We start from the raw sequence: 56,255 nt of genomic DNA on the forward strand, positions 1-56,255 counted from the left end.
TCGGCCCGCACGCGGGGGAGCACCTGCGCCCAGAAGGTCGTCGGCACCGCGTAGGCCGCGTCCAGCCGCCAGCCGTCCGCGCCGCGGTCCAGCCAGTGGTTCATCACCCGGACCACGTAGTCGACGACGCTCGGGTGCGCGTGGTCCAGCGTGACCAGGGCCCCGTGGCCCTCGAACCCGACGAACGCGCCCTCGGCGTCCCGCAGGAGCCAGACCTCGTCGTCGGACCGGCCCTCGATCGCGTCCACCGACCGACGCGCGATCGCGGAGTCCCGGCCGACGTGGTTGAACACCCCGTCGAGCAGGACCTTCACACCCCGTCCGTGGGCCTCCGCGACGAGGGTGTCGAAGTCGCCGTCGTCGCCGAGACGCGGGTCGATGCGCAGGTGGTCGACCGTGTCGTAGCCGTGCGTGGTCGACGCGAACACGGGGCCGAGCAGGAGGCCGGACGCGCCGAGCGCCACCACGTGGTCGAGCCAGGAGACCAGACGGCGGAGCCGGTGCTCGTCCGGGCCGGGCGGCTCCCCGGGGTACGCGCCGACGGCGCCCAGCGGGTACACGTGCCACCAGATCGCGTGACGGACCCAGTCGGGCTCGGTCATCTGCTCCCTCGTCCCTCGTTTCTTGCGAGCCTAGGCCGTGCTCCCCGGCTCAGACCTCGTCCGGCGGGCCCAGGTGGGGGTACCGGCGCCGGAGCACGGGCGGTGCCGCCCACCACCAGGACTCCGCGAGGTGCGCCCGCAGGGTCTCGGCATCCACGACATCGAGCGCGATGAGCACGAGGTTGGTGCCCGCGTGGTGGTCGGTCGTCGAGTACAGCGACGGCACCTGCTCCACCAGGGCGAGGCGCTCCCCGTCGTCCTCCACCCGGACCGTGAGCCGGTCGGCGTCCCACATCCGCCCCATCAGGTTGCGGTGGAACCAGGCGGGCTGCCCCCAGCTCTCCCGCTCGGTGACCTCGGGCAGCGCGAGCGCCGACCGCCGGGCGTCGTCGATGTCCATCGCCCCATCCTGGCGTGGACCACCGACAGCGAGCGGCACGGTCGTCGTCCACGGAGCGGACGGGGGTGCGACGCCCGCGGGACGATCGCCGGACGGGACGTCCCCGTGACGTTCGACGAGTCCGGTGCGCCGTCGCGGGTCACCGTCGCGGAGTTGATCGCCCGGCTCGCCCAAGGAGGCTCCGAGCTCCAGGTGCAGCCGGAACGGTCGGCGGTCCCGGACCCCACCCCGTGGCGGTGGTCGGTGGATCGGGGCGGCCACACCGAGATCGAGTAGGTCGACGGGGCCGAGTTCAGTAGGTCGGTGGCCGAGGTCTCTCAGGTCGACGCGACCGAGGGTTCATCCGACCGGCGGCTCCTGCGGCCGGCTCGACTGGTGCGGTTGATCCGCGCACGCGCGGCGGGGCTCCACACTCGACAGCGGCTCAGCGCAGGTCAGAACGGTGGGTCGCCCCAGTCGCGGGGTGGTGGGGGTGGTGGGCCGTGCTCGAACGCGCTGGGGGCGACCAGGATCCGAGCGGGGTGGCGGGCGTAGGTCAGGCCGTGGCGGTCGGTCCAGGTGGAGACGCCGGTGCGACGGTCGTGGGTGACCCGCCACCAGCCCTTGGTCTTCGCCTGGTGGTGGTGCTTGCACAGGGCGTGCAGGTTGTCGATCGACGTCTGCGGGTCGTGGGCGTGCTCGGCGCCTGAGTGGGAATGGTCGTACGCGACGCGATGGTCGATCTCGCAGCGGGTGGCCGGCTGCCGGCAGCCGGGGAAGGTGCAGGTGACGTCCCGCGCCTGCACTGTCCGGGTGAGGTCGGCGCCGGGCCGGTAGGTCACGGTGCCCACGGCACAGACCTGCCCGGAGGCGTCGGTGAGCAGGCGTCGCCAGGTCGCGTCCTGGGCGAGCTCGCGGGCGACCTGGGCGGGGATCGGCCCGTAGGAGCCCAGGTTCGCCGGCTGGTCGTCCAGGCCGAGCAGGGTGCTGGCTGCGACGGTGACCTGAAGCGCGGCGCGTTGCCCGTGCCGGGTGGGAAGCGGGGCGCCGTCGGGGGTGGCCTGCCGGTCCAGGATCGTGGTGAAGACGTCGGTGAACGCGTCCGCGCGGCGCTGGTCGACGGTGCGGGTGTCGCCGTCCAGGGCGGCGTGCCCGGCGAGGGCGTCGATCGCGGTGAACGCTGCGGTCGCGTGCTCCGCGGGCAGGTAGGCGATCAGTCGGGCCATCGCGTCCGGGGCCAGGACCAGCTCCACGCTGCGCCGCGCCCGTTCGGCCACCCGGCGCTTCTCCGCGGCGGTCGGGTCGGTCGCGATCACGGTGGCGCGCAGGTGCCGGGTGAGCTGTGGAGCGGTCATGTCCCCGGCACGCGCGAGACCGTCGGCCACGACCCCGTCCACCACACCGGGCGCGGCGTGACCAGCCTCGGTCAGGATCACGTCGACCTTGCGTGCCTCGATCGCGCCTGTCGCCCAGGCGCGGCCGACGGCGGGGTGCCGCCCGGCTCCCCACGCGCGAAGGAACAGGTCCTGGGCGGCTCGGGTGGTGCACACCAGTGCGCACGCGAGCTCGTCGGGCACACGCGCCGACGCATCGGGAGTGCGGGCCTCGATCTCCCGGATCACCGCGGCCTGGCTCGCCTGCGCCATCGCGATGACCTGCTGCCAGGCCGTCGCCGCGTTGACCAGGGCGGTGTCCGAGACGTCTGCGAGCGGCAGGTCCGCAAGCAGGGCGGCGAGCTCCCCGACCGCCACGCCCGGCAGCGGAAAGCTCTCCACGCGACCCAGATCGACCACCCGTGCGCCGGGCCGGACCGCGGGCGCCGCGCCAGGCCGCGCACCGCGGGACGAGTCGCCCCACACCAGCGGGCCATGGTCGGAACCCGCCGCGGTCGAGGTGCGCGCAGACGGTGCGTCCGCCGGCAGGCCGTCGACGGCGGGTGAGTCCGCGGCGACGCGTGGCGGGGCGGCGAGAGCACCGACCGGCGTGTGGGCGAGGACGTCCACCGCGTCGAGCACCGCCGTCATCACCCTCACCCCCCGCCGCAGAGTTCACCCGATCCGGACATAGAACAACTGTACGACCCGCCACCGACATTCGTCGCTGACCTGCGCAAACGCGATAGCGGGGCCAACGAGCGATCGAGCGTTGCTCGTACACTTGTTCGATGATCCGGGAGGTCGACTGGTCGAAGTGGCAGCGCACGCCACGCGGCTGGGTGCGGGTCCCGCCGCCGGGCTGCCCCGCGGGGCACCGGTGGACCACCAGCGGCCCAGGCCGGCCGTCGGAGCGGTTCGTCACCTGCGGGTGCACGGTCGACCGGCACCACACGCTCTGGGTGTGCCCCACCTGCGGGATGCACTGTGCCGAGGGCTGCACGGACCCGGACCTGTGGGCGGGTACGACGGTGTCATCGGGCATCGTCGGGAGCCGTCGCGGAGTGGTGTGACCGCCGACGAGGGAGCCGCGCCGGACGCGACGTGGACGGACCGTCGTAGCGTGAGCCGCGCCGGACGCGACGTGGACAGACCGTCGTAGCGGGAGCCGCACCGGACGCGACGTGGACAGACCGTCGTAGCGGGAGCCGCACCGGACGCGACGTGGACGGACCGTCGTAGCGGGAGCCGCACCGGACGCGACGTGGGCAGACCGTCGTAGCGGGTGGACCGACCGCGTCAAGGCCAAGGACCCGGGCCTCGACGCGGGGTGGTGTCGCCGGGCCACACTGGTCCGCATGGGGCACCGGGGGCGCACGGGGATGGTCGTGATGCTGGTCGCGCTGCTGTCAGCGTGCGCGTCGTCGCAGGCGAGCCGTGCCCCGCGGCCGACCGTCACGCCGACCGCCACCTCCACGCCGGTGACCGCACCGAGCGCCCCGGGGGCGACCGACGACCCCGTCGTCGCCCTCCCGCCGGCGTTCACGTCCGCGATCTCCCCGATCACCCCCGAGCTGGCCGCCCGCATGGAGCCGTCGTGGCGGCCGGGCTGCCCGGTGCCCCTCGAGGACCTGCGCTACGTCACGGTCACGCACCGCGGCTTCGACGGCGTCGACCGGCAGGGCGAGCTGGTGGTGCACGCCGACGCGGCGGACGACATGGTCACGGTGTTCCGGGCCCTGTTCGACGCGGGCTACCCGGTCCGGTCGATGCGGCTGGTCGACGACTTCGGCGCGAGCGACGACGACTCGATGGCGGCGGACAACACGTCGGCGTTCAACTGCCGGGCGATCACGGGCGGGTCGGAGTGGTCCGAGCACGCGTATGGCCGGGCGATCGACCTCAACCCGGTGGAGAACCCGTACGTCCGGGGATCGTCGGTGGCGCCCGACGACGGCCGCGCGTTCGCCGACCGGCCCGACAGCCCGGGGGTGATCCACGGCGGCGACGCGGTGGTCCGGGCCTTCGCGTCGGTCGGCTGGCTGTGGGGCGGCGACTGGGAGTCCCCGATCGACTACCAGCACTTCTCGTCGACGGGCCGCTGACGGCCCTCGACGGGCCGCTGACGGCGCTCGACGGGCCGCTGACGGCCCTCAGGCCGGCGACAGCCGCGCGTCGACCTCGGCCATGCGGCGCTCGGCGACCAGCCGCACGGTCTCGTCGCTGAGCGGGGACCCGGCGTCGAACTGCAGGGTGGCCCCGGACAGCTTCCCCTCGGTGAGCACCCCGGTCAGGGACCGCGCGAGCGGCGGGCTCATCAGGTGCAGGCTGCAGTGCGACTTCGCCACCGACAGGGCGACGAGTCCCGCCCCGCGGTAGCGGATCGTCGGCACCTGGTAGGAGATCACCTGCTCGGCGTCGGGGACGACGGCGAGCAGCCGGTCGCGCACCACGCGCAGCGCGGCTCCCTGCGCCGGCGGGATCGCGTCGAGGTACTCCTCGACGGTGGCGGCGGGGTATCCCTCGCGGGGCATGGCTCCTCCTACGGACGCGGGTCGGCGGCGAGGTCGACGAAGTCGTCGACCCGCATCAGGCGCAAGCCGGCGCGGATCACCCGGGGCACGAGCCGGGCTCCGGCCGCACCGTGCAGGCGATGCGGATGGGTCAGTGCCAGGACGTGACCGCGCCGGACCATGCGCGCCCCGCCGCCGTACTCGACGTTGCGCAGCCACTGGACGTCGGGACCGTAGGTGAGCGCGATGACCACACCGCGCGGCGACGAGAACGCGAAGACGGGAGTCCGGTACCGGCGCCCGCTGGAGCGTCCCACGTGGTGCAGCGTCGCGAACGGCGGCAGCCAGTCGGAGATCGTCCCCAGCAGGGGGTTGGTCACCCGGCGGTTGAACCGCGCGACCCGGAGCGGGATCGGCATGCCCTCGACCGTAGTGCGCAGAGGCGGGCGGCCGCACGGGTGCACGTGGTCTCGCCCAGCGGACGCCGAGTTGCGGGCCGCGTGCGCCCATGGGCACGGTGGAGGCGTCCGACGAGCCGCCCGCGAGGGTGGCGCCACCGGCAACCGAGAGGAGAGCCTTCGTGCTCACCCTGACCGACAGTGCCCTGTCCACCGTCCACACGCTCACCACCCAGGCCGGCCTGCCCGACGAGACGGGCGGCCTGCGCATCGCGCAGCAGGAGGCGGGCGGGTTCGAGCTGGCACTCGTCCCTGAGCCCGTCCCGGGCGACGACGTGGTGACCGACGGGTCCACCCGCGTCTACGTCGACCCCGAGGCGTCGCTCACCCTGGCCGACCAGCGTCTCGACGTGGAGCCCGCCGAGGCCGGCTCCACCTTCACCCTCAGCCCGCAGTAACCGCCACGCCCGCGCCGGGGCACGACCGGCCGGGTGCACGGAGCAGGACCACCGACGGCGGGGAGCGCCCCTCAGCTCCCCGCCGTCGGCGTGCCCGGGGCGACCTGGACAGCCGATCCACAGCGGGTTCATAGTGGATCGGCGCCCGATTCGGGCGGTTCGTCCGCATCCCACCGACAGTTCAGCCGGTTGCCGACGACGCGGGCGATGTTTTCTCGACGAGGAGGAAGCATGAGGGGGACCAGGTCCATCGCCGTCGCCGCGCTCTCCGTGGGCGGTCTGCTCGTCGCCGGCCTTCCGGCGTCCGCCGCCGACCAGGACGGCTTCGGTCATCGCGGTGCCACCGTGCAGGAGCTGGCCGGCGGCTGGCATCCCGGCCACGGGCACGGCCCGAAGCCGCCGACCGCCGGGGAGCCGACGACCGTCGCCGAGCATCTCGTGACCCCACTGACGTTCGACCTCGATCGGCGCGGCACGTTGTACGTCGGGCAGGCGTTCGCCGGCACGCTGGTCAGCATCCGGCCGGGTGAGGCGCCGCAGGAGCTGTCGCCGTCGACCGGCACCGACGTCGCCGCGGTCTCGACGCTGCTCGGTTCGGTCACGTGGGCGGAGCGGGCGGGCGACCAGTTCCAGGTCCTGTCCTCCGTGCTCAAGCGCCGCGGCCACGACGGGCAGATCCGCGTGGTCGCCGACCTGCTCGCGTACGAGCAGCAGGCCAACCCGGACGGCGAGCAGGGGTACGCGTTCACCGACCTCGACCCCGCGTGCGCCGCGACCCTCGTCCCGCCGTTCGCCCCGTACACGGGTGCCGTGGACAGCCACGCCTACGGCTCCCTGAGCCTGCCCGGTGTCACCTACGTCGCCGACGCGGGTGCCAACGCGGTGCTCAAGGTGGATCACCGCGGGCGCGTCAGCACGGTCGCCGTCCTGCCTCCGACGCCGGTCGAGGTCACCGCGGAGATCGCCGGGGCGCTCGGGCTGCCCGACTGCGTCGTCGGCCACCAGTACAACCTCGAGCCGGTGCCGACGGACGTCGAGCTGGGCCATGACGGCTGGCTCTACGTGTCGTCGCTGCCCGGCGGTCCCGAGGACGGCAGCCTGGGCCCGCTCGGAGCGGTGTACCGGGTGAACCCGTGGACCGGCGCGGTGAAGCCGTTCGCCACCGGCTTCTCCGGCGCGACCAACCTGGCGATCGGCTCGGACGGCACCGTCTACGTCGCCGAGCTGTACGTCAACCAGGTCTCCTCGGTGAGCAGGCGCGGGGTGGTGACGCCTCTCGTGTCGCTGAACCAGCCGGCCGGGCTCGACTGGTCGAACGGGAAGCTGTACGTGTCCACCGACGTGTTCGGCGACGGCAAGATCGTGTCGCTGCGCGTGAAGTGAGCACGACGACGGGCCCGACGCGTGTGCGTCGGGCCCGTCGTCATGCTCAGATCAGGCGCCGCCGAGCAGCTGCTCGAACGACGGCACCGCGTCGTACAGGCCCACGGGCGCGGAGGGCTCCCGGTCGGCCACCATCTCGGCCAGCTCGCGGCCGGCGCGGCGGATGCGGTTCGGCAGGGGGTTGACGTCGTCGCCACCACCGTCGGCCCAGTCGTCGGTGGCCGCGAACACGGCCGTGCCGGCGACGTCGGCCCGCAGGTAGGCGAACAGCGGGCGCAGCGCGTACTCCAGCGCCAGCGAGTGCCGGCCGGTGCCGCCGGTCGCGCCGACGAGCACGGGCCGACCGACGAGGGCGTCCTTGTCGAGGATGTCCACGAACGACTTGAACAGCCCCGAGTAGGACGCGGAGAAGATCGGCGTGACGGCGATGACGCCGTCCGCCGCGGCGACCTTCTCGAGGACGTCCGTGAGGGCGCCGGACGCGAAGCCGGAGAGCGTCATGTTGACGATCTCGTGGGCGACGTCGCGCAGCTCCACGGTCTCGACGTGCGCGGTGATGCCGCGGGCGGCGAGCTCGGTGACGGTCGCGTCTGCCAGGCGGTCGGCCAGCAGTCGCGTCGACGAGGGCTGGGACAGCCCGGCCGAGATGACGACGATCGAGCGGTCGCTCATCGTGGTCCTTTCCAGTGCCCGAAGAAGTCGATCAGGAAGAGAGGGAGTCCTCGGCCCGCAGGCCGGTGTACTCGTCGGTCGCGGTCACCGTCTGCTCACGCACGGTACCCGCGGCCACGGCCTTCGCCACCCGCTCGGCGTGCGACGGGGGGTTGGCCGGCACGTGCGCCGGACGGGCGGACTCGGCCTCGGCGCGCAGCACCGGGACGACCTCGGTGGCGAGGATGTCGATCTGCTCGAGCACGGTCTTCAGCGGGAGACCGGCGTGGTCCATGAGGAACATCTGGCGCTGGTAGTGCCCGACCTGGTCGCGGAACTTCCCGTACCGGTCGATGACCTGCTGCGGGCTGCCCACGGTCAGCGGGGTGTCGCGCATGAAGTCCTCCATCGCCGGACCGTGCCCGTAGACGGGCGCGTTGTCGAAGTACGGCCGGAACTCCTTGACCGCGTCCTGCGAGTTCTTGTTCATGAACACCTGCCCGCCGAGCCCGACGATCGCCTGGTCGGCCTGGCCGTGCCCGTAGTGCTCGTAGCGCTGGCGGTAGAAGCTCACCATCTGCGCGGCGTGCTCGAGCGGCCAGAAGATCGCGTTGTGCAGGAAGCCGTCGCCGTAGAACGCGGCCTGCTCGGCGATCTCGGGGCTGCGGATGGAGCCGTGCCACACGAACGGCGGCACTCCGTCGAGCGGGCGGGGGGTCGACGTGAAGCCCTGCAGGGGCGTGCGGAACTTGCCCTGCCAGTCCACGACCTCCTCCTCCCAGAGGCGGCGCAGCAGCGCGTAGTTCTCGATCGCCAGCGGGATGCCCTGGCGGATGTCCTGGCCGAACCAGGGGTACACGGGGCCGGTGTTGCCGCGGCCCATCATGAGGTCCATCCGGCCGTCGGAGATGACCTGGAGCATCGCGTACTCCTCGGCCAGCCGGACCGGGTCGTTGGTCGTGATCAGCGTCGTGGCGGTCGACAGGACGATGTTCTTCGTCGTGCCCGCGAGGTAGCCGAGCATGGTGGTGGGCGACGAGGGCACGAACGGCGGGTTGTGGTGCTCGCCCGTCGCGAAGACGTCCAGACCCGCCTGGTCGGCGTGCTGGGCGATGGTGAGCATGTTGCGCACCCGCTCCGTGTCGTCCGGCGTCCGGCCGGTGGTCGGATCGGTGGTGACGTCGCCGACGGTGAAGATCCCGAACTGCATCTCGCGCCTCGCTCTGGTGAGAGTTCCATGCGTTTGCATGTACTTGCCGCTCAACAGGACCACCCCCTGTCGTATTCCCGCCTCGAAAACTGGACGCGTGTCCATGTCGGTAAGCGTGATCCGACCCACAGGGTCCCGAGGGGCCGTCCCCGGCATCCCCCTATACCGTGGGGCCGACGGGGGCGTCGACGGAGGGCTGTACGGAGTGACGAACGAGCAGATCAGGGTCCTGGTTGTCGAGGACGACGCCGACACTGCACAGTACGTCCGGACGGTGCTGGAGCGTCGCGGCGGGATGGCCGTGACCGTGGTGCACGAACCGATGTCTGCCCTGGCCGAGGTGGCCGCGCACGAGTTCGACGTGGTGCTCACCGACATCCAGATGCCGGGCATGAGCGGACTGGAGCTGCTGGTCGAGCTGCGGTCCCGGGCGGCGGGCACCCCGGTGGCCGTCATGACCGCGTTCGCCAGCGTCGACTACGCCGTCGAGGCGCTGCGCCGGGACGCGGACGAGTTCCTGGTCAAGCCCGTGGCGGCCGCGACCCTCCTCGACCGGGTCACCGCGCTCGCGGTCGAGGGGCGTGTCAAGCGCGCGGCGATGGGCAGCAACGAGGTCGTCCTGGCGGTCGGCGCCCACCCCGACGACGTGGAGATCGGTGTCGGTGCGACGCTCGCCTCGCACCGCGCGGCCGGCGACACGGTCGTCATCCTCACCCTGTCCGGCGGGGCGATCGGCGGCGACGTGCAGTCCCGCCGGCACGAGGCGCTCGCGTCGGCCGGCGTCATCGGCGCGCGGCTGTACCTGCACGACTTCGAGGACACGCGGCTGGACCCCGCGAGCGGGCTCATCACGACGATCGAGGCGCTCATCGCCGAGGTCGAGCCGAGCGTCGTCTACACGCACAGCGAGCACGACCGGCACCAGGACCACCGGGCGGTCCGGCAGGCCGTCGACGTCGCCGCCCGCCGCGTGCCGTCTCTCGCGTGCTTCCAGAGCCCGTCGTCGACGATCGACTTCCGGCCCACCCGGTTCGTGCCGGTCGACGGGTTCCTCGACGCCAAGCTGCAGATGCTCGCGGCGTTCGAGTCGCAGTCCCACCGCGACTACATGGACCCCGAGCTGGTGCGGTCCACCGCGCGGTACTGGTCCCGGTTCGGGGGCGGCCAGTACGCCGAGCCGCTGGAGATGGTGCGGGCGGCCACGATGCTGAGCAGCAAGGCGCGGGCGATCGGCGTTGCCGCTGCCCCCGCCGCCGAGAAGGTCGACGGGCACGGAGGTCACGCATGAGGGTCCTGGTCACGGGTGCAGGGGGACCCGCCGGGGTCGCGGTGATCCGCTCGCTGCAGCGTCGCGGTGACGTCGAGGTGATCGCGGCGGACATGGACCGGTGGGCCAGCGCGCTCTACCTCGTCGACGCCGGGTCGCGTCACCTGGTCCCGGCCGGTCGCGCCGCCGACTTCGTGGACGTGGTGCGCAAGCTCTGTCTCGACGAGCGCGTCGACGTGCTCTTCCCGACGGTGGACGTCGAGCTGCCCAAGCTCGCCGCCGCCCGGGACGAGCTGCTCGCCGACGGCACGATCCTCGCGTCCCCTTCGCTGAGCACGCTCGAGACCTGCCTGGACAAGCTGGCCCTCGCCGCCGCGTGCGCGCGGACCGTCCGGGTGCCCCGGACCGAGCTGATCGGCACTCCCCAGGCGGTCTCCGGCTGGGACTTCCCGGTGATCGTCAAGCCCCGCCGTGGCGCGGGCTCGCGCGGGATCCGGCTGATCGGCACGCAGGCGGAGCTCGACGCGGTGCACGACGCCGAGGAGGACCTGCTGGTCCAGGAGCTGCTGCCCGGGGACGAGTACTCCGTCGACGTCCTGGCGGGGCTCGACGGCCGCGTGATCGCCGCCGTGCCGCGCGCCCGACTGCGGGTGGACTCCGGCGTCGCGGTCGCGGGCGTCACGGTGCACGACGACGAGCTGGTCGAGACCGCCTCGGCGGTCGCGCGCGCCATCGGCCTGACCACGGTGGCGAACGTGCAGCTCAAGCGGGACGTCGAGGGCCGCCCGGCCCTGCTCGAGGTCAACCCGCGGTTCCCCGGCGCGATGCCGCTGACCATCGCGGCCGGCGTCGACATGCCGTCCCTCACGCTCGACGCGGTGCTCGGCCGGCCGGTGCCCGACCACGTCGACTTCCAGGAGATCGCGAACGTGCGCTACCTCGAGGACGTCTTCCTGCCGATCGCTGACGTCCTGCCGCCACGATGAGCGCAGGTCCTGCCACCGACGGCGACCACCACGTCCACTCCACGTTCTCCGACGACGCCGTCAGCACGCCCGCGGAGAACCTGGCCGCGGCGCAGGTCGCACGCCTGCGCGAGATCCGCATGGTCGACCACGTGCGCGTCTCCACCACGTACGTGCCCGAGTTCCTCTCGGTGGTCCGCGCCCTGCCGCGGCTGGAGGGTCTGACGGTGCTGACCGGGGTGGAGGCGAAGATCCTCGACGCGTCCGGCGCGGTGGACGCTCCGCCGGAGGTGCTCGCCGCGCTGGGCTCGCCGGGCGGCGCGGACCGGGTGCTCCTGGCCGACCACCAGGTGCCCGGACCGGACGGCCCCTGGAGCCCGCGGGCCACCCGCGAGCGGATCGACGCGGGGCTGGCCCCGGTCGACGTGGTCGAGCTGCTGGTCACCGCCACCATCCGTGCCATACACGCCGTGGGCCGCGCGCAGCTGGCGCACCCGTTCTCGATCCTGCCCAAGATCGGCCTCACCGAGGACGACGTCCCCGACGAGCTCCTGGACGCGCTGGCCGGGGCCGCGGTCGCCACGGGCACCACGGTCGAGGTCAACGAGAAGTGGCGCTGCCCGGGTCCGCGGGCGACGGACCGCTGGCGGGCGGCCGGCGTGCAGCTCGTCGCGTCCACCGACGCGCACGTCGCCTCGGACGTCGGCGTCTACAGCTGGGTGCAGGGATGACGGGTGTCGGGCAGGACGCGCTGGTCGCGATCTTCGTCGCGTTCGTGGGCATCGGCGTCATCCCCGTGCTCGCCGGGCTGTACCAGTACCTCCTGGTCCCCGTGCACGCGTTCCGCAACCACCTGACGTCGTCGGCACCGCACCTTCCGCGCGTCGTGGTCATCGTCCCCGCCTGGAACGAGGGGGCCGTGCTCGCGGCGTCCCTCGACAGGCTGATGAGCCTGGAGTACCCGCCGGACCGGCTCAAGGTGTTCGTCGTCGACGACGCGAGCACCGACGACACCCCCGACGTGGTCCGCGCCAAGGCGGCCCAGTACGACGACCGCATCGTGCACCTGCGCCGCGAGCAGGGCGGTCAGGGCAAGGCCCACACCCTCAACCACGGCATCCGGTACGCGCTGGACGACGACTGGATGCAGGCGCTGCTCATCATGGACGCGGACGTCATCTACCGCCCCGACTCCCTGCGGCGGATGGCCCGGCACCTGGCCGACGAGAACGTGGGGGCCGTGACGGCGTTCATCCGCGAGGGCAGCGGGCGGCCGGGGAGCGTCGCGCGGTTCATCGGCTACGAGTACGTGACCGCGCAGGCGGCCGCCCGGCGCGCGCAGAACGTCATGGGAGCGATGGCCTGCCTCGCGGGCGGTGCGCAGCTGCACTCGCGGGAGAACCTCGAGGCGGTCGGCGGGCAGGTGGACACCTCGACGCTGGCCGAGGACACCTACACCACGTTCCTCACGCAGCTGAACGGGCGGCGAGTGGTGTTCGAGCCGGCCGCGGTGGTGCTGGCGGAGGAGCCCGACACGGTCACCGCCCTGTGGAAGCAGCGGGTGCGCTGGGCCCGCGGGAACGTGCAGATCACCCGCACCTTCGCCCGCATCTGGTTCCGACCCTCCCGGGTGCACAACCTGGGCAACCTCGATTTCGGCATCATCTGGTTCGCCATCTACCTGCTCCCGGTGGCCATGACGCTGGCGGCGATCGGGCTGGTCGGCCTGTACTTCGTGGCGAGCGTGACGGCCACCGCGGTGTTCCAGGGCCTCTGGTGGGTGGCGGTGAGCGCCTACGTGTTCATCACGGTGACCACCCTCCTGCTCGACCGCGAGACGGCCCGCCGGTCGTGGTTCCAGGGCATCGTGTTCCCGGGTCTCGGCGCGCTCGTGGTCATGACGGCGGCCTGGTTCCCCAACCTCTGGGAGGAACGCCTCCCGGCGCTGCTCGGGCTCGAGATGACCGAGACCGGCCGCGCGCTGTGGACGCTCACGCTCTACTCCTGGTCGGTGCTCGCGATGCTCCTGGCGTGGGTGATCCGGATCCTCGAGCGCGTCCGTCCGGTGCGGTGGCTCGCTCTCCCGCTGCTCTACGTGGTGGGCTTCGGTCCGGTGCTCTGCGCGATCACGCTCGACGCGTACGTGAAGCAGTGGCGCGGCGCCGCCGCGGTGTGGGACAAGACGGAGAAGACAGGACGGGTGATGGGATGACGGGCGCGCACCGGGCGGCCGCGGGCGACGACGCCCGCTGGTGGGCGACGCTCTCGCCCGACGCCCTCGACGACGAGATCCGGTCGAACGCGCGCACGGAGCGCCGGCTGCTCCTGGTGGTCGCCCTTGTCGCCGCCGCGATCACGGTCGCCGTGCTCCTGCTGCACGAGGGCGTGCTGTGAGCGCGCGCGTGCTGGTGGTCGACGACGAGCCGGACGAGCTCGCCCTCATCGAGCGGCACCTGCGCCGGCTGGGCTACGACGTCGTGGCGACCAAGAGTGCCGAGCAGGCGCTCGCCGACGAGGACAACCTCGGGGTCGACGTCGCGATCGTCGACCTGCGCCTGCCCGGCATGGGGGGCTGGGAGCTGGTCGACGTCCTGCACGCGCGCCGCCCCGGCCTGCCGGTGATCATCACGTCGGTCCTCGACCCCGACGACTACCCGCAGGTGGAGGCGTGGCTGCCCAAGCCGTTCACCGGCGAGGGCGTTCAGGCCGCGCTGGCGCGCGCGCTGGGGACGGGACCGTGACCGGCGCATGAGCGAGATCTGGTCGACCGAGCGCACCGACCTGCTCACGACGAGCTCGCGCTTCCTGCGGCGCCTCGCCCGCCACCTCGGCCCGGACGGCGGCGTGGTCGAGCGCCAGCTGCCGTTCGTCGGGATGTTCTTCGTCGCCGTGCTCACGTTGCTGATCCCGGACGCGCGGGTGACCAGCCCGGTCGAGGTCCTGATCGCGGGGGTGCTCACCGCGGGCCAGCTCGTCGCCGCGCGGGTCCTGCCCTGGAGCCGGTGGCCCGAGGCGGCCCAGGACGTCCTGCCGGTGGTCCAGCTGCTGGCCGTGGCCCTCCTGCGGTCCGGGACCGGCGGGCCGGGCTCGCCGTACACGACGCTGGTGTTCTTCCCGGTGATCACGCTCGCGTCCGAGACGGGCCGTCGGGGGATCGTGCTGGCCACGCTGGGCGTCGCGGGGGTGGTGTTCTCGCCGGTCCTGCTCTCGAGCGTGCCCGTCACCGTGGACACGGTCATCCGGACCCTGTTCGTCACCCTCGTGGCCCTCGTGGTCGCCGTCACGGTGCACGAGATCACCGCTCGGCTCCGGGCCCGCAGCGTCGCACTGCTCTCGCTGCAGATGGACCAGGCGGTGCTGCTGGACCGCGCCCGTGCCAACGCCGTCGAGCTCGCACGCGTGGCCAACCAGCGGCGCGCGGCCCGCGACCAGCTGGTCTCCGTGATCGACTCGGCCACCGAGCAGGCCATCATCGCCACCGACGCCACCGGCATGGTCGAGGTGTTCAACGCCGGCGCGGAGCGTCTGCTCGGGTACGGGCAGGGCGAGGTCGTCGGGCGCATGCGCCTGACCGACTTCCACGACCGCGACGAGCTGGAGGCGCGCCGCGCCCTGCTGTTCTCCGACGACAGCCCGATCGACCACCCGCAGACCCTGGTCGACGCGCTCGTCGCGCCGGCGCTCGCGGGCAGGCCGGAGGTGCGGGACTGGACGTACGTCGCGCGCGACGGGGTCCGGATGACCGTCAGGCTCGCGGTCACCCGACGTGCCGAGGCGGACGGCACGGTGAGCGGCTACGTGGTCGTCGCCACGGACGTCACCTCCGAGCGCGAGGCGGCGCGGCTCCAGGACGAGTTCGTCAGCCTGGTGAGCCACGAGCTGCGCACGCCGCTCACCTCGGTCCTCGGCTATCTCGAGCTGCTCACCGACGGCACCGACCCGCTGTCCGACGAGCAGCGCGAGTACCTCACCGTGATCGAGCGCAACGCCCRGCGCCAGCTGCGCCTCGTGGGCGACCTGCTGCTCAGCGCCCAGGTGGACGCGGGCCGGTTCTCCATCTCGCCGCAGCACATCGACGCCGGTGAGATCGTGTCCGCCGCGGTGGCGGCCGCCGCCCCGGCAGCCGAGGCGGCCGGCATCGCCCTGGTGCCGTCGGTGACCTCGACGGTCCTCGACGCCGACCCGGTCCGGCTCGCGCAGGCGGTGGACAACCTGGTCTCGAACGCGATCAAGTTCACGCCCTCCGGGGGGACCGTCCGCCTCGAGGTCGGTCCGGGCGAGCGGGGCGGCGCGGTCATCGTGGTCGCGGACAGCGGCATCGGCATCCCGCCCGACGAGCTGTCCCAGCTGACCCACCGGTTCTTCCGGGCGTCGACGGCCACCCGCCGGGCGATCCCGGGCGTCGGGCTCGGGCTCTCGATCACCAAGGCCGTGGTCGACGCGCACGGCGGCTCACTGAGCATCGAGAGCACCCTCGGTGAGGGCACCAGCTTCACGATCGCGTTGCCGGCCACGCCGCCGGGCTGACGTACCGGTCCGTAACTTCGGACAACCCGGATGTATCAGGCGGCCCAGGCCGTGTCCCCTTCTGCCCGTGCGCCGAACGACGGCGCGGACAGGAAAGGGCACGATCATGACCATCCTCAGCTCGCTGATCGGTGCGGACTACCGTCCGGCCACCGCAGCAGCCGTGCAGGCGCTCGCCGACTCCGGCGTCCCTGTGCACCTGCCCGGCACCGAGGCGTACGCCGCTCTCACGGGCACCAGCAACCTCCTCAAGGCGATCCGACCCACGGCGGTCGTCGCCGCGCGGGGACCTGACGACGTCAGCCGCACGCTGCGCGCCTCGGCCGCCGCGGGCGTCCGGGTGGCGGTCCAGGGCACCGGCCACGGGGCCACCGAGACCATGCAGGACGCGATCCTCGTCAGCACCGCGGCCCTCGGCGAGGTCACCATCCACGCCGACGAGCGCTGGGCGCGCATCGGCGCGGGCGTGAAGTGGGCGGCCGTCCTCGAGGCGTGCGCGCCGTACGGGCTCGCCGGTCTGGCCGGCTCGTCACCGGACGTCGGCGTGGTCGGCTACCTGACGGGCGGTGGGCTCGGACCTGTGGCCCGCTCCCACGGGCTCGCGTCCGACACGGTGCGCGCGTTCGAGCTCGTCACCGGCGACGGCGTGTTCCGCCGCGTCACCGCGGAGAGCCACCCGGACCTGTTCTGGGGTCTGCGCGGAGGCAAGGGCGCGCTCGGCATCGTCACCGCGGTCGAGATCGACCTCGTCGACCAGGCGGAGCTGTACGCGGGCGCGCTGTGGTTCGGCGCCGCGGACGCGGCTGCGGTGATCCGCACCTGGAGCCAGTGGTGCGAGCTGCTGCCGGAGGAGGGGACCACGTCCGTCGCCGTGATGCGGCTGCCGGACATGCCGATGTTCCCGGAGCCGCTGCGCGGGACCACGTCGGTCTCGGTGCGCTTCGCCTGGACGGGTGACCCCGCGGTGGGCGAGGAGATGATCCGGGCGATCCGCTCGGTCGCCGCGCCGCTCATCGACACCGTGCAGGTCATGCCGTACTCGGCGCTCGGCGACGTGCACAGCGACCCCGTGGACCCGATGCCGCTGCACGAGCAGCACAGCCTGCTGCACTCGTTCGGGATCGACGGCGCCGACCGGCTGCTCGAGCTGGTCGGCCCGGACGCGCAGACCGCCCAGGCGATGGTCGAGGTGCGTCAGCTGGGCGGCAAGGTCCGCGACGACCGCGGCCTGCCCAGCGCGTTCCCGCACCGCGACGCGGCGTACTCGCTCTTCACGATCGGCGTGATGATCCCGGAGATCGCCCAGATGGTCACCGCGGACACCGCGCGCGTGCACGACGGGCTCGCCGCCTGGACGCGTCCGGGCGGCCTGCCCAACTTCACCGACTCGGCGGGCCAGGAGTGGATCGAGCGGGTGTTCACGCCCGACGCGGCGCGCCGGCTGCAGATGCTCTCGCTGGTGTACGACCCCGACGCCGTGCTCCTCGGGGCGCGCGGCCTGCGGCCCTGACCTCGACGGCGTCGACCCCGCACGGGGTCGACGCCGTCAGGGGACCGGCGCCGGGGTGGGCGGGACGGAGAACGTGATCGACACCTCGGTGCTGTCGGTGAACTGCGCCGACGTCGAGCCCACCAGCGGGCTCAGCAGCGCGGCCACGGCGAACGCGAGCGCGACACCGAGGCGCACGAGGCCGGCACGGTCGACGGACCAGAAGGACCGGGGGTCAGGGGCGACGTCGTCGCGCTCAGTCGAGGAGGAGCTCATCGACCCTCCTGTCCATGTGGTCCGTGCGCACCGGGCTCGCACGACGGGCGCGCCGCGCGTCGCCGATGGCGAGCAGCTCGAGCGTAGCGAGCGCGACCAGCGGCGGGACGAGCATCGCCGCGCGTCCTTGCGCGGATCCGGCCCACTGCAGCACCCAGCCCCAGCCCCTGTGCACCGCGAGCTGCACGCCGCGGATCCTGCCGATCGGGGTCGCGTTGACGTCGGGCTCGGCGTTGGCGTCCCCCTTCGTCACCACGTACGACTTGGTGAGCTGCTCCCCGGCGGCGTTCAGCTTGGGCACCATCTTGCCCGTCGCCTCGTCCTGGCGGAGGTCGGGCAGCTTGCGCAGCGCCACGATGCGGTGCGTGACCAGGTCGGTGGTGCCGATGGGCCAGAACGAGATGACCTGACCCACCTTGAGGTCCGACTCGTCGGCGATCGCGCGGAGCACCACCGCGTCACCCGCGTCGAACTTCGGTGCCATGGAGCCCGACGTCACGATGAGCAGGCGCTGGCCGTGCGCCTGGAACCACAGCGGCACCGCCAGCGAGGTGGCGTAGGCCGCCCCGCAGATGATGACCACGGTCCAGAGCGCGACGCCGAGGAGCCGGCGCCACGTGGGCTTCGGGGCACGAGTGCGCCGCCGACCGATCACGCGCGGCGCGCGTCGGTCGACGGTTGGGGCGTCTCGTTGCCCGTCCGACCAGGGGGCCATCAGGCTCAGGTGTTGTTGGCCGTCTGCTCGGCGTTGAAGAGCAGGGTGAGCTCGACGCCGGAGTCCTGGTACTCGTTGCCGGCGGACGAGGGGAAGTCGACCCGCGCGCAGAGCCACTCGCTCGGCTTGCCCGCGTTGAGCACCCGGTCGCCGGTCTGGGACAGCTGAGCGGGGTCGCCCACCAGGATCGTGGTCGTCGCGGGCCACGGGGTGATCGTCCCGGGCAGGTTGAGCGGTGTGCCCGCCGTGTTGGTGGCGTTGCAGTCGGCGGCCGCGGCGACCGGGAACATCCGCAGCTCGAGGACGTTCGCCAGGTTGGCACCCGTCGCCACCGCCGTCGTGCCGTCGGTGCCCTCGACGGCGGGGCTCCCGGCGGGTCCGGCAGTCGGGACCGCGCTGTACGAGATCGCGTACCGGAGCTCCAGGGAACCCGTGCTGGAGACCAGCAGCGGTGCGAAGGTCGTCGCTCCGGGGTTCAGGTTCTGCGGCGCGAACGCGAAGGCGGTCGTCGAGCCGACGACCAGGTCCACGGTGCCGCTCTGGATCTCGGCCGACACGGTGTCGTTGTCGGTGAAGATGGCGGACGTCGTCAGCGTCGTGGCACCCACCGCAGCGAGACCGACGATCGCCACGGTGGTCCAGAGACGCCGACGGCGCGGTGCGTCGTGGTGCACCGGGGCGGGGTCGATCATCTCCTGGAGCAGGTCGTCCATCATGCGGGAACCCCCCTTGGGGCGAGAGTCGAGACTGTTGTATCGGCACCTCGGGGCCCGACTTGAGACGAAAGCACGATACTCACCCGATCGAGTTGTCTGCGCCCGGCGCGCCAGGTGGTCGCGGTGGGCGCGCCCGCCGGGTGCTGGTGGTGGGGGTCGTCGCAAGCGCGACCCCGCTGCGCGTGCCCCGGCCGCGTCGCGGACGCGGCACCGACTGGGTCAGCGGGAGGTCGTCGGGCGGGACGGCCTGCGAGTAGAGGAAGCCCTGGGCCTGGTCGACGCCGAGCCGCCGCAGGATCACGGCCGTGGACTCGTCCTCGACGCCCTCGGCGACCACCCGCAGGTCGAACGAGTGCGCCAGGTCCACCATCGCCTGCACCACGACCTCCGAGCCCTCCCGTCCGTCGACCCCGAGGTCCGCGACGAACAGCCGGTCGATCTTCAGCTCGTCGACGGGCAGGTCCCGCAGCTGGGAGATGGACGTGTTGCCGATCCCGAAGTCGTCGATGGCCACGCGGATGCCGAGCGCGCCCAAGCGCTCGAGCACCGGGACCACCCGGGACGGGTCGGCGACGAGCGCGGTCTCCGTGATCTCGACCTCGAGCAGGTCCGGCGGCACGGAGTGCTCCTCGAGCAGCGACTCGATGAGGTCGACCACCGCCGCGGTCGTCACGTCGTGCGCCGAGAGGTTCACCGCCACCGGGGTCGCGCGGCCCGCGACGCGCCACGCGGCCAGCTGCGTCACGCACTCGGTGAGGGCGTACCGCGTCACGTCGTGGATGAGGCCGGACTGCTCGGCCAGGGGGATGAACGTGGTGGGCGGCAGCACGCCGCGCGTCGGGTGCACCCAGCGCATCAGAGCCTCCAGCCCGACGGTCTTGCCCGTCGCCAGCTCGATCTTGGGCTGGTAGTGCATGCGCAGCTCGCGCGGGGCGTCCGCCATCGGGGTCAGCGCGCGGTGCAGGTCGCCCAGCAGGACCAGGCGGGCCGGCGACGAGTCGTCCTCGTCGGCCGAGTACACCGAGACGCCCGTGCGGCGGTGCTTGGCGGCGTACATCGCCACGTCCGCGGTGCGCATCAGCGACGACGGGTCGGTCGCATGGTCGGGCAGGCAGGCCACACCGACCGACGTGTCCACGTGCAGCGGCAGCTCGCCGAGCATGAAGGGCGGGACGAACAGGCCGCGCACCCGGCGGGCCAGCCGCTCCGCGTTGGCCACCGAGCGCACGTCGGGCAGGAGGATCGCGAACTCGTCGCCACCGAGCCGCGCCACGATGTCCTCGTCCCGCAGCGCTCCCCGCAGCCGCTCCGCGACCTGCTCGAGCAGCTCGTCGCCGCGGTCGTGGCCGAGCGAGTCGTTGATGTCCTTGAACCGGTCGATGTCTAGGAGCATCAGGCCGACCCGGGAGCCGGTCTCCTCCGCCTCGAGGATCGTGCGGCGCATACGCTCGGCGAGCATGCGGCGGTTGGGCAGGCCCGTGAGCGAGTCGAGCAGGGCGAGCCGGGCGTTCTCCAGCGCGGTCGCCTGCAGCCGTCGGGACGCCGTCCACACCGTCCGGAACAGGACCGTCCAGAGCGCGAGGAGGCCGACGGCCACCACCAGGGACACGGTGCGGACCGCGTCGGCGAGGGCCACGCTGGCGGCGTCGTGGTTGAGCATCACCTCGGCCGCGCCGACCACGTCGTCGCGCGGCCGTGCGGGGTCGCGCTCCGCGGTCTCGCTCGCACGCACCGGCACGTAGACGTCCAGGACGCGCCGCTCGGTCCCGCCCTCGCCCTCGACCTCGGAGCCGCGCACGTCGGTGATCACGCGGGCGCTCGGCCGGCCGTCCTTCTGCGTCACCTGGTCGAGCCGGGCGCCGTCGGGGAACCCGGTCGTGGTCTGGTCGGCGGAGCTGTAGATGAGCGAGCCGTCGAGCGCCCACAGGCGCAGCTCCACCAACCGCTCGCCGAACCCGGCCGTCGCGGCCTTCACGGCGTCCTTCTGCTCGGGGGTGAGCGCGTCGGGCGTCACGTAGGAGTCGGTCGGCACGGTGGCGTTGGCGTACGACGTCACGGTCTCCGCGGTCGCGATGCCGTCCCGCACCGACTGCTGGCTCATCACGCTCCAGGTCACCGCGACGAGCGCGAGCCCGAGCACAGCCATGGCCGCGAGGCTGATGACCGCGAACGATCGCGTCAGCGGCCAGCGACGGCGGGTTGCTCTTGGCACGCGGGACCTCGTGAGCTGGGGCGAGCGCGGGTCGGGAGGGGGCCGCGCTGAGGCGAGAGTATGCGTTCTGTCCGCCCGACAGCGACATCCCAGGTCAGAGAGATTGCCCCGGCGCGTCGGGAACGTCCGTCCCCGCTCGGCGGTTACATCGGACGCCAACTTCCCCAGGAGGATCCGATGACGTACGAGGTGACCAAGACCGACGAGCAGTGGGCCCTGGAGCTGGAGCCGCAGGAGTTCGCCGTGCTCCGGCGCGCCGGGACCGAGCGGCCCTGGACGGGCGAGCTGCTGGACGAGAAGCGGACGGGGGTCTACCGCTGTCGGGCGTGCCGCAACGAGCTGTTCCGCTCCGACACCAAGTTCGACTCGCACTGCGGCTGGCCCAGCTTCTTCTCGCCCCTGGCGGGCGACCGGGTGGAGCTGATCTCCGACCGGAGCCTCGGCATGGTCCGCACCGAGGTGCGCTGCGCGAGGTGCGGGTCGCACCTCGGGCACGTGTTCGACGACGCCCCGCAGACCCCCACGGGCGACCGGTTCTGCATGAACTCGGTGAGCCTGACCTTCGAGGCTGACGCCTGAGCGCACCCGCGCACGGGCTCGTTCGGGGTGTCCTCCGGCGCGCCGGACCCGACACCCCGAACGGGCGACGTCCAGATGGTCGACACGTGTGAAGTCCGGGCGCTCGGATGCCGATAATGCACGCGTGGAGGATGTTCTGACGGTGCGGCGGTGGAGGCGGTACGGCGCCGACCGTCTCTATGTCACGCAGGAGTCCGGCGCCCGCGTCGGATCGGTCGACCTGCAGTCCGGCGAGGTCGTGGTCGACGACCCGCTGCTCGAGAGCGGCCTGCGCCGCGCTGCGCAGGCGTACCTGCGCGCCGACGTGTCCGAGCTGGCACTGAGCATGCCGACCACCGCCGTCGGAAACCTCCACCCGGTCGACGAGGCAGCGCTGCAGGCGTGGCTCGGCGGCGAGGACTGGGACGCGATCGACCTGGCGGCCCGGCGGGGAGAGCGCGGCAGCTCGGTGCGCACCCGGCTGGAGCGGCTGGGCGACGAGGGCTGGCAGGTCATCCACGACGTGCCGCTCGGCCGGCAGGGCAGCCTCGTCCAGCACCTCCTCATCGGTCCGGCCGGCATCTTCACCGTCGCCGAGCGCCGGCACCCGGGCCAGCGCGTCGTCGTCGAGGGCCGCACGCTGGAGGTCGACGGCCGGTCCATGTCGTACCTGCGCGACGCGCGGCTCGAGGCCACCCGCGTGCAGGGCGCGCTCCTGGCGGCCGCGTGCGCGGCGATCACCGTCCGCGGTGTCGTGGTGGTGCACGGCGACCTCGAGGTGCGCACGGTCCAGCCGGGGCACGACGCGTTCGCCATCGCACGCCAGGACGTCCAGGCCGTCTTCCGCGCCATGCCGGTGCGGCTCGACCCGGCGCGCATCGCGGCGATCGCTCACGTCGCCCGCCAGCGGTCGACCTGGTCGCACTGACTGCGCCCTCCCGGTGGCAGGGCCTGGGTGTTGACACCCCATGGCTGCGGTGATCTGCTGAAACGCTCCCACCCCCCCGGGTGGTGATGCAGCGCCCTCCGTGCTTTTGCCGCCAGGATGTCCCCGTGGTCGACGAACAGTTCCGCCAGCTCGAGCGAGAGCTCGGCCTCCTCCTGCGCCGCGCGCAGGCGTCCTCGGCAGCGATCTCGCGAGACGTCCATCCCGACCTCGAGCCCGCCGCCTACTCGCTCCTGGCACTCATCGCCGCGTCGCCCGGGGTGCGGGCGAGCGATCTCGCCATGAACATCGGCGTCGGGCGAGGCACCATGTCCCGCCAGCTCGCCCGCCTCGGCGCCCTCGGGCTGGTGTCCCGGCGGCCCGATCCGGACGACTACCGGGGTCAGCTCCTCGAGCTCACCGACGAGGGTCAGCGCCGCTTCGAGAGCGCCCAGCAGGCCCGGCGGACGTTCCTGCGCCAGGCGCTGACCGGGTGGGGCGAGGCCGACGTCGCGGCGCTGGCCACCCAGCTCGGCCGGCTCAACTCGGACCTCGCAGCCGCCCGCCGCACGCACTGACAACACGGACGCGCCCCCCGGTCCGAGACCGAGGGGCGCGTCCGTGTCCGCGGTCAGTCGCGCGCCGCGACCCGCTGCTCGTCGGTCAGCGTCTCCAGCTCGGCGTCGACTGCCGCCTCGGACGTGGCCGGAGCGAGCATCGCGGCCTCCTGCTCCAGGAGCTGCTCGATGCCCGAGCGGTTGCCCAGCGGCACCTCCTTGAGGAACAGGACGGCGATCAGCGAGATCAGCGCGACGGGCGTGGCCACGAGGAACAGGTCCGCGACCCCGTTGCCGAACGCCTGCTCGACGACCATCCGGATGTTCTCCGGGAGCGTCGACAGGTCGGGGATCGCACCGTCGGAGCCCATCGCGGTCGGGTCGATGCCGATCGCCACGAGACCCTTGGCCATCAGGTCCGTGACCCGGTGGGAGAGCACGACGCCCAGCGCGGACACGCCGAGCGCGCCGCCGAGGGTGCGGAAGAACGCGACGGTCGAGGTGCCGGAGCCGACCTCCCGGACGTCGAGGGTGTTCTGCACGGCGAGCACGAGGTTCTGCATGAGCATGCCGACGCCCGCGCCGATGATGACCAGGTACAGCGAGACCAGCGTGAAGCTCGTGTCGAAGTGGATGGTGCCCATGAGGCCGGTGCCCGTGGTGAGCAGGACGGCGCCGGCGATCATGAACTTCTTGTACTTGCCGGTGCGGCTGATGATCTGCCCGGAGATCGTCGAGGAGACCAGCAGGCCGACGATCATCGGGATGGTGAGCAGGCCCGACTCGGTCGGGGTCTTGCCGCGGGCCAGCTGCATGTACTGGCTGAGGAACACGGTCGTGCCGAACATGGCGACGCCGACCGCGATGCTGGCGACGACGGCGAGGACCAGCGTCCGGTTCGTGAACAGGTGCAGCGGGATGATCGGCTCGGCGGCGCGGGACTCGACCCACACGGCGAGCGCGAGGGCGAGCAGCGAGGCGCCGAGCATGGCGGCGGTCTGCCAGGAGGCCCAGTCGAACGAGGTGCCGGCGAACGTGATCCACAGGAGCAGGGTCGCGATGCCGATCGACAGGAGCGTGGCACCGGCGTAGTCGATCTTCACCTGGCGCGACTTGCGGGCGGGCAGGTGCAGGGTCCGCTGGAGCACGATGATCGCGGCGACGGCGAACGGCAGGCCGAGGAAGAAGTTCCAGCGCCAGCCGGCGCTGTCGGTGATGACGCCGCCGAGCAGCGGGCCGCCGACCATGCCGATGCCCATCACGGCGCCCATGAGGCCCATGTACTTGCCGCGCTCGCGCGGGCTGATGATGTCGGCGATGAGGACCGTGCCGAGCGCGGTGAGGCCGCCGGCGCCGATGCCCTGCAGGGCGCGCATGCCGATGAGCATGCCGGTGTCGTGCGAGAACCCGGCGAGGGCGGAGGAGAGCACCGAGATCGCCAGCGCGAGCTGGATGAGCAGCTTGCGGTCGACGAGGTCGGCCAGCTTGCCCCAGATCGGGGTGGAGATGGTGGTGGTGAGCAGGGTGGCGGTGACCACCCAGGTGAAGGCGGACTGCGTGCCGTCGAGGTCGGAGATGATCCGCGGCAGCGACGAGGACACGACGCTCGTCGCCAGGATCGAGACGAACATCCCGAGCAGGATGCCCGAGAGGGCCTCGAGGACCTCGCGGTGGGTCATCTTCGGGGCGATCTCGGCGGTGCTGGTGGGCGTGGGGGTGGTGCTGGACATGGTCTCGCTCTCGTGGGTGCTGGCAGGGAGACCCGGCGGCGGCGGCAGGTCGGGAGGGTGGTTCAGGCGGAGGTGAGGACGCCCGCGGTGTCCATGGGGACCGCGAAGCGGGAGACGGACTCGCCGAGCCGGTCCAGGGTGGCGGCGGCGTCGAGCAGCTCGTCGAGCGACCAGTCGGCGAACACCTCGGCGGCGCGCCGGCCGAGTGCGGCCGCGATCTCCACCGCGAGCGAGCGCCCGGCGGGGGAGAGCTGGATCGTGCGGGCGCGGCGGTCGTCGTCCGCGACCGCGCGCTCGACCAGGCCGTCGTCGACCAGCTGGCTCACCTGGCGGCTGGCCACCGAGATGTCGACGCGCAGGATGTGCGCGAGGTCGCTCACCTGGAGGGTGCCGCGGTGCTGCAGGATCCGGACGATCGCGAGGGTGCCCTTGGAGCACCCGATGTCGCGCGCCACCCCCAGGGACGACTCGCGCAGCGCGCGGTTGAAGGCCTCGACCGACCGCAGCAGCGTCTGCGGGGGCGTCTCGGGCTGGGCGGACGGCATGGAGCTCCTTTTGTTGCTTGATGCAACCATACGATAGATAATTGCTTCAAGCAACCGAAGGTTGAGGTTATTCCACGACGACGCGGCCGGGCCCGTGGAGGGGCCCGGCCGCGCGCGGTGGGTCGTGCGTCAGGCCGGCGTGGAGGTGCCCCGACGACTCCGGTCCACCTTGACGCCCTCCATGTCCTCGAGCTCGATGCCCTTGGTCTCGGGCACCTTCCAGAGCGTGAAGAAGAACGAGAGCGCCGCGAAGATCGCGTACATCAGGTAGGGGATCGACGCGCCGAACGCCGCCAGCATGGGCGGGAACGACACCGTGATCAGGAAGTTCGCGATCCACTGCGCAGCCGCGGCCACACCGAGAGCCGCGGCACGGATGCGGTTGGGGAACATCTCCCCGAGCAGGACCCACACCAGCGGACCCCACGTGGCACCGAAGAAGACGACGAACAGGTTGGCGGCGATCAGGGCGATGACGCCCCACGAGCCGTCGAGCGTGACGTCCTCGCCGGACCCCGACGACTGCGTGAACGCCAGCGCCATGATGCCGAGCGTCACCGCCATGCCTGCGGACCCGGTGAGCAGCAGCGGCCGGCGCCCGACCTTGTCGATGAGCGCGATCGCGATGAACGTCACCAGCACGTTGGTGATCGACGTGATCGTCGAGACCATGAACGACTGGCTCTCCTCGAACCCGACCGCCTGCCACAGGGTGGTCGAGTAGTAGAAGATCACGTTGATCCCGACGAACTGCTGGAACACCGACAGCAGGATGCCGATCCACACCACCGGCAGGAGACCGAAGCGCGGGCCCTTGAGGCTCGCCTGGGACTCCAGCTTCTTGTCGGTCTCGATCGTCTTCTCGATCTGGGCGACGTGGGCCTCGACGTCGTCGCCCTCGGCCAGCGTCGTGGCCAGCACTGCCTTGGCCTCCTCGCGCTTGCCGGTGGCGATGAGGTAGCGCGGCGACTCGGGGATCCGCAGGGCGAGGATGCCGTACACCGCGGCGGGGATCACCGCGACGATGAACATCCAGCGCCACGCCTCGAGCCCGAACCACAGGTCCTCGGCCGCACCGCCCGCGGACGTCGCCAGCAGCTGGTCGGAGAGGAGCGCCGCGAAGATACCGAGCGTGATCGCGAGCTGCTGCAGCGAGCCCAGCCGGCCGCGCATCGCCGCCGGGGCGATCTCCGCGATGTAGGCCGGCGCGATCACGGACGCGATGCCGATGCCGATGCCCGCCATCACGCGCCACAGGACCAGGTCCCACGCGCTGAACGCGATGCCGGACAGGATCGAGGACACGAAGAACAGGACCGCGCCGAGGAACATCACCCGGGTGCGGCCCCACCGGTCGGCCAGCTTGCCGCCCAGCCACGCGCCGAACGCGCAGCCCAGGAGCGCGATGGCGACGACGATGCCCGTGACGGCAGGGTCGATGTCGAACTCGCCCTCGATCGCGTTGACCGCGCCATTGATGACCGAGCTGTCGAAGCCGAAGAGAAAGCCACCGACCGCGGCGGCGACCGCGAGCCCGATGGCCTTGTTCTTGTACGGGTGCGGCGGTACGGCCGAACCGCCCGTCGCCCCCTGCGGCGACCCTGACGCGTGGGACATGTCGGTACCTCCGTGGCGCCCCCGGGCCGCTCCCGGGGAGTCATCCCCACCTTGGACCTCACCCGGTGAGCGCGCACCTCGGAGGCGTGCCTGCTGGCTGCGGCCCGCGGTCCGGTGCAAGATCGTCCGATGGACGGGACAGGCGGTGGAGGGGCGAAGCGCCCTCGTCGACCCGCCATGCTCGATCCCGCGCAGGCCGAGGAGCTCCCCGGCGGGTACGACCCCGCGCTGCGCAACGAGGCGGCGCACACCACCGCGGCCGCCCTGGTGCACCAGGGGCGCGCGAACACCGACCCCGAGGTCGTGGCCCGGCTCGTGTCGCTCGTCGAGCGGGAGGGGCTCGACGTCGTCGCGGCCCTGTGGTCCGAGAGCCAGGCCGACAGCCTCCCCGGCGCCCTATGGCGCTTGTACCTGCTGCGGGAGTGGGTCCGGCGCGATCCTGCGACCGTCGCCGACCGGTACCGGCTCGGCGTCGCGGCCGCGCCGGTGCACGACGCGGTGGCCGGCGTCGCGGACGCCCCCGGGCCTGCCGACGTCCGGGTGGTCGCCGACGCGGTCCTGTCGGGGGTCTACACGGGCGAGCTGGACGTCGCGCTCGAGCGAGCGGCCGCGTTCTGCCGGGTGCTCGCCACGGGTGCCGCGTTCGACGCCGACCACCTAGACGACATCGACCCCACCGGGGCCGTCCGGCTGACCCGCGGCGCCGCCTCGCTCGTGCGCACCGCCGAGGAGCTGGAGCACGCCGCGTCGCTGTGGCGGGCGGGTCGGCTGGAGTGACGTCGCCCACGCCCGCGGATCGGCCACGGGTGAACCCGCAGGTAGCGCACCGGTCGCCCGTCTGCGGCACCCGAGGTCCCACGTCTCGACCCGGGAGCGGGCGTACGATGAGCGGCGACGTCGGGCCGCGGTAGCCCCGGGCTCCATCTCAAGCCGCTTCGAGCGGCCACGCGCCGAGAGGCGCTCCGCGGTCCGGCGTCGCACACCCTCTCCGAGGGTTCAGGGCGGACCCACAGGCGCCACCTGGCTGTCACCAGGCGTCCATGCGCACGATGGCGTGCGTTAGGCAATCGACCCAGCGTGTCCTAGCCTGATCCCGCCCTTCCTCCCTGGCTTTCCCCCCTCCCGCCCTGTCTTCCGGAGCCCGCTGTGCGCCTGCGCCTCACCCCGCGCGACACCACGTTCTTCGACTTGTTCGCCGCCCAGGCGATCCATCTCGTCACAGGAGCCAACCTCCTCGGCGAGATGCTCGGAGCCGACCGCCCGACGCGCAAGGAGATCGGCAAGCGCATCGCCGAGGCCGAGCACGAAGCCGACGACGCGACCCACTCGATCATGCGGCGGCTGAACCAGACGTTCGTCACCCCGTTCGACCGGGACGACATCTACAACCTCGCGTCGAGCCTCGACGACTGCATGGACTTCATGGAGGAGGCCGCGGACCTCATCGTCCTGTACAAGGTCGACGCGCTGCCCGCGCGGGTGTCCGACCAGGTGCAGGTGCTGCAGCGCGCCGCCGAGCTCACCGCGGAGGCCATGCCCCGCCTGCGCTCGATGGAGTCGCTCGCCGAGTACTGGGTCGAGGTCAACCGCCTCGAGAACCAGGCGGACAAGATCCACCGCAAGCTGCTCGCGCAGCTGTTCGACGAGGTCACCGACCCGATCGTCCTGATGAAGGTCAAGGAGATCGTCGAGAAGCTCGAGGACGCCGCCGACGCCTTCGAGAAGGTGGCGAACACCGTCGAGACCATCGCGCTCAAGGAGTCCTGAGCCAGGTGGAGCTCGCGCTCGTCATCGTCGTCGTCGCGTTCGCGCTCGGATTCGACTACACCAACGGGTTCCACGACGCGGCCAACGCGATCGCCACCTCGGTGTCGACCCGGGCCCTGACGCCCCGTGCTGCCCTCATCATGGCGGCCGTCTTCAACCTCGTCGGCGCCCTGCTGGGCACGCAGGTGGCGACGACCATCGCCGAGGACATCATCAGCATCTCGAGCGTCAGCTCCCAGGAGGCGCTGATCATCGTCCTGTCCGGGCTGATCGGCGCCATCACGTGGAACCTCATCACCTGGCGCCTCGGTCTGCCGTCGTCGTCCACCCACGCCCTCATCGGTGGGCTGACCGGCGCCGGCATCGCCGCCCATGTCACGGTGTATTGGAGCGCGATCCTGGACAAGGTCGTGATCCCGATGATCCTGTCGCCCGTCGTCGGGTTCTCCCTGGCGTTCGCGCTGATGGTGGGCGTGCTGTGGCTCGTGCGGAACTCCGCGCCCGCCCGCACCATGCGCCGCTTCCGGCTGGCGCAGACCGCGTCGGCGGCCGCGATGGCGCTCGGGCACGGCCTGCAGGACGCGCAGAAGACGATGGGCGTCATCATGCTCGCCCTCATCGCCGGCGGCTTCTACACGCAGGGTGACAGCATCCCGCTCTGGGTCAAGCTGTCGGCGGCCTCCGCGATCTCGCTCGGTACGTACTCGGGCGGCTGGCGCATCATGCGCACCCTCGGCCGCAAGGTCATCGAGCTGGACCCGGCCCGCGGCTTCGTCGCCGAGTCCGTGGCCGCCTCCGTGCTCTACGCCAGCGCCTACTGGCTGCACGCGCCCATCTCGACCACCCACACGATCACGTCCGCGATCATGGGAGTCGGCGCCACCAAGCGGCTCTCGGCGGTCCGCTGGGGCGTCGCCGGGAACATCGGCGTCGCGTGGGTGCTGACCATCCCCATGGCCGCGCTCGTGGCCGCCTGCGTCTACTGGATCCTCAACCCGATCCTCACCTGAGCGCCGCTCGCCCGAGCCTGACGCGAGGCGCGACCTGAGCGATCAGGCCGCGCCTCGCGTGGTTCCGGCACACGGGCGAGGCTAGAGCTCGTGCGGCCGGTGCGTCTCGGTGGCGACCACCCGTGGACCCTTGGGCGTCTGGGCCACGTGGGCGACCAGCACCTGGGCCGGGTGCAGGAACGGGTCGGCCCGCGGAAGGGCGTCGGCGACCGGGCGTCGGGCGTGCTGGGCCAGCACGTCGACCACGGTCGGCAGCACCGGCCGGTGCGTGCACAGGACGGCGTCCCCGCCGAGCTCCAGGAGCGTGAGCACCTCCGCGGCGACCCGGGCCGGGGAGGTCGAGTGCTGCGCCTCGGTGAGGATCGACGAGACCTCAGGGGTGAGCTGCGCCGCGGCGGCGTACGGCGCGATCGTGCTGACGCACCGCGCCCACGCGCTCGTGACCACCTTCCCGACGCCGAACGTGGACAGCACCGACACCAGCGCACGCGCCTGCCGCTGACCCTCGGGCGTGAGGGGACGGTCCAGCTCCGTGCCCTTCCAGTCCGCGCGTCGCCGTGCCGTGCCGTGCCGCGCGACCACCAGGGCGCGGGTGTCCAGCCGGCCCTTGTCGTAGGCCTCGACCAGCTCGGCCAGGGGCTCCTGGTCGTCGTCGCGGGTGAGGCGCTTGGACGCGGCGGCGACGTCGCACCACCGGAGCTGGTCGATCTCCTTGGTCGACGCGGGCGGCACGGGTGGGCGGGCTCGCAGCGCGGCCGCGTCGGGCCGGCCGGCCACCTGGGCGGCCCAGTAGTGCACGCGCTTGAGGCGGCCGTCGGACAGGGGGTACTCGAGGCCGGGCAGCGGGATGCCGAGCACGACGTCGTGACCGGTCTCCTCGGCCACCTCGCGGGTCGCCGCCGCGAGGATCGTCTCGCCCGGGTCCACCTTCCCCTTCGGCCACGACCAGTCGTCGTACCGGGGCCGGTGCACCAGAGCGACCTGGAGCCGGCCGAGGCGCACGCGCCAGACGAGGGCGCCGGCCGCCTCGACGACGGCCGGTGCCTGGACGGGGCTCACCGCCCGGTGCCCGGCCGGCGCCGTTGCCGGTAGATCAGCGCGGCCTGCAGGTCCATGAGTGGTCCGTCCGGACCGAGGTGGTGCCGGGTCCACGTGCCGTCCTGGTCGAGGTGCCACGAGGAGGTGCCGTCGTCGGTGGACTCGTCCATGAGCTCGATGAGCTCGCTGACCTGGTCGGGGTCGGCGATGCGGACCAGGGCCTCCACGCGCCGGTCGAGGTTGCGGTGCATGAGGTCCGCGGAGCCGATGTAGACCTCGGGTCCGTCGAAGGTGGCGTCGGCCGGGGGCGTGGCGCTGGCGAACGCGAAGATCCGGGAGTGCTCCAGGAACCGCCCGAGGATGGAGCGCACGCGGATGTTCTCCGACAGGCCGGGGACGCCTGGCCGCAGCGCGCAGATGCCTCGGACCACCATGTCGACGGGGACGCCGGCCTGCGAGGCGCGGTAGAGCGCGTCGATCGTGGCCTCGTCGACCATCGAGTTGACCTTGATCTTGATCCACGCCGGCTGGCCGGTGCGCGCGGCGGCGGCCTCGCGGTCGATGCGCTCGATGAGGCCGGCCCGCACCGAGCGGGGGGCGACGAGCAGCCGGTGGAACCGCGACTTCGGGGCGTACCCCGACAGCTGGTTGAACAGGCGCGTGAGGTCCTGGCCCACCTCCGGGTCGCTGGTCAGCAGCCCGTGGTCGGTGTACAGCCGCGCGGTCTTCGGGTTGTAGTTGCCGGTGCCGATGTGGCAGTAGCGGCGCAGCCCGTCGGACTCCTGGCGCACCACCAGGGACAGCTTGCAGTGCGTCTTCAGGCCGACGATGCCGTACACCACGTGCACGCCGGCCTGCTCGAGCTTGCGGGCCCAGGAGATGTTGTTCTGCTCGTCGAACCGCGCCTTGATCTCGACCAGGGCCAGCACCTGCTTGCCGGCCTCGGCGGCGTCGATCAGGGCGTCGACGATGGGGGAGTCGCCCGACGTCCGGTAGAGGGTCTGCTTGATGGCGAGCACCTGCGGGTCGGCCGCGGCCTGCTGCAGGAACACCTGCACCGAGGTGGAGAACGAGTCGTACGGGTGGTGCAGGAGGATGTCGCGCTCGCGGATCTTGGCGAACATGTCCGCCGGCGTCGCGCTCTCCACCTCGGCCAGCTGCCGGGGCGTGGACGCGATGAACCGGGGGAACTGCAGGGAGGCCCGGTCCAGGTCGGCGATGAGGTTGAGGCCGGTCGCGTCCAGCGGGGCCGGCAGCTGGTACACCTCGTCCTCGGCCACGTCGAGCTCGCGGATGAGCAGGTTGCGGATGCGCGGGCTGATGCCGTCGGCGATCTCCAGGCGCACGGGTGGCCCGAAGCGTCGGCGCAGCAGCTCCTTCTCCATGGCCTTGAGGAGGTTCTCGGCGTCGTCCTCCTCGACCTCCACGTCCTCGTTGCGGGTGACCCGGAACGTGTGGTGCTCCTGGACGACCATGCCGGGGAACAGCTGCTCGAGGTGCTCGGAGATGACGTCCTCGACCGGGACGAACGACATCGGGCCCTTCTCGGGCGACGCCGCCTGGACGTCGGGGGCGCTCGGCCGACCGGCCGCGTCGACCGCGATGAACCGGGGCAGCAGCGGCGGCACCTTGACGCGGGCGAAGTGCTCCTTGCCGGTCGCGGGGTTGGTCACCACGACCGCGAGGTTGAGCGACAGCCCCGAGATGTACGGGAACGGGTGCGCGGGGTCGACCGCCAGCGGGGTGAGCACCGGGAAGATCTGGCGCCGGAAGAACTTGCGCAGACGGTCCTGCTCGCTCTCGCCCAGCTCGTCCCAGCGGACCAGCGTGATGCCCTGGTGCGCCAGCGCCGGCTGCACCTGCTCCGCGAACACCGCCGCGTGGCGGGCCATCAGGCGGTGCGCCTCCTCGCTGATGGACTCGAGGACCTGCCGCGGCGAGAGGCCCGACGCGGCGGTCACAGCGATCCCCGTGGCGATCCGGCGCTTCAGGCCGGCCACCCGGACCATGAAGAACTCGTCGAGGTTGGACGCGAAGATCGCCAGGAACCGCACCCGCTCGAGCAGCGGGATGTCCTGGTCCTCGGCCAGCTCGAGCACCCGCTGGTTGAACGCCAGCCACGAGAGCTCGCGGTCGAGGAACCGGTCGGCAGGCAGGGGCTCGAGGTCCACGGCGGACTCGTCGAGCTCGGCCTGCGCCATGTGCTCGGCGATGTGGGCCGCCAGGGCCGGATCGATGGCAGGGGCGTCCGTCATGCGCCCATCGTGACACCCGGAGGTGAACTCGGGGTATCCGAACCGAACATGACGTCGACCGCGGACCGGACGAAGCCCGCACGTTCGTACGTGTGGACCGCGACGGTGTTCTCCGCGCCGGTGTACAGGATCGCCGCCGCCAGGCCGCGGCCCGCCAGGTGGTCGAGGCCCAGCGCCGTCAGGGCGCGCCCCAGGCCCAGCCCCTGCGCGTCCGGGTCCACCCCGACCACGTAGATCTCGCCCACCGGGTCGGGTCCGTGCTCGCCGGCGGGGTGCACCTTCGTCCACACCGAGCCCAGCAGGATCCCGTCGCGCTCCGCCAGCAGGAAGCCCGCCGGGTCGAACCAGGGCTCCGCCTCCCGGGCGCGCAGGTCGGCCGACGTCATCCGGCCCTGCTCCGGGTGGTACGCGAACGCGCGGGAGTTCACGCGGCGCCACGCATCCTCGTCGCGCCCCGGCTCGAACGCCCGCACCGTGACCCCCGTCGGGAGCCCGGCCGTGCTGGGCGGGCGCGCGGTCAGGTCGAGCCGCATCTGCAAGAGCTCGCGCACCACGGGCATGTCCGCGTCGTCCGCGAACGCCCGCGCGGCCGGGAGGTCCCCGTGCGCCCAGACCCGCAGCTCACGGCCCGGGACCACCGACGCCTCGGCCCGCGCCCGGTCCACGAGCGCGCGGCCGATCCCGCGGCGCCGGTGCGCCGGGTCCACCACCAGCTCGGCCTTCACCGAGGACTGCGTGCCGACGTCCAGCTGCGCGTACCCGACCAGGCCGTCCACCCCGGTGGCGTGCAGGTGGACGACCGGGGCCTCCGCCTCGGTCAGCCAGAGCAGCGGCTGCTCGGACAGGGGTGCGACACCGTCCACGGCCGCCGCCCGGTCCGCGAGGGCGCGGACGGCATCGGCGGTCGCGGTGGTCAGCGGACCGGCCGTCGCGCTGAGGATGACCTGCGCGGACGCGTCGTCGAGCATGGGCCCATCCCACCACGACCGGGACCCGCGACGGGGGTACCTGGCGGGTGAGCGGGTACGTTGGCGGGCGATGGATGCCTCTGGGAGCCCCCCGACCGTGGCTGACGGGACCCCTGACACCCGCCGGTCGCGACGGGCGCGCCGATCGCCGTCGGCCGCCGCGAGCCCCGTGGACGTGACCGTCGCCGTGATCGGGGCCGGTCAGGCCGGGCTGTCTGCGGCCTACCACCTGCGTCGCGCCGGACTGAGGGCCGTGGGGGAGTCCGGCTGGGAGACCGCGCCCGCCACCTTCGTGGTGCTCGACGACGCCCCACAGGCCGGCGGTGCCTGGCAGCACCGGTGGCCCGGCCTGACCATGGCCGACGCGCACGGGGTCCACGACCTGCCCGGGATGCCCCTGCTGGTCCCGGACCTCACCGAGCCGGCGGCGTTCGCGGTGCCGTACTACTTCGCGCAGTACGAGGAGGCGTTCGAGCTGCGCGTGCAGCGGCCCGTGCGCGTGGAGCGCGTCGAGTCCGACGGCGACCGGCTCCTGGTGCGGTCGCGCAGCATCGAGCGGCCCGACGAGACCGTCGTCTGGCGTGCCCGCGGGCTCATCAACGCGTCCGGCACGTGGCAGAAGCCGTTCTGGCCCGCGTACCCGGGCCGTGGCGGGTTCCGTGGGCGCCAGCTGCACTCGCACGACTTCCAGCTCCCCGAGGACCTCGGCGACGGGCACGTGGTCGTGATCGGGGGCGGCACCTCCGCCGTGCAGCTCACGCTCCTGCTGGCCCGCGTGACGACCACCACCTGGGTCACCCGCCGACCGCCGCAGTGGCGCGACGAGGCGTTCACCCCCGAGGTCGGCCGCGAGGCCGTGGCGGAGGTCGAGGAACGCACGCGTGCCGGGCTGCCGCCGCAGAGCATCGTCAGCGTGACCGGCCTGCCGCTCACGCCCGAGTACCGGATCGGGATCACCGCGGGCGTCCTACGCGCGCGGCCCATGTTCGACCGGATCACCCCCGACGGCGCGGAGTGGGACGCCCCCGACCTGCCCGGCGACGGTTGGGTGGGCGGACCGGCCGTGGTCCAGGCGCGCACCCTGCTCTGGTGCACCGGGTTCCGCGCCTCGCTCGATCACCTGGCCCCGCTCGGCCTGCGCGCCCCCGGCGGCGGGATCGTCATGGACGGCACGGAGGTGGCGGCCGACCCCCGGATCCAGCTGGTCGGCTACGGCCCGAGCGCGTCCACGGTCGGCGCCAACCGGGCCGGCCGTGAGGCCGTGCGCAACCTCCGGAGCCTCTGGGTCTAGCAGGAGTGATCGATCTGGGCACTCGGGTCGGTGTGCGTCGGGGCGTCGATGATGCGGCCGCGGTGGTCGCGGACGGCGAAGGGCCTGGTCGCGACGACGACCCGGCCCTCCGCCGTCCTGGGACCTCAGCCGGCCGTGCAGCTCACCGGGGTCGAGGTGCTCGGCGCGGTGCCGGCACCCACGAAGCCGTACGTGGTGCTCGAGCCGGCGCCGAGGAGCCCGTTCCACGCGGCGTTCGACACGGTCAGCGCGGTGCCTGACTGCGCGTACGTCCCGGACCAGCCGCTCTGCACGGTGCCGCCGGCGGGCAGCGAGAACGCCGTCTTCCAGCTGCTGATCATCGCGGTGCCGGCCTTGACGGTGACGGCCGCCTGGTAGCCACCGGGCCAGGTGTTGCTGACCACGAGGGCCGCGGAGCACGTCTTGCCGGTCGGGGCCGGGGTGGTCGGTGCCGGTGTCGTGGGTGCGGGCGTGGTCGGTGCCGGGGTCGTCGGCGCGGGGGTCGTCGGCGCGGGCGTGGTGGGGGCCGGGGTCGTCGGCTGGACGCCGCCGTAGACCTTGGCCGTCACCGCGGTGGACTTGATGCCGTTGGTGCCGTTGAAGATCCGCGTGCCCCAGGAGGACAGCTGCGCCGGGTTGAAGCCGGTCACCATGTCGAGGTACTCGACGCCGCCGCCGTTGCCGGACCAGGACCAGCCGTAGTAGCCGATCCCGCGCTTGACGGCCTCGGACATGATCGTGTCCTCGTCGGGGTCGCCGTCGGAGTGCATGTTGCCGAACTCGCCGATGACGAGCGGCAGGCCCTTGGCCGTGAAGGCGTCGAGGTAGGCGTTGATGGTCGACGCGTTGTTGTAGACGCCGTACATGTGCACGGAGAACAGGACGTTCTTGTCAGGGTCGGACGCGGCCACGGTCGCGGCGTTGTCGCGCATGATCCCGGCCCAGTCCTGACCCCACGAGGGGGCGTCGATCACGATGTTGTGGTGCAGCCCGGCCGCGCGGAGCTTGGCGATGGCGGCTGAGCTGGCCGAGGCCCAGGTGGCGTTGGTCGTCGCGTTGTTGCCGAACGGCTCGTTGCCGATGTTGATCTGGACGTAGTCCTCCTGGCCCTGCAGCGCGGACGCGATGCTGACCCAGTAGTTGGCGGCGGTGTCGAGGGTGACCGCGCCGCTCTGCTCGCCGTAACCGGTGGTGTCGTGGTTCTCGAGCATGCAGATGAGCTTGTTGGCCTTGCACTGGCTGATGATGCTGGCCACGTCGGCGGCGTCGTTCTTGGTCCAGCGGTCGCCGCCGGACAGGACGACCCGCAGCGCGTTGGCGCCGGCGGCGCGGATGGCGGGGATCGCGGCCGGCGTCTGGGAGACGTACCAGGTGTGGGCGTGGCTGACGCCGCGTGCGATGAACGGGGTGCCGTCCTTCTCCACGAGCTGGGTGCCGGAGACGTGCAGGCCGGGGGGCGTCGCGGCCTGCGCGGAGGTGGTGATCAGCGACGTCGCACCGAGCGCGACGACGGCGGCAGCCAGGACGGCGCCGGACAGCAGGGACCTACGAGACCTCATGGGACTTCCTCGTTCCGTGGGCATCTGGGGACCGCGCAGCGGGCGGTCGACGTGTGGATGCACCCGCCCGCCGTTCCGCCGGCCGGCCGGCGGGCGGGTGCGTGGTCACACAACCAGGTCGGGGAGGCGCTCTCCATCGCCTAAACGCTTCACGGCATGTGTGCGGACGCGAACACCAGTCCGTAGGGGATCGCGACCCGCGCCATGGTCCACGTATGCCGCTGCCCGGCCTCCTCGCGCTGGAGCACGTCCTGCCCGCGCGCCGCCAGGCTCTCGGCGATCGCGGTGCCGTCCCGCCGGGGCTGGCCGTGCTCGAGGCCGGCGATGTCGACGAACAACGCGACCTCGTGCGGCAGGGGGATCGTCGGCGCGTAGCTCACGACGTCGTGCTCGTCCCACTCGGCCTCCGTCGCGAGCATCGCCCGCCCGCCGGCACCCGGATCGCCGTACGGCTCGATCGCGAGGATCGCGCCGTACAGCTCGGGGTGCCGCAGGCCCTGGTCCAGCGCGCAGAAGCCGCCCGCCGAGAAGCCGCCGACCGTGCGGTGCTGCCAGTCCGTGGCGGTCCGGTACTCCCGGTCGACCCAGGGGATCACCGTGTCGGTCAGGTAGGTCTCGACCTGCGACCCGCCCGTGGTGGAGTCGAGGCACTCGGTGTCCGACGCCCCGGGTCCGGTGCCGTTGACGTCCACGCCGACGACGATCATCGGCTGCACCAGCCCGTGGGCGAGCAGCACGTCCATGACGTGCGGGACGTCGCCTGCTGCGAACCAGTCGCCGCTCGCGCCCGGAGTGCCGTGCACGAGGTAGACGACCGGGTACCGCGTCGACCCGTCGGGATATCCGGGCGGTGTGTAGACCCACGTCAGGCTGTCGCCCGGCATGCGGTCGGCGGCGGGCGCCGGGATCTGGACGGACTCGACCCCGCCGTCGTGCGGGCCCGCCGCGTGCGGCTCGGCGGCCGGGCCGACCCCCCAGCTCGCCAGGGCCACGCGGGCGGCCGCCATGTCGGGCGCGTAGCCCACGGCGATGTTCGCCACGAAGCCGGCCGCCAGCGCGACGGCGAGGACCGCGGCGGTCCACTGCGGCCACGTGAGCCGGTGCCGGGCGCGCCGACGGACCGCCCAGAGCACCGCGAGGACCGCGAGCAGCAGCAGGGCGACCACGGTCCACCACGAGCTCAGCCAGTCCCCGCCCGCGCTCAGCTCCTCCAGCACGTCAGGGGGAAGGACGCTGCCGGGCGGGTCCTCCGCACGGACCATCGGCTCCCCCTCTCCGCCCCCGGTACGGGGACCAGCCTGTCAGGCTGCCGCCGGGAAGGTCCCGACGGGCACACTGGGGCGATGACGGCCAGCCCCGGTCTCGCGCCCAGCTCCGCACGGTCGGCCATCGAGGAGCAGCGCCGCAGGAGCCGCGTCCGGGTGGTGGCCTCGCGCGTCGTGCTCGTCCTCGCGATCCTCGGGCTGCTGTCGGCGGTGGTGCACCCGCTCTGGAAGCGCATGGGCTTCGTGCGGGACCTCGTCCCCGGGCTGGTCGAGCACACGGCCCGGCCGACGCTCGTGCTCGTGTCCGTCGTCCTGCTGCTCACCGCCCGCGGCCTGCGGCGTGGGCACCGGCTCGCGTGGATCGCGACGATCGTGGCCCTCGCGGTCTCCGCCGCGCTGCACCTGGCGAAGGGCCCGGACCTCCTGGCGGCGGTCGTCGTCGCGGTGGGCGCAGGCTGGCTGGCGGCCCGTGGCAGCGCGTTCCCGGTGCTCCCCACCCGGCACGCGGTCCGGCAGGCGGTCGTCGGGCTCGTCGTCGCAGCCGCGTGCGTCGTCGTCCTGCTCGCCGGGCTCGTGGTCTGGGTGGTCGTCGCGGACCCCTCCGACGCGGACATCGAACGGCTGGGGCGGTTCCTGGCGCCGGTCACCTACCTGCTGGCCGTCGGCGGGCTCGCAGCCCTGCTCTGGTCCCTGCTCTCGCCGCGGCACCCGCATCGGCTGAGCCCGCAGGACCACCTCGAGGAGCGGGAGCGCGCGCGGCTCGTCGTCCAGGAGCACGGCGGCGGCACCCTCGACTACTTCGCGCTCCGCGACGACAAGGACTGGTTCTTCACCGGACGGTCGGTGGTCGCGCACTCGGTGCGCGGTGGGGTGTGCCTGGTCTCGCCCGACCCCATCGGGCCGGCCGAGGAGAAGGTGCTCGCGTGGGCGGAGTTCCTCGACCACGCCGACGACTTCGGGTGGTCGGTGGCCGTCATCGGCGCGGCGGCCGACTGGCTCCCCGAGTACGAGTCCAGCGGGCTGCGCACCGTCTACCTGGGCGACGAGGCCATCGTCGACTGCCCGACGTTCACGCTCGAGGGGCGCTCCCACAAGTCGCTGCGCCAGGCGGTGAACCGGGTCGCCCGCGCGGGCTACGTCACCACCTTCCACGACCCCGCGACGATCGGCGGCGAGCTCCGGGCGATGATCCAGTCGATGAGCGACGAGTCCCGGCAGGGGGACGTCGAACGCGGCTTCTCGATGACGCTCTCCCGGCTGTTCCAGCCCGCAGACACCGGCCTGATGCTCTCCGTCACGCGGGACCCTGCCGGCCGGGTCGACGCCTTCTGCCAGTGGGTCCCCGCCACCGACATCGGCGGCTGGTCGCTCGACGTGATGCGGCGGCGCACCGACACGGAGGGGCTGCCGAACGGGCTCATCGACGCCACGATCGTCGCGACGATCGCCCACCTCGCCGGTCGCGGTGAGCGTGGGCTCGGCCTGAACTTCGCGATGATGCGCGAGGTGCTCGAGGGCGACCCCGAGGCCGGCTCCCGCATGGACGCGCTGGCCCGGCCGATCCTGCAGCGGTTGTCGCAGGGCACGCAGATGGGCACGCTCAGCACCTTCAACGAGAAGTTCGACCCCGGCTGGGTGCCGCGGTACGTGGTGCTCGACTCGGTCGAGTTCGTCGCCACGCAGGCGCTCGTCCTGGCAGGCGCCGAGGGGGTGACGGAGATCCCGGTGATCGGGCGGTTCCTCGGCTCGATCGGGGCCGCCCCGTGAGCAGTGCCGTGCTCGCGGTGCTCGCGGCGGTCGTCGCGTCCGTCGGCTACGGCGTCAGCACCATCATGCAGGCCGTGGCCACGCGCCGGACCGCGGGCCTGGCCGTGGTCGCGCAGCCCCTGGTCATCGCCGCGTTCGCCGTCGACGGGCTCGCGTGGCTGCTGTCCCTCGTCGCGCTGGACCGGCTGCCGCTGTTCGTCGTGCAGGCGATCATCGCGTCGTCGCTCGTGGTCGTGGTGGTGCTCGCGCGGTTCGTGCTCGGGACCCGGATGCGGGCCGTCGACCGCGTCGCCGTCGTGGTCGTCGTCGGCGCGCTGGTGCTGCTGTCGCTGGCGGGCGGTGACCAGCCGGCGGTGGCCCCGCCCGACGGGTTCGTGCCGACGATGCTGGTGTCCGCCGGCCTCCTCGCAGGCGCCTTCGTGCTGGCCTACCGACGAGGGCACCCGCTCCTGCTCGCGACGATCGCCGGGCTCGGCTACTCCGCCGCGGCGATCGCCGCCCGCGCCGCGCACGCGTCGGGGGGCCTGCTCGACACTGTCCTGCAGCCGCTCGCGCTCGTCATCGTCGTGTCGGGCGTCGTCGCCGCGCTCGCCTACCTGCGGGCGCTCGAGACCGGGCCCGTGGGGTCGGCCGCCGCCACGGTGTCCGTGCTGGAGGTGATCGTGCCGGGGATCGTCGGCATGGTCGTGCTGGGGGACGTGGTCCGGCACGGGTGGGACCCTGCGGCCGTCGTCGGAACCGCCGCGGCGCTCGCCGGGTGCATCGCTCTCGCGACGAGCCCGGCGAACGCCGCGGCAGAGACCGTCAGTCCTCCTGCTTCGCCCCCGGCGCGGACAGACCCCGCGCGATCAGGTCCATCACGGAGGAGTCCGCCAGCGTCGTCGCGTCCCCGACCTGACGGTTCTCCGCGACGTCCCGCAGGAGGCGGCGCATGATCTTCCCGGAGCGCGTCTTGGGCAGCTCCGCGACGACCAGGATCTGCCGAGGCTTGGCGATCGGGCCGATCTCCTTGGCCACGTGGTTGCGCAGCTCGGTCTGCACGGCGTCGGCCTCCTGGTCGCCACCGCCCGCGTCGCCGCGCAGGATGACGAACGCGACGACCGCCTGCCCGGTGGTCTCGTCGGCCGCACCGACGACCGCGGCCTCCGCGACCCACGGGTGCGACACCAGGGCCGACTCGATCTCCGTGGTCGACAGCCGGTGACCGGACACGTTCATCACGTCGTCCACCCGGCCGAGCAGCCAGATGTCGCCGTCGTCGTCCTTCTTGGCGCCGTCGCCCGCGAAGTACAGGCCCTTGAAGCGCGACCAGTACGTGTCGACGTAGCGGTCCGGGTCACCCCAGATCCCGCGGAGCATCGCCGGCCACGGCTCGGTGAGCACGAGGTACCCGCCGGACCCATTCGGCACCGGCTGCGCGTCGTCGTCGACCACGTCCGCCGCGATGCCCGGCAGCGGCACCTGCGCGGACCCGGGCTTGGTCTCGGTGACACCCGGCAGCGGGCTGATCATGATGCCGCCGGTCTCGGTCTGCCACCAGGTGTCGACGATGGGCGCACGGTCGCCGCCGATCACCCGGCGGTACCACATCCAGGCCTCGGGGTTGATCGGCTCACCGACCGACCCCAGCACGCGCAGGCTCGACAGGTCGAACTTGCCGGGGATCTCCGAGCCCCACTTCATGCAGGTCCGGATGGCGGTGGGGGCGGTGTAGAGGATCGAGACCTTGTACTTCTCGATGATCTCCCACCAGCGGCCGCGGTGCGGGGTGTCGGGCGTGCCCTCGTAGATGACCTGCGTGGCGCCGTTGATGAGCGGACCGTAGACGACGTAGGTGTGGCCCGTGATCCAGCCGATGTCCGCCGTGCACCAGTAGACGTCGGTCTCCGGCTTGAGGTCGAAGACGTTGCGGTGCGTGTACGCCGCCTGGGTCAGGTACCCGCCCGTGGTGTGGAAGATGCCCTTCGGCTTCCCGGTGGTGCCCGACGTGTACAGGATGAACAGCGGGTGCTCGGCCTCGACCGCGACGGGTGTGTGCTGGTCGCTCGCGGTGTCGACGACGTCCGACCACCACACGTCGACCTCGTCGTTCCACGCGACGTCCTGGCCGGTCCGCCTCACGACGAGGACGTGCTGGACCGACGGCGTGCCCTTGGTCAGCGCCTCGTCGACGGCCGGCTTCAGCGCGCTGGCGGACCCGCGCCGGTACCCCCCGTCCGCGGTGACGACGAGCTTGGCCTCGGCGTCGTTGATCCGGGTGCTCAGCGCCTCGGCCGAGAAGCCGCCGAACACCACCGAGTGCGGGGCGCCGATGCGCGCGCAGGCCAGCATCGTGACGACGGCCTCGGGGATGAGCGGCAGGTAGATGGCGACGCGGTCGCCCGTGCCGACCCCCAGCGCGGTGAACGCGTTCGCGGCCTTGGACACCTCCCGCTGCAGGTCTGCGTACGTGACCGTGCGGGTGTCGCCGCCCTCGCCCTCGAAGTGCAGCGCGACGCGGTCCCCGTGGCCGGCCTCGACGTGCCGGTCGACCGCGTTGTACGCGGCGTTCAGCGTGCCGTCGGCGAACCAGCGGACGAACGGCGCGTTCGACCAGTCGAGGACCTCCTCGAACGGCGTCTCCCAGCTGAGCAGCTCACGGGCCTGCTCCGCCCAGAAGCTGGGCCGGTCGGCGTTCGCCCACGCGTACAGGCCGCGCTGCGCGTTGGCCTGGTCCGCGAACTCGGGCGTCGGGGGGAACCGGCGGTCCTCGGTGAGCAGGTTCTCGAGGCCGGGCTCGTGGGTCTCGGGCGGGGTGTCGGTCACGAGGACCACCTCCTGTGCAGCGACGTCGATGCAGGTGGACCGGGGTCCGGAAACGCACTCTAGCCGGAGACGAGCGCGCTCACGCCCCCCGCTCAGACGCGGTGGCGCTCGCGGAACTCCCCGAGGTGGACCCCACGACGGCGCGCTGCGGCCGCCACGAGCCCCGCCAGCAGGAGCAGGAACCCGACGGCGAGCACCATCCCCGACGTGCCCGCGACCGTCACCTGCGTGACCGTGACCCGCCAGCCCGACGACGTGAGGAGGTTGAGCGTCTGCTCGCGGGCGATCGACGGCAGGTACAGGTAGACGATGCCGGCGAGGGTGAGCACGGTGCCCGCCGTGATCGGGACCGACGGCGTCCACAGCCCGAGCAGCAGGACCGCGCCGAGGAGCAGCAGGCCCACCGTGACCAGCACGATGCCGAGCACCTCGGTGGAGGCGTCCCAGCCGTCGACCTGCGCGTCGAGGATCTGCGCCTCGCCGATCAGCAGGACCGCGGCGCCGACCGGTCCGAGGATCAGGCCGACCAGCACGCCGAGGATGTGGGAGCCGACCGTGGTGCTGCGCGGGGCGTTCGGGTCCGGGAACAGGTGATCGTCGCCGGTGGCGGTCGGTGCCGGGGCGGCGAACGCGGCGGGTGCTGCGGCGGTCGCGGGAGCGGGCGCGGGGGCTGCCGGCTCCGCGGTGGAGGCCTCGACGGGTGCGGCGGGCTCGACGGGCTGCGTGGCCGAGGCGACGACCGGGTCCGGGGCGGGCTCGTCGGGCGGCGTGGGTGCCGGGCGGACGACCGCGTGCCGGCCGGTGTCCAGGCTCGCCTCCGAGGAGGTGCGTGCCGCGGCGGGAAGGGTCCCGGTGGTCGCAGGCAGCTCGGCCCCGGGGGTCCCGGCGACCGGTTCGGTGACCGGCTCGGTGGCCGGTCCGGTGACCGGCTCGGCTGCCCGCGCGTCGGGCTCGGGCTCGGTCGGGGCCGGCGGGTCCAGGGTCTCGACGGTCGGCGCGACCTCGTGGGCCGGGGCGTCGTCGGCGCCCGGCGTCGTCTGCTCGATCGAGGTGTCCGTCTCGTCGGGACGGTCGGTCGCGCCGCCGGGGCGGTGCGGGTCGGAGGTGCTCATGCGTGCTCCTCGAAGCTGGCCACTCGGGCGGCGTCGGGCGGCGCCGCTGTTCGAGTCACCGTATTGCCAGCGGCTCCCGGTCGCCGTGCAGCGCGCCCGAGTCGGACGATCCGGGCTGCTCGAGGGACGGTCGCGGACGGCTGCCGTAGGCGTACGCGGCCCCGACCAGGATCCCGCCGCCGATCAGGTTGCCGAGGCCCACGAGGGCGATGTTCCGGGCCATCTCGGCGACGGTCGCACCCGGCAGGCTGCCGTACAGGCCGAGCGAGAACGTGGTCATGTTGGCGACCACGTGCTCGAAGCCGGACGTGATGAACACCATGACGCACGCGAAGATCACCGCGATCCGCGCGCCCTCGCTGCGCAAGCGCGCCGCGCACCAGATGGCCAGGCAGACCATCACGTTGCAGAGGATCCCGCGGACCAGCAGCTGCACCGACGTCTCGTGGGCCTTGTGCTCGACCATGCTCGCCAGGACCGCGCCGCCGGCCGTGCCGGGTGCCAGGACGCCGGAGACGTGCACGAGGAACGCGAAGGCCATGGCGCCCAGCAGGTTGCCGCCCATGCACGCCAGCAGGATCACGGCGGCCCGTCCCCAGCTGATCGCGCCCCGGATCGCCCCCTGCGTGAGGATCATCATGGCCGAGGTCGCCAGCTCGCCCCCGGCGACCACCACGACGGTGAGGGCGACGCCGAACACCAGGCCCTGCACGAGCGGGGTGAACGGGGACTGCGCCACGAACAGCGGACCGCCCGCGGTGGCCATGATGAGGACGCCGATGCCGATGTAGGCGCCGGCCAGCATGGTGCGCACGAGGTACACCCCCGGCGTCGCCATCAGATCGACCTTGTGGTGGGCGGCGACCGCCTGGGCGTCGACCGCGTCGGGGATGCTCAGCACCCGTCCATGGTCGCGCGACGGCGTCGACGTGATGGGGGTCCTAGGGCCCGGGGGAATCGAGGGCGGCCGTCGTCGGTTGCGACCGCACGTGACCCTTCTCTTCTCGCCGCTCACCCTCCGGGGGACCACGTTCGCCAACCGTGCCTGGCTGGCGCCGATGTGCCAGTACTCGGCCGTCGACGGAAGCCCCAACGACTGGCACCTGGTCCACCTGGGCTCGCGGGCCTCGGGCGGGTTCGGGCTGCTGATCGCCGAGGCGACCGCGGTGGTGCCCGAGGGTCGGATCTCCCCGGAGGACACCGGGCTGTGGCACGACCTGCACGTCGCCGAGTGGCGCCGGATCACCGACTTCGTGCACGAGCGGGGGACGCTGATCGGCGTGCAGCTGGCGCACGCGGGCCGCAAGGCGTCGACGTTCTCCCCGTTCGCCGCCGGTCGCGGCTCGGTGCCGGCCGAGCAGGGCGGCTGGACCACCGTCGGCCCGTCGGGTGTCGCCTTCCCGGGCCTCGCGACGCCGCTCGCGCTGACCCTCGACGAGATCGCCCGCATCCCCGCGGCGTTCGCCGACGCCGCGCGCCGGGCCGACGACGCCGGCTTCGACGTCGTCGAGCTGCACGCGGCCCACGGCTACCTCCTGCACCAGTTCCTCTCGCCGCTGTCCAACGACCGCGACGACGAGTACGGCGGCACGCTGGAGAACCGCGCCCGGCTGCTCGTGGAGACCGCCGACGCCGTGCGCGCCGCGTGGCCCGACGACAAGCCCCTGTTCGTGCGGCTGTCCGCGACCGACTGGGTCGAGGGCGGGCTCACCGTCGACGAGGTGGCGCAGGTGGCCAAGGAGCTCGGCGGACACGGGGTGGACCTGGTCGACGTGTCCACCGGCGGCAACGCGCCCGCGTCGATCCCCGTCGGCCCCGGGTACCAGGTGCCCGCGGCGCGCGAGGTGCGCGAGACGTCGGGTCTGCCTGTCGCCGCTGTCGGCCTGCTGACCGATCCGGCGCAGGCGGAGGCCGTGCTGGCCGACGGGTCCGCGGACGCGGTCCTGCTGGGCCGCGAAGGCCTGCGCGACCCGTTCTGGCCGCTGCGTGCCGCGCACGAGCTGGGTGCGGCGGACGTCGAGGCCTGGCAGCCGCAGTACCGCCGGGCCACCTGGGCCTAGACGGTCAGCGCCCGGGCGATCGGCACCCCGGGCCGGTAGGCCAGGTGCCGGTAGCTCGGGGCGTCGAGCACGGCGAGGTCCGCGCGGGCGCCGACCCGCAGGTGGCCGACGTCGTCGCGGAGCAGGGCGTGCGCGCCCCCGAGGGTCGCAGCCCGGACCGCCTCGGCGACCGTCATCCGCATCTCGCGGACGGCGAGCGCGATCATCAGCGGCATCGACGTCGAGTAGCACGTGCCCGGGTTGCAGTCGCTGGCCAGCGCGACCTCGACGCCCGCGTCGAGCATGCGCCGCGCGTCCGGGTACGGCGAGCGGGTGGAGAACTCCACACCGGGCAGCAGGGTGGCGACCGTGCGCGAGTCGGCGAGGGCCGCGACGTCCGCGTTGGACAGGTACGTGCAGTGGTCGACGCTCGCGGCACCGAGCTCGAGGGCGAGCTGGACGCCCGGGCCTGGCGCGAGCTGGTTGGCGTGCACCCGCAGGCCGAGACCCGCAGCCCGTGCGGCGACCAGCACCTCGCGGGCCTCGTCCCCGTCGAACGCGAGTGGGCTGGCCGGCTCGCAGAACACGTCCGCCCACCGGGCGTGCGGCGCGCAGGCCTCGAGCATCGGCCCCGTCACGAGGGCGAGGTAGTCGGCCCGGTCGACGCCCGGCGGCACGACGTGGGCGCCCAGGAAGGTCGTCTCCGGCGTGACCTCGCCGGCCAGGCGGAGCAGGCGCACCTCCGTCTCGACGTCGAGGCCGTAGCCGCTCTTGATCTCCAGGGTGGTGGTGCCCTGGCCGCGGGCCTCGTCGACGAGGCTGCGCAGCCGCGCGCGGAGCCGGTCCTCGGACGTCGCCCGGGTGGCGGCGACCGTCGTCGTGATGCCGCCGCCGGTGTAGACCGTGCCGGCCATGCGGGCCTCGAACTCGGCCGACCGGTCGCCGCCGAACACCAGGTGCGTGTGGGAGTCGACGAAGCCCGGGACCACCGCGGCGCCGGCGAGGTCGGTGCGACGGTCGGCGTCGGGGGCGTCCGCGGCGGGACCGACCCAGGCGACCCGGCCGTCCTCGGACACCAGCGCGGCGTCGAGCAGGGGCCTGCCGAAGCGGTCGTCGTGCGTCGTCAGCTCACCGATGCCGGTGACCAGGTGCGACGTCATCGGGTCTCCTCCCACGCGGCGCGGACCGCCGTGCCCAGCATGGCCCCGACGTCTCCGAGCACGTGCCTACCGCCCTCGACCCGCACGACGCCGCCGACCACGACGGTGTCGACGTCGGCGCTGCCCGCGACCAGGACCAGCTGGGCGGGGTCGGCTCCGGCTGTCCGCGGTGTGTCGGTGCGGACGGCGACCAGGTCGGCCGGGGCGCCGACGGCCAGGCGTCCGCCCGTGGGGTCGCCGAGGCTCATGTGACCGCCGGTCGTCAGGAGGGCGACCAGCTCGGCGGGGGTGAGGACCCCGCGGGACTCCTTGGCCAGGCGCTCGTGCATCTCGACGGACCGCGCCTCCGCCAGCAGGTCGGTGCGGACGTGCTGGTCGCTGCCGACGCTCAGGCGTGCGCCCGCCGACTGCAGGAGGGCGCCGGGCGCGATGCCGTCGCCGAGGTCCTGCTCGGTGGACGGGCACAGGCAGATCCCGGTCCGCGTCGAGCCGAGGATCGCGACGTCCTCCGGCGTCACGTGGACGGCGTGGACCGCGGTGGTGCTCGGGCCGAGGGCGCCCGCGTCCTCGAGCACCCGGGTCGGGGTGGCGCCGAACGTGGCCAGCGCCTGCTCGTTCTCGAGCCGCTGCTCGGACAGGTGCACGTGCAGCGGGCGGCCGGTGGCGTGCGCGGCGATCCGGGGGAGGTCGTCCAGGGGGACCGCGCGCACGGAGTGGATCGCCGCGCCGACCGTGAGGGTGTCGTCCGGGCGCAGTGCCGCGACCCGGGTGGCCCAGGCGTCGGCGTCGTGGTCGCCGAACCGTCGCTGGACGCCCTCCAGCGGCGCGTCGATCCCGCCGGTCAGGTACGCGGTGTCCAGGAGCGTGATCCGCAGGCCGGCCTCGCGCGCGGCGGTGCGCAGGGCCTCGGCCATGACGTTGGGGTCGTCGTACGGGGTGCCGCCGGGGCCGTGGTGCAGGTAGTGGAACTCGCCGACCGCGGTGACACCGGCGAGGACCATCTCGGCATAGGTGGCGCGGGCGAGGTCCAGGTACGTGTCGGGGGTCAGGGCCGCGGCGAGCGCGTACATGCGGTCCCGCCACGTCCAGAACGTGCCGCCGTCGTCGTGCGTGCGGCCCCGCAGCGCGCGGTGGAACGCGTGGGAGTGCGTGTTGGCGAAGCCGGGCAGGACGACGCCGGGCAGCCGGTGGTCGTCCGGGCGCGCCGGCCCCCGGTCGACGGCGGTGATCCGGCCGTCGGACACCGTGACGCGGACGTCGCCCTGCAGGCCGTCGGGGAGCCACGCGTGCGCGGCCCAGTACGTGGTCACGTGAGCAACCGTCCCAGCACCGCCGCGAGCGCGTCGATGCCCGCGACGCAGTCCGCCTCGTCGGCGTCCTCCGCGGGCGCGTGCGAGATGCCCGACGGGTTGCGGACGAAGAGCATCGCCGTGGGGATGCCCGCGGCCGCGAGGATCCCCGCGTCGTGACCCGCGCCCGTGCCCAGGCGTGGGGGGTCGTCCAGTGCTCCCGCGACGACGTCCGCGAGGTCGGCGTCGAGCACGGTGACGGGAGTCCAGGACTCCTCCTGCGGGGCGTACGCGGCCAGGGACGCGAGGACCGCGCGGACCGCGGACTCCTCCGACGCGCGGACGTCGAGCCACGCAGTGACCTGCGACGGGATCGCGTTCACGCCGTTCGGGTCCACCCGCAGCTTCCCGACGGTGGCCAGCGCGCCGGCATCCTCAGCACCCCGCCTGACCTGCGCGATCAGCGCCGCGAGGTCGAGCATCGGGTCGCGCCGGTCGGCGAGCGGGGTGGTCCCGGCGTGGTTGGCCTCGCCGCGCAGCTCCACGCGCCAGCGGCCGTGCGGCCAGATCATCCGGCCGACGCCCACCGCGTCGCCGGTGTGCACGAGCGCGCGGCCCTGCTCGACGTGCAGCTCGACGAAGGACGCGATCCGGCGCAGGGCGTGCGGGTCAGGGCCGAGCTCCGCGGGGTCGCGGCCGGCTGTGCGCAGGGCCTCGGCCATGCTCACCCCGTCGGCATCGCGTAGCCCTCGTGCCCGGTCCGCGTCGAGCACACCGGTGATCAGCCGCGACCCGGCGCACGCGACGCCGAAGCGGGCACCCTCCTCGTCGACGAAGTTCACGATCCCCAGCGGCCGTACCGGCGTCACGCCGCGCTCCCGCAGGAGGTCGAGCGCCGCGAACCCGCTGACCACCCCGAGCGGCCCGTCGAACGCGCCGCCGCCCGGGACGGAGTCGAGGTGGCTGCCGGTGACGATCCCGGGGGTCGCGTCAGGGTCGCCCCACCACGCCCACTGGTTGCCCGCCCGGTCGGTGACCAGGTCGAGGCCCCGGGCCTGCGCCTCGCCCGCGAACCACTCGCGCAGGGTGTGGTCCTCGCGCGTCCACGCGAACCGGCGGTAACCACCGTCGACGGCACGTCCGACCGGCGCCAGGTCGGCCCACGTGCCGGCGAACGTCACGAGTCCTCCCGCATCGGGACGCGCAGCCCGTTCGCCGTCGCCACCTCGTCGGCCCGCGGGTAGCCGGCGTCGACGTGCCGCAGCACGCCCATGGCCGGGTCGTTGGAGAGCACCCGGGCCAGCTTGCGCGCGGCCAGGTCGGTCCCGTCGGCCACGGACACCTGCCCGGCGTGGATCGAGCGGCCCATGCCGACGCCGCCGCCGTGGTGGATCGACACCCAGGTGGCGCCCGACGAGGCCGCGACCAGCGCGTTCAGCAGAGGCCAGTCGGCGATCGCGTCGGAGCCGTCGGCCATCCCCTCGGTCTCGCGGTACGGGGAGGCGACCGAGCCGGCGTCGAGGTGGTCGCGGCCGATGACGAGAGGCGCCGTGACGTCCCCGGAGGCCACGAGCTCGTTGAACCGCAGCCCCGCCCGGTCGCGCTCCCCGTGCCCGAGCCAGCAGATGCGCGCCGGGAGCCCCTGGAACGCCACGCGGTCCTGCGCGGCCCGGATCCAGCGGTGCAGGTGGTCGTCGTCGGGGAACAGGTCGAGCACCGCCTGGTCGGTCACCGCGATGTCGTGCGGGTTTCCCGACAGCGCGGCCCAGCGGAACGGCCCCTTGCCCTCGGCGAACAGCGGCCGGATGTACGCGGGGACGAACCCGGGGAAGTCGAACGCGCGCTCGTACCCACCTTGCCGGGCCTCGTCGCGGATCGAGTTGCCGTAGTCGAACACCTCGGCACCGGCGTCGAGGAACCCGACCATCGCCTCGACGTGCCGGGCCATCGACTCGCGCGCCCGCTCGGTGAACTCCTCCGGCTTGGCGGCGGCGTAGGACGCCCAGTCGGCCACCTCGACCCCGACGGGGAGGTAGCTCAGCGGGTCGTGCGCGGACGTCTGGTCGGTGACGACGTCGACCTCGACCCCGCGGCGCAGCAGCTCGGGCAGCACGGTCGCGCAGTTGCCGACGACGCCGATGGAGAGCGCTGTTCTGGTCGCCCTCGCGTCGCTGACCAGCGCGATCGCCTCGTCGAGGCTCGTCGCCACCCGGTCGAGGTAACGCTCGCGGACCCGCCGCTGCAACCGGTCGCCGTCGACGTCGACGATCAGGCACGCGCCCCCGTTGAGCGTGACCGCGAGGGGTTGCGCGCCACCCATACCTCCGCAGCCGCCGGTCACGGTCAGCGTGCCCGCCAGCGTCCCGCCGAACCGCTTCGCGGCCACCGCGGCCAGCGTCTCGTACGTGCCCTGGAGGATCCCCTGCGTGCCGATGTAGATCCACGACCCCGCGGTCATCTGCCCGTACATGGTCAGCCCGAGCTGCTCCAGCCGCCGGAACTCCGGCCAGGTCGCCCAGTCGCCGACGAGGTTCGAGTTGGCGATCAGCACGCGCGGCGCCCACTCGTGCGTGGTGAGCACGCCGACCGGCTTGCCGGACTGGACCAGCAGGGTCTCGTCGTCGCCGAGCGTGGTCAGGGTCCGCACGATGGCGTCGTACGCGTCCCACGACCGGGCGGCCTTGCCTGTGCCGCCGTAGACCACCAGGTCGTCCGGGCGCTCGGCCACCTCCGGGTCAAGGTTGTTCATGAGCATGCGCAGCGGCGCCTCGGTCTGCCAGCTGCGGGCGGTGAGCGTGGTGCCGCGCGGGGCGCGGACGGGGCGGGGGCCGGTCATGAGCGGGCTCCTAGCTGTGCGGCGACGGAGCCGTCACGGACGGCGTCTGCGGCGGTCTCGAGGTCGGGGGAGAGGTAGCTGTCCGGGCCGGGGCCGGGGATGCCGCGCGCCCGCAGGAGGTCCTTCACCGCACGTGTGATCGGCGACGGCTCCAGGGGTGCTCGAAGGTCCTGCGCTCGCGCGGCGGTGAGCAGCTCGATGCCGAGCACCCGGGTCAGGGCGTCGATCGACCGGCGCAGCTTGCGGGCCGCGTGCCAGCCCATCGACACGTGGTCCTCCTGCATGGCCGACGACGGGATCGAGTCGACGCTGGCCGGCACCGCGAGGCGTTTGAGCTCGCTGACCAGCCCGGCGGCCGTGTACTGCGCGATCATCAGGCCGGAGTCGACGCCGGGGTCGTGCGCGAGGAACGCCGGCAGGCCGTGGTTGCGCGAGACGTCGAGGAACCGGTCGGTGCGGCGCTCGGACATGCTCGCGACGTCGGCCACGGCGATCGCGAGGAAGTCGAGCACGTACCCGACCGGGGCGCCGTGGAAGTTTCCGTTGGACTCGACGCGGCCGTCGTCGGTGATCACGGGGTTGTCGATCGCCGCGGCCAGCTCGCGCTCGGCCACGGTGCGCGCGTGCTCGACGGTGTCGCGGGCGGCCCCGTGCACCTGCGGCGCGCACCGCAGCGAGTAGGCGTCCTGCACACGGGTGCACTCGGGGGTCTTGTGGCTGGCCATGATCCCGGAGCCGTGGAGGACCGCGCGGATGTTCGCGGCGGAGGTGGCCTGTCCGGGGTGCGGGCGAAGACCCTGGAGGTCGGCCGCGAAGACGGCGTCGGTGCCGAGCAGGGACTCGACGCTCATCGCGGCGGCGATGTCGGCGGTGTCCAGCAGGACGTCCAGGTCGTGCAGGGCGAGGGCGAGCATGCCGAGCATGCCGTCGGTGCCGTTGATGAGGGCCAGACCCTCCTTCTCGGTGAGCGTGTGACCCGGAGGGCGGTTCTCCAGGAGCGCCCCGGTGGCGTCGCGCACGTCGCCCTCGCCCATCAGTGCCAGCGCGCAGTGGGCCAGCGGTGCGAGGTCGCCGGAGCAGCCGAGCGAGCCGTACTCGCGGACGACGGGCGTGATCCCGGCGTCGAGCATCGCGGCGTACGCGCTCGCGGTCTCCGGGCGGACGCCGGTGTGCCCGGTGGCCAGGGTCGACAGCCTCAGCAGCATGAGCGCGCGGACCACCTCCCGTTCGACCTCGGGACCCGTGCTGGCGGCGTGCGAGCGGACCAGGCTGCGCTGCAGGTCCAGGCGCTTGTCGGCCGGGATCGACAGGGTGGCCAGGGCGCCGAAGCCGGTGGAGATGCCGTAGTGCGGCCGGGTGTCGGCGGCGAGCTCGTCGACCACCGCCCGGCCACGCGCGATCGCGGTCAGCGCCTCGTCGGAGAGCCGCACGCCCGCTCCGTTCCGGGCGACCGCGACGACGTCGGCGATCGAGACGGGTCCGGTGCCGACGACGACGGTGCTCATGGTTCATGACACCGCGTGCTCCGCGTGGGGCGTAGGTGTCGCGCACGGATAGTGTCTGGGATCTCAGACAACGTCGGGAGGACCCGGTGAGCACCGTGCCCGCGGCGGACGCCACGCTGCGCCTGCTCCGCCACCTGTCCCGAACGGGCCCGCTGCCCGCGGCCGCACTGGCGACCGCCCTCGACCTCCCGCGGTCCACCACGTACCACCTGCTCGCGGTCCTCACCGAGCACGGCTTCGTCGTCCACCTGCCCGAGGAGCGCCGGTACGGCCTGGGCCTCGGTGCGTTCGAGCTGGGCTCGGCCTACTCACGGCAGGCGCCGCTGGCACGCGCGGCGCGGCCGGTGCTCGCGCGGCTGGTCGACCAGGTGGGCGAGAGCGCGCACCTCGCGGTCCTGCACGGGCGCGACGTCCTGTACGTGGTCGAGGAGCGCGCGGCCGGCCGGCCGGCCCTGGTCACGGACGTCGGGGTGCGGCTCCCGGCCCACCTGACGGCCAGCGGACGCGCGATCCTCGCCGACCTGCCGACCGCCCAGGTGCGCGCGCTGTTCCCCGATCGCGGCGCGTTCGTCGACCGCACCGGTGTCGGCCCGCAGCGCCTGTCCGAGCTGCGGGCGGTCCTCACCGAGGTGCGACGAATCGGCTGGGCGTCCGAGCACGGGGACGTGACCAGCGGGTTCGCGTCCGTCGCCGCGGCCGTGCGGGACCGCACCGGGCACCCCATCGCCGGGCTGGCCGTCACGTTCGCGGACGGCGACGTCCCCGACGGGCTGGTCCGTGCCACGCAGCGCGCGGCCGAGTCCCTGGCGCGAAGGGTCTAGACCTCGATCGTCTCGTGGGCGGCCTTCGTCACCGCGGCGGCGACCACGGTCGTGACCTCCGGGTTGAACACGCTGGGCACGATGTACGTCGGGTTGAGCTCGTCGTCCGTGACCACCGACGCCAGCGCGTAGGCCGCGGCCAGCAGCATGCTGTCCGTGATCCGGTGCGACTGCGCGTCGAGCAGCCCGCGGAAGACGCCCGGGAACGCGAGCACGTTGTTGATCTGGTTGGCGAAGTCGGACCGACCGGTGCCGACGACGGCCGCGTACTGCGCCGCGTCGTCCGGGTCCACCTCCGGGCGGGGGTTCGCCAGCGCGAACACGATCGAGTCCGGCGCCATCGTCGAGACGTCGTGTCCCGTGATGACGTCCGGGGCGGAGACGCCGATGAACACGTCGGCGTCCTTCAGCGCGTCCGGGATGCTGCCCGAGATGCCGCGCGGGTTGGTCATGGACGCGGTCCAGAACAGGGAGGGGTCGAGCCCCGGCCGGTCGGCGCGGACGACACCCTCGATGTCCGCGACGACGACGTCCTTGGCGCCGGCCGCGAGCAGCAGCCTGAGCACGGCCGTGCCGGCGGCGCCCGCGCCCGAGAGCACGATCCGCACGGTGGCCAGGTCCTTGTTCACCACCTTGAGCGCGTTGGTCAGGGCCGCGACGACGACGATGGCGGTGCCGTGCTGGTCGTCGTGGAACACCGGGATGTCCAGGCGCTCGCGCAGCCGGCGCTCGATCTCGAAGCAGCGCGGCGCGGAGATGTCCTCGAGGTTGATGCCCGCGAACACGGGCGCGATCGCGCAGATGGTCTCCACGATCTGATCCACGTCGGTGATGTCCAGCGCGATGGGGAACGCGTCGATGCCCGCGAACCGCTTGAACAGGACCGCCTTGCCCTCCATCACCGGCAGGCTGGCGAGCGGTCCGATGTTGCCGAGCCCCAGCACCGCGGTGCCGTCCGTGACGACCGCGATCGTGTTGCGCTTGATGGTCAGGCGGCGGGCGTCCTCCGGGTGGGCCGCGATCGCCTCGCAGACGCGCGCGACGCCCGGCGTGTACGCCATCGACAGGTCGTCGCGGTTGCGCAGCGGCACCTTGGACTCGATCGAGAGCTTGCCGCCGATGTGCATGAGGAACGTGCGGTCGCTGACGCGCTCGACGACGACGCCGTGCAGCTCCTTGAGCGCGTCGACGATGGACGCGGCGTGCTGCTCGCCCCGCGTGGCGCACGTGACGTCCACCGTCATCTGCTCGTGCCCGGAGGCCGTGACGTCCAGCGCGGTGACGATGCCCCCGGCCTTCTCGATGGCCGTGGTGAGCTCGCTGACGGCGGTCGGCCGGGCCTGCACCTCGAGGCGCGCGGTGATGGACGAGGAGACGCTCGGGGAGACCATTCGAACATTGTGGACTCATCTATAGGGTGACGGCGTGACCGACCCCCTCGCCCCGCTACTCGAGCTCGCCGGGGTGGCCGAGGCGGTCGAGCGCTCGCGGATCGCGTGCGAGGAGCTGCGTTGGCACGAGGCCTACCGGCGGCGGTGGCGCGAGGTGCGCGCCGAGGCCGGCCTGCGGGCCACCCGCGCGTCGTGCGCGATCGAGGGGGCGCGCGTTCCGCTGTCGTTCGTGCGCGAGCTCGCGACCGGTGGCGGCTCCGACCCGGTCGTCGTCGGTGCGTTGAGTGCCACGGTGCTGGTGGAGCAGTGGATGCCGGCGCTCGGGGTGAGCGGGTCGGCCGTGCTCCCGCCGCTGCGCCAGCTGCTCGCCCGCGTGCACTCCGCGGCCGCCGGGGGGTGGCTGGACGAGCCCGACGTCGGCAGGCTGCGGGTCGACCAGGCGCCACAGGACCTCACCGGCCTGGGGCCGGCGCCCGTCGGCGACGAGCTGGCCGCACGCATCGACCTGCTCGACCGCACGGTGCGCACCACGACCGTCCCGGCGCTGGCGGTCGGCGCCGTCGTGCACGGCGAGCTGCTCGCGCTGCGGCCGTTCCTCGGGGGCAACGGGCTGGTCGCGCGGGCCGTCGCACGCCTGTTGCTCACCACCCGGGGCCTCGACCCCACCGGCTCGGTGGTCGCCGAGGTCGTCTGGGCGGACGCGCTGAACCCGTACCTGGGCGCCGTTGCAGGGTTCGCGACGGGGTCGCCGGAGGGGGTGGCGGCGTGGGTTCGCGCGTCCGGCGACGCTGTCGTGCGCGGCGCGGCCGAGGCGCGGGCGATCGCGGACGCGGTACTGGCGGGGTCGCTGGACTGACCCACCGCAGACGAACGACGGCGCCCCGTGGGGCGCCGTCGCCAACAGCGGACCGGAGGGTGATCAAGCGTGCACCGGTGTCGGTCGCGACGGGACCAGCCCGGTCGACCTGCCCATAGGTGGGCTCTCCTGCGCGTGGGTGCCCTCGCGGTCATGCAGTTGTGTTCCTTTGGTACCTCACTTCACGGATCCGCGACAGCCGTGGCGACGACGGTGCAGGCCACCCGGTCGCGCCCGACGGATGCTGGGACGCTCGTCCGCGATGCGGACTCAGCGGCGTCGACGGCTCCGACGGATCGCGACGGCCACCACGACGGCGGCGATCACGACGAGGGTGACGGCTCCCGCCGTGACGATGCGGGCGCGACGCGGGAACAGGGGGACGGGCCGGACGAACGCGAGCGTTCCCCAGCCGCGCTCGATGGCGAGCCTGCGCAGCGCACGGTCGGGGTTCA

53 protein-coding genes (2 of these 53 only partly in view) are annotated in these 56,255 nt (G+C 73.1%); 24 read left to right on the plus strand and 29 right to left on the minus strand.

Annotation, left to right across the window (positions count from 1 at the left end; genetic code table 11):
* On the minus strand, positions 1–602 hold the beginning of the coding sequence (locus AC1DXT_RS09840) for an alpha-amylase family glycosyl hydrolase (RefSeq protein WP_477061173.1). The gene continues 676 nt to the left of window position 1, outside the view; only the first 602 of its 1,278 coding nucleotides appear in the window; its start codon is at positions 600–602; the stop codon falls past the left edge of the window.
* Between the two features lie 49 nt (positions 603–651).
* On the minus strand, positions 652–1,002 hold the full coding sequence (locus AC1DXT_RS09845) for an MmcQ/YjbR family DNA-binding protein (protein WP_477061174.1): 351 nt from the start codon (positions 1,000–1,002) through the stop codon (positions 652–654).
* Between the two features lie 105 nt (positions 1,003–1,107).
* Here AC1DXT_RS09845 and AC1DXT_RS09850 point away from each other — a divergent pair, with 105 nt between their 5' ends.
* Positions 1,108–1,278 carry a hypothetical protein gene (locus tag AC1DXT_RS09850; protein WP_477061175.1) on the plus strand — a complete coding sequence of 57 codons (171 nt, stop codon included), beginning with the start codon at positions 1,108–1,110 and terminating at the stop codon, positions 1,276–1,278.
* Between the two features lie 158 nt (positions 1,279–1,436).
* Here the strand turns inward: AC1DXT_RS09850 and AC1DXT_RS09855 are convergent, their stop codons facing one another.
* Positions 1,437–3,005, minus strand: a complete 1,569-nt coding sequence (locus AC1DXT_RS09855; RefSeq protein WP_477061176.1) for an HNH endonuclease signature motif containing protein — start codon at positions 3,003–3,005, stop codon at positions 1,437–1,439.
* A 140-nt stretch (positions 3,006–3,145) separates the two neighbouring features.
* Between AC1DXT_RS09855 and AC1DXT_RS09860 the strand changes: the two genes are divergently transcribed.
* Positions 3,146–3,427: a hypothetical protein gene (locus tag AC1DXT_RS09860; protein ID WP_477061177.1), complete on the plus strand. Its 282-nt coding sequence runs from the start codon at positions 3,146–3,148 to the stop codon at positions 3,425–3,427.
* 285 nt (positions 3,428–3,712) lie between these two features.
* On the plus strand, positions 3,713–4,459 hold the full coding sequence (locus AC1DXT_RS09865; RefSeq protein WP_477061178.1) for a M15 family metallopeptidase: 747 nt from the start codon (positions 3,713–3,715) through the stop codon (positions 4,457–4,459).
* A 48-nt stretch (positions 4,460–4,507) separates the two neighbouring features.
* Here the strand turns inward: AC1DXT_RS09865 and AC1DXT_RS09870 are convergent, their stop codons facing one another.
* Both AC1DXT_RS09870 and AC1DXT_RS09875 read right to left on the minus strand, forming a co-directional pair.
* Positions 4,508–4,888, minus strand: a complete 381-nt coding sequence (locus AC1DXT_RS09870) for an iron chaperone (protein WP_477061179.1) — start codon at positions 4,886–4,888, stop codon at positions 4,508–4,510.
* Between the two features lie 8 nt (positions 4,889–4,896).
* On the minus strand, positions 4,897–5,286 hold the full coding sequence (locus AC1DXT_RS09875; protein ID WP_477061180.1) for a nitroreductase family deazaflavin-dependent oxidoreductase: 390 nt from the start codon (positions 5,284–5,286) through the stop codon (positions 4,897–4,899).
* Positions 5,287–5,447: 161 nt separating this feature from the next.
* On the opposite strand from AC1DXT_RS09875, the gene AC1DXT_RS09880 reads away from it, so the two are divergent.
* Positions 5,448–5,723, plus strand: a complete 276-nt coding sequence (locus AC1DXT_RS09880; RefSeq protein WP_477061181.1) for an iron-sulfur cluster assembly accessory protein — start codon at positions 5,448–5,450, stop codon at positions 5,721–5,723.
* Between the two features lie 231 nt (positions 5,724–5,954).
* Entirely contained in the window at positions 5,955–7,106 is a 1,152-nt protein-coding gene (locus tag AC1DXT_RS09885) for a ScyD/ScyE family protein (RefSeq protein WP_477061182.1), read from the plus strand.
* A 51-nt stretch (positions 7,107–7,157) separates the two neighbouring features.
* Here the strand turns inward: AC1DXT_RS09885 and AC1DXT_RS09890 are convergent, their stop codons facing one another.
* The gene (locus tag AC1DXT_RS09890; RefSeq protein WP_477061183.1) at positions 7,158–7,778 is read right to left on the minus strand and encodes an FMN reductase; all 621 of its coding nucleotides are present in this window, start codon (positions 7,776–7,778) and stop codon (positions 7,158–7,160) included.
* Positions 7,779–7,809: 31 nt separating this feature from the next.
* On the minus strand, positions 7,810–8,967 hold the full coding sequence (locus AC1DXT_RS09895) for an LLM class flavin-dependent oxidoreductase (protein ID WP_477061184.1): 1,158 nt from the start codon (positions 8,965–8,967) through the stop codon (positions 7,810–7,812).
* Positions 8,968–9,172: 205 nt separating this feature from the next.
* Between AC1DXT_RS09895 and AC1DXT_RS09900 the strand changes: the two genes are divergently transcribed.
* From AC1DXT_RS09900 to AC1DXT_RS09935, 8 genes are all read left to right on the plus strand, one after another.
* Positions 9,173–10,255, plus strand: coding sequence for a PIG-L deacetylase family protein (locus AC1DXT_RS09900; RefSeq protein ID WP_477061185.1), 1,083 nt, complete (start codon positions 9,173–9,175; stop codon positions 10,253–10,255).
* Positions 10,252–11,220 carry an ATP-grasp domain-containing protein gene (locus AC1DXT_RS09905; protein ID WP_477061186.1) on the plus strand — a complete coding sequence of 323 codons (969 nt, stop codon included), beginning with the start codon at positions 10,252–10,254 and terminating at the stop codon, positions 11,218–11,220. The genes AC1DXT_RS09900 and AC1DXT_RS09905 overlap by 4 nt, the downstream gene beginning before the upstream one ends.
* Positions 11,217–11,930: a histidinol-phosphatase gene (locus AC1DXT_RS09910; protein ID WP_477061187.1), complete on the plus strand. Its 714-nt coding sequence runs from the start codon at positions 11,217–11,219 to the stop codon at positions 11,928–11,930. Before AC1DXT_RS09905 ends, AC1DXT_RS09910 begins: the two co-directional genes overlap by 4 nt.
* Entirely contained in the window at positions 11,927–13,411 is a 1,485-nt protein-coding gene (locus AC1DXT_RS09915; protein WP_477061188.1) for a glycosyltransferase family 2 protein, read from the plus strand. The genes AC1DXT_RS09910 and AC1DXT_RS09915 overlap by 4 nt, the downstream gene beginning before the upstream one ends.
* Positions 13,408–13,593, plus strand: a complete 186-nt coding sequence (locus AC1DXT_RS09920) for a hypothetical protein (RefSeq protein WP_477061189.1) — start codon at positions 13,408–13,410, stop codon at positions 13,591–13,593. The genes AC1DXT_RS09915 and AC1DXT_RS09920 overlap by 4 nt, the downstream gene beginning before the upstream one ends.
* Entirely contained in the window at positions 13,590–13,940 is a 351-nt protein-coding gene (locus tag AC1DXT_RS09925) for a response regulator (protein WP_477061190.1), read from the plus strand. The genes AC1DXT_RS09920 and AC1DXT_RS09925 overlap by 4 nt, the downstream gene beginning before the upstream one ends.
* Positions 13,941–13,947: 7 nt before the next feature.
* The gene (locus AC1DXT_RS09930) at positions 13,948–15,726 is read left to right on the plus strand and encodes a sensor histidine kinase (RefSeq protein ID WP_477061191.1); all 1,779 of its coding nucleotides are present in this window, start codon (positions 13,948–13,950) and stop codon (positions 15,724–15,726) included.
* Positions 15,727–15,832: 106 nt separating this feature from the next.
* The gene (locus AC1DXT_RS09935) at positions 15,833–17,236 is read left to right on the plus strand and encodes an FAD-binding oxidoreductase (RefSeq protein ID WP_477061192.1); all 1,404 of its coding nucleotides are present in this window, start codon (positions 15,833–15,835) and stop codon (positions 17,234–17,236) included.
* Positions 17,237–17,272: 36 nt separating this feature from the next.
* Here the strand turns inward: AC1DXT_RS09935 and AC1DXT_RS09940 are convergent, their stop codons facing one another.
* The 4 genes from AC1DXT_RS09940 to AC1DXT_RS09955 form a co-directional block, all read right to left on the minus strand.
* A complete protein-coding gene (locus AC1DXT_RS09940) occupies positions 17,273–17,491 on the minus strand; it encodes a hypothetical protein (protein ID WP_477061193.1) in 219 nt (72 codons plus the stop codon).
* The gene (locus AC1DXT_RS09945) at positions 17,472–18,146 is read right to left on the minus strand and encodes a signal peptidase I (protein ID WP_477061194.1); all 675 of its coding nucleotides are present in this window, start codon (positions 18,144–18,146) and stop codon (positions 17,472–17,474) included. The genes AC1DXT_RS09940 and AC1DXT_RS09945 overlap by 20 nt, the downstream gene beginning before the upstream one ends.
* Before the next feature lie 65 nt (positions 18,147–18,211).
* On the minus strand, positions 18,212–18,922 hold the full coding sequence (locus tag AC1DXT_RS09950) for a hypothetical protein (protein ID WP_477061195.1): 711 nt from the start codon (positions 18,920–18,922) through the stop codon (positions 18,212–18,214).
* Positions 18,923–19,001: 79 nt separating this feature from the next.
* The gene (locus AC1DXT_RS09955) at positions 19,002–21,068 is read right to left on the minus strand and encodes a putative bifunctional diguanylate cyclase/phosphodiesterase (RefSeq protein WP_477061196.1); all 2,067 of its coding nucleotides are present in this window, start codon (positions 21,066–21,068) and stop codon (positions 19,002–19,004) included.
* Between the two features lie 243 nt (positions 21,069–21,311).
* Here AC1DXT_RS09955 and msrB point away from each other — a divergent pair, with 243 nt between their 5' ends.
* The 3 genes from msrB (at position 21,312) to AC1DXT_RS09970 (ending at position 23,195) form a co-directional block, all read left to right on the plus strand.
* A complete protein-coding gene (gene msrB / locus AC1DXT_RS09960) occupies positions 21,312–21,713 on the plus strand; it encodes a peptide-methionine (R)-S-oxide reductase MsrB (protein ID WP_477061197.1) in 402 nt (133 codons plus the stop codon).
* A 124-nt stretch (positions 21,714–21,837) separates the two neighbouring features.
* The gene (locus tag AC1DXT_RS09965; protein ID WP_477061198.1) at positions 21,838–22,620 is read left to right on the plus strand and encodes a nuclease-related domain-containing protein; all 783 of its coding nucleotides are present in this window, start codon (positions 21,838–21,840) and stop codon (positions 22,618–22,620) included.
* Between the two features lie 125 nt (positions 22,621–22,745).
* The gene (locus tag AC1DXT_RS09970) at positions 22,746–23,195 is read left to right on the plus strand and encodes a MarR family winged helix-turn-helix transcriptional regulator (RefSeq protein WP_477061199.1); all 450 of its coding nucleotides are present in this window, start codon (positions 22,746–22,748) and stop codon (positions 23,193–23,195) included.
* 53 nt (positions 23,196–23,248) lie between these two features.
* Here AC1DXT_RS09970 and AC1DXT_RS09975 read toward each other — a convergent pair whose 3' ends face one another.
* From AC1DXT_RS09975 to AC1DXT_RS09985, 3 genes are all read right to left on the minus strand, one after another.
* Positions 23,249–24,904: an MDR family MFS transporter gene (locus tag AC1DXT_RS09975; protein ID WP_477061200.1), complete on the minus strand. Its 1,656-nt coding sequence runs from the start codon at positions 24,902–24,904 to the stop codon at positions 23,249–23,251.
* A 62-nt stretch (positions 24,905–24,966) separates the two neighbouring features.
* A complete protein-coding gene (locus AC1DXT_RS09980; protein WP_477061201.1) occupies positions 24,967–25,449 on the minus strand; it encodes a MarR family winged helix-turn-helix transcriptional regulator in 483 nt (160 codons plus the stop codon).
* Between the two features lie 129 nt (positions 25,450–25,578).
* Positions 25,579–27,066 carry a sugar porter family MFS transporter gene (locus tag AC1DXT_RS09985; protein WP_477061202.1) on the minus strand — a complete coding sequence of 496 codons (1,488 nt, stop codon included), beginning with the start codon at positions 27,064–27,066 and terminating at the stop codon, positions 25,579–25,581.
* Between the two features lie 177 nt (positions 27,067–27,243).
* On the opposite strand from AC1DXT_RS09985, the gene AC1DXT_RS09990 reads away from it, so the two are divergent.
* The 3 genes from AC1DXT_RS09990 to AC1DXT_RS10000 all read left to right on the plus strand — a co-directional run bounded on the left by AC1DXT_RS09990 (position 27,244) and on the right by AC1DXT_RS10000 (position 29,843).
* On the plus strand, positions 27,244–27,843 hold the full coding sequence (locus AC1DXT_RS09990) for a hypothetical protein (protein ID WP_421743740.1): 600 nt from the start codon (positions 27,244–27,246) through the stop codon (positions 27,841–27,843).
* A gap of 369 nt (positions 27,844–28,212) precedes the next feature.
* Positions 28,213–28,833 (plus strand): DUF47 domain-containing protein, encoded by a 621-nt coding sequence (locus AC1DXT_RS09995; RefSeq protein ID WP_421743388.1) that lies wholly within the window; start codon positions 28,213–28,215, stop codon positions 28,831–28,833.
* Between the two features lie 5 nt (positions 28,834–28,838).
* Positions 28,839–29,843: an inorganic phosphate transporter gene (locus AC1DXT_RS10000; RefSeq protein ID WP_477061203.1), complete on the plus strand. Its 1,005-nt coding sequence runs from the start codon at positions 28,839–28,841 to the stop codon at positions 29,841–29,843.
* Positions 29,844–29,924: 81 nt separating this feature from the next.
* On the opposite strand, the gene AC1DXT_RS10005 is transcribed toward AC1DXT_RS10000, so the two are convergent.
* From AC1DXT_RS10005 to mshD, 3 genes are read right to left on the minus strand one after another with little or no spacing between them, the layout of a single operon-like run.
* Complete coding sequence (locus tag AC1DXT_RS10005) at positions 29,925–30,902, minus strand: NUDIX hydrolase (protein ID WP_477061204.1); 978 nt, start codon at positions 30,900–30,902, stop codon at positions 29,925–29,927.
* On the minus strand, positions 30,899–33,136 hold the full coding sequence (locus AC1DXT_RS10010; protein ID WP_477061205.1) for an RNA degradosome polyphosphate kinase: 2,238 nt from the start codon (positions 33,134–33,136) through the stop codon (positions 30,899–30,901). Before AC1DXT_RS10010 ends, AC1DXT_RS10005 begins: the two co-directional genes overlap by 4 nt.
* A complete protein-coding gene (mshD, locus tag AC1DXT_RS10015) occupies positions 33,133–34,104 on the minus strand; it encodes a mycothiol synthase (protein WP_477061206.1) in 972 nt (323 codons plus the stop codon). Before mshD ends, AC1DXT_RS10010 begins: the two co-directional genes overlap by 4 nt.
* A 175-nt stretch (positions 34,105–34,279) precedes the next feature.
* Between mshD and AC1DXT_RS10020 the strand changes: the two genes are divergently transcribed.
* A complete protein-coding gene (locus AC1DXT_RS10020; protein ID WP_477061207.1) occupies positions 34,280–35,395 on the plus strand; it encodes an NAD(P)-binding domain-containing protein in 1,116 nt (371 codons plus the stop codon).
* Positions 35,396–35,520: 125 nt separating this feature from the next.
* Here the strand turns inward: AC1DXT_RS10020 and AC1DXT_RS10025 are convergent, their stop codons facing one another.
* On the minus strand, positions 35,521–36,954 hold the full coding sequence (locus AC1DXT_RS10025; protein WP_477061208.1) for a cellulase family glycosylhydrolase: 1,434 nt from the start codon (positions 36,952–36,954) through the stop codon (positions 35,521–35,523).
* 149 nt (positions 36,955–37,103) lie between these two features.
* Positions 37,104–38,216 carry an alpha/beta hydrolase gene (locus tag AC1DXT_RS10030; RefSeq protein ID WP_477061209.1) on the minus strand — a complete coding sequence of 371 codons (1,113 nt, stop codon included), beginning with the start codon at positions 38,214–38,216 and terminating at the stop codon, positions 37,104–37,106.
* An 81-nt stretch (positions 38,217–38,297) separates the two neighbouring features.
* On the opposite strand from AC1DXT_RS10030, the gene AC1DXT_RS10035 reads away from it, so the two are divergent.
* A complete protein-coding gene (locus AC1DXT_RS10035) occupies positions 38,298–39,986 on the plus strand; it encodes a bifunctional lysylphosphatidylglycerol flippase/synthetase MprF (RefSeq protein WP_477061210.1) in 1,689 nt (562 codons plus the stop codon).
* An 804-nt stretch (positions 39,987–40,790) separates the two neighbouring features.
* On the opposite strand, the gene acs is transcribed toward AC1DXT_RS10035, so the two are convergent.
* The 3 genes from acs to AC1DXT_RS10050 form a co-directional block, all read right to left on the minus strand.
* Positions 40,791–42,791: an acetate--CoA ligase gene (gene acs / locus AC1DXT_RS10040; protein WP_477061211.1), complete on the minus strand. Its 2,001-nt coding sequence runs from the start codon at positions 42,789–42,791 to the stop codon at positions 40,791–40,793.
* A gap of 92 nt (positions 42,792–42,883) precedes the next feature.
* On the minus strand, positions 42,884–43,903 hold the full coding sequence (locus AC1DXT_RS10045; RefSeq protein ID WP_477061212.1) for a hypothetical protein: 1,020 nt from the start codon (positions 43,901–43,903) through the stop codon (positions 42,884–42,886).
* Between the two features lie 55 nt (positions 43,904–43,958).
* The gene (locus AC1DXT_RS10050; RefSeq protein ID WP_477061213.1) at positions 43,959–44,804 is read right to left on the minus strand and encodes a formate/nitrite transporter family protein; all 846 of its coding nucleotides are present in this window, start codon (positions 44,802–44,804) and stop codon (positions 43,959–43,961) included.
* Positions 44,805–44,892: 88 nt separating this feature from the next.
* On the opposite strand from AC1DXT_RS10050, the gene AC1DXT_RS10055 reads away from it, so the two are divergent.
* Positions 44,893–45,963: an NADH:flavin oxidoreductase/NADH oxidase gene (locus tag AC1DXT_RS10055; protein WP_477061214.1), complete on the plus strand. Its 1,071-nt coding sequence runs from the start codon at positions 44,893–44,895 to the stop codon at positions 45,961–45,963.
* Here the strand turns inward: AC1DXT_RS10055 and hutI are convergent.
* Genes hutI through hutH form a run of 5 tightly spaced genes read right to left on the minus strand, consistent with a single transcriptional unit; the run spans position 45,960 to position 52,732 of the window.
* Positions 45,960–47,102, minus strand: coding sequence for an imidazolonepropionase (hutI, locus tag AC1DXT_RS10060; RefSeq protein WP_477061215.1), 1,143 nt, complete (start codon positions 47,100–47,102; stop codon positions 45,960–45,962). The genes AC1DXT_RS10055 and hutI overlap by 4 nt on opposite strands.
* Positions 47,099–48,412: a formimidoylglutamate deiminase gene (locus AC1DXT_RS10065; protein ID WP_477061216.1), complete on the minus strand. Its 1,314-nt coding sequence runs from the start codon at positions 48,410–48,412 to the stop codon at positions 47,099–47,101. The genes hutI and AC1DXT_RS10065 overlap by 4 nt, the downstream gene beginning before the upstream one ends.
* Complete coding sequence (locus tag AC1DXT_RS10070; RefSeq protein ID WP_477061217.1) at positions 48,409–49,572, minus strand: allantoate amidohydrolase; 1,164 nt, start codon at positions 49,570–49,572, stop codon at positions 48,409–48,411. The genes AC1DXT_RS10065 and AC1DXT_RS10070 overlap by 4 nt, the downstream gene beginning before the upstream one ends.
* Positions 49,569–51,227, minus strand: coding sequence for a urocanate hydratase (gene hutU, locus AC1DXT_RS10075; RefSeq protein WP_477061218.1), 1,659 nt, complete (start codon positions 51,225–51,227; stop codon positions 49,569–49,571). Before hutU ends, AC1DXT_RS10070 begins: the two co-directional genes overlap by 4 nt.
* The gene (gene hutH, locus AC1DXT_RS10080) at positions 51,224–52,732 is read right to left on the minus strand and encodes a histidine ammonia-lyase (protein WP_477061219.1); all 1,509 of its coding nucleotides are present in this window, start codon (positions 52,730–52,732) and stop codon (positions 51,224–51,226) included. Before hutH ends, hutU begins: the two co-directional genes overlap by 4 nt.
* 86 nt (positions 52,733–52,818) lie before the next feature.
* Here hutH and AC1DXT_RS10085 point away from each other — a divergent pair, with 86 nt between their 5' ends.
* Positions 52,819–53,553 (plus strand): IclR family transcriptional regulator, encoded by a 735-nt coding sequence (locus tag AC1DXT_RS10085; RefSeq protein WP_477061220.1) that lies wholly within the window; start codon positions 52,819–52,821, stop codon positions 53,551–53,553.
* Here the strand turns inward: AC1DXT_RS10085 and AC1DXT_RS10090 are convergent.
* Positions 53,550–54,944, minus strand: coding sequence for an NAD-dependent malic enzyme (locus tag AC1DXT_RS10090; RefSeq protein WP_477061221.1), 1,395 nt, complete (start codon positions 54,942–54,944; stop codon positions 53,550–53,552). The two genes, AC1DXT_RS10085 and AC1DXT_RS10090, sit on opposite strands and share 4 nt — an antisense overlap.
* 34 nt (positions 54,945–54,978) lie before the next feature.
* Between AC1DXT_RS10090 and AC1DXT_RS10095 the strand changes: the two genes are divergently transcribed.
* Positions 54,979–55,800, plus strand: coding sequence for a Fic family protein (locus tag AC1DXT_RS10095; RefSeq protein ID WP_477061222.1), 822 nt, complete (start codon positions 54,979–54,981; stop codon positions 55,798–55,800).
* Positions 55,801–56,070: 270 nt separating this feature from the next.
* On the opposite strand, the gene AC1DXT_RS10100 is transcribed toward AC1DXT_RS10095, so the two are convergent.
* Positions 56,071–56,255 carry the final stretch of an HAD family hydrolase gene (locus AC1DXT_RS10100; protein ID WP_477061223.1) on the minus strand. 622 nt of this gene lie beyond the right edge of the window, so the window shows 185 of its 807 coding nt (coding positions 623–807); its start codon lies beyond the right edge, outside the window; the stop codon is at positions 56,071–56,073.

Source organism: Cellulomonas sp. P1_G12_2, assembly GCF_056405535.1.

Excerpts from the sequence above, each read along its gene's own strand:
- AC1DXT_RS09845 (WP_477061174.1), bottom strand. The coding sequence starts at position 1,002 with ATGGACATCGACGACGCCCGGCGGTCGGCGCTCGCGCTGCCCGAGGTC.
- AC1DXT_RS09855 (WP_477061176.1), bottom strand. The coding sequence starts at position 3,005 with ATGACGGCGGTGCTCGACGCGGTGGACGTCCTCGCCCACACGCCGGTC.
- AC1DXT_RS09860 (WP_477061177.1), top strand. The coding sequence starts at position 3,146 with ATGATCCGGGAGGTCGACTGGTCGAAGTGGCAGCGCACGCCACGCGGC.
- AC1DXT_RS09865 (WP_477061178.1), top strand. The coding sequence starts at position 3,713 with ATGGGGCACCGGGGGCGCACGGGGATGGTCGTGATGCTGGTCGCGCTG.
- AC1DXT_RS09870 (WP_477061179.1), bottom strand. The coding sequence starts at position 4,888 with ATGCCCCGCGAGGGATACCCCGCCGCCACCGTCGAGGAGTACCTCGAC.
- AC1DXT_RS09875 (WP_477061180.1), bottom strand. The coding sequence starts at position 5,286 with ATGCCGATCCCGCTCCGGGTCGCGCGGTTCAACCGCCGGGTGACCAAC.
- AC1DXT_RS09885 (WP_477061182.1), top strand. The coding sequence starts at position 5,955 with ATGAGGGGGACCAGGTCCATCGCCGTCGCCGCGCTCTCCGTGGGCGGT.
- AC1DXT_RS09890 (WP_477061183.1), bottom strand. The coding sequence starts at position 7,778 with ATGAGCGACCGCTCGATCGTCGTCATCTCGGCCGGGCTGTCCCAGCCC.
- AC1DXT_RS09895 (WP_477061184.1), bottom strand. The coding sequence starts at position 8,967 with ATGCAGTTCGGGATCTTCACCGTCGGCGACGTCACCACCGATCCGACC.
- AC1DXT_RS09905 (WP_477061186.1), top strand. The coding sequence starts at position 10,252 with ATGAGGGTCCTGGTCACGGGTGCAGGGGGACCCGCCGGGGTCGCGGTG.
- AC1DXT_RS09910 (WP_477061187.1), top strand. The coding sequence starts at position 11,217 with ATGAGCGCAGGTCCTGCCACCGACGGCGACCACCACGTCCACTCCACG.
- AC1DXT_RS09915 (WP_477061188.1), top strand. The coding sequence starts at position 11,927 with ATGACGGGTGTCGGGCAGGACGCGCTGGTCGCGATCTTCGTCGCGTTC.
- AC1DXT_RS09920 (WP_477061189.1), top strand. The coding sequence starts at position 13,408 with ATGACGGGCGCGCACCGGGCGGCCGCGGGCGACGACGCCCGCTGGTGG.
- AC1DXT_RS09935 (WP_477061192.1), top strand. The coding sequence starts at position 15,833 with ATGACCATCCTCAGCTCGCTGATCGGTGCGGACTACCGTCCGGCCACC.
- AC1DXT_RS09940 (WP_477061193.1), bottom strand. The coding sequence starts at position 17,491 with ATGAGCTCCTCCTCGACTGAGCGCGACGACGTCGCCCCTGACCCCCGG.
- AC1DXT_RS09950 (WP_477061195.1), bottom strand. The coding sequence starts at position 18,922 with ATGATGGACGACCTGCTCCAGGAGATGATCGACCCCGCCCCGGTGCAC.
- AC1DXT_RS09955 (WP_477061196.1), bottom strand. The coding sequence starts at position 21,068 with ATGGCTGTGCTCGGGCTCGCGCTCGTCGCGGTGACCTGGAGCGTGATG.
- msrB (WP_477061197.1), top strand. The coding sequence starts at position 21,312 with ATGACGTACGAGGTGACCAAGACCGACGAGCAGTGGGCCCTGGAGCTG.
- AC1DXT_RS09975 (WP_477061200.1), bottom strand. The coding sequence starts at position 24,904 with ATGTCCAGCACCACCCCCACGCCCACCAGCACCGCCGAGATCGCCCCG.
- AC1DXT_RS09980 (WP_477061201.1), bottom strand. The coding sequence starts at position 25,449 with ATGCCGTCCGCCCAGCCCGAGACGCCCCCGCAGACGCTGCTGCGGTCG.
- AC1DXT_RS09985 (WP_477061202.1), bottom strand. The coding sequence starts at position 27,066 with ATGTCCCACGCGTCAGGGTCGCCGCAGGGGGCGACGGGCGGTTCGGCC.
- AC1DXT_RS09990 (WP_421743740.1), top strand. The coding sequence starts at position 27,244 with ATGCTCGATCCCGCGCAGGCCGAGGAGCTCCCCGGCGGGTACGACCCC.
- AC1DXT_RS10010 (WP_477061205.1), bottom strand. The coding sequence starts at position 33,136 with ATGACGGACGCCCCTGCCATCGATCCGGCCCTGGCGGCCCACATCGCC.
- mshD (WP_477061206.1), bottom strand. The coding sequence starts at position 34,104 with ATGCTCGACGACGCGTCCGCGCAGGTCATCCTCAGCGCGACGGCCGGT.
- AC1DXT_RS10025 (WP_477061208.1), bottom strand. The coding sequence starts at position 36,954 with ATGAGGTCTCGTAGGTCCCTGCTGTCCGGCGCCGTCCTGGCTGCCGCC.
- AC1DXT_RS10030 (WP_477061209.1), bottom strand. The coding sequence starts at position 38,216 with ATGGTCCGTGCGGAGGACCCGCCCGGCAGCGTCCTTCCCCCTGACGTG.
- AC1DXT_RS10035 (WP_477061210.1), top strand. The coding sequence starts at position 38,298 with ATGACGGCCAGCCCCGGTCTCGCGCCCAGCTCCGCACGGTCGGCCATC.
- AC1DXT_RS10045 (WP_477061212.1), bottom strand. The coding sequence starts at position 43,903 with ATGAGCACCTCCGACCCGCACCGCCCCGGCGGCGCGACCGACCGTCCC.
- hutI (WP_477061215.1), bottom strand. The coding sequence starts at position 47,102 with ATGACGTCGCACCTGGTCACCGGCATCGGTGAGCTGACGACGCACGAC.
- hutU (WP_477061218.1), bottom strand. The coding sequence starts at position 51,227 with ATGACCGGCCCCCGCCCCGTCCGCGCCCCGCGCGGCACCACGCTCACC.
- hutH (WP_477061219.1), bottom strand. The coding sequence starts at position 52,732 with ATGAGCACCGTCGTCGTCGGCACCGGACCCGTCTCGATCGCCGACGTC.
- AC1DXT_RS10090 (WP_477061221.1), bottom strand. The coding sequence starts at position 54,944 with ATGGTCTCCCCGAGCGTCTCCTCGTCCATCACCGCGCGCCTCGAGGTG.